Origin of the sequence: Streptomyces spinosisporus (assembly GCF_022698145.1) — a bacterium.
GTDB lineage: Bacteria > Actinomycetota > Actinomycetes > Streptomycetales > Streptomycetaceae > Streptomyces > Streptomyces spinosisporus.
Genome location: NZ_JALDAX010000029.1, coordinates 1 through 56,931, shown reverse-complemented (window position 1 = coordinate 56,931; position 56,931 = coordinate 1). Strand labels below are relative to the sequence as shown.

Here is a 56,931-nt window from a genome sequence, read left to right as displayed (position 1 = left end):
GTCGGCGCGATCTGCCACGGCGTCCTGGTCCTGGCCCGGACCCGGGACCCGGGCACGGGACGCAGCGTCCTCGCGGACCGCCGAACGACCTGTCTGCCCAAGTACATGGAGCGCACCGCCTACTTGACCACCGCCTGGCGTCTGGGCCGCTACTACCGCACCTACCCCGCGTACGTGGAGGACGAGGTGCGCTCCGCCCTCTCCGACCCGGACGCCCAGTTCGAGCGCGGCCCCCGGGAGCTGACCCGGCGCGGCACCGCGAGCGACGACTCGCATGCCTTCGTCGTCCAGGACGGCACCTATGTGTCGGCGCGCTGGCCCGGTGACGCCTACCTCTTCGCCCGCCGCTATCTGGAACTCCTCGGGGCGCCCACCGGTGCCTAGACTTCCGGTATGGACTCCACTGCGCTGGAACGGCTCGGTGCGGGAAAGTACGTGCTGATCACCAGCTACCGCAAGAACGGCACCCCGGTCGCCACACCGGTGTGGGTGGTGCGCGACGGCGACACCCTCGGCGCGTGGTCGGCCGCAGACTCCGGCAAGGTGAAGCGGATCAGGGCCCGCAAGGACATCCTGATCGGCCCCTGCGACCTGCGCGGCAACCCGACCGGCACCCAGCTCCCGGCCACCGCCGAGATCGGCGACGAGCAGACCGTCGCCCGCTACCGCCGGCTCATCGCCCGCAAGTACGGGATCACGGGCCGTCTGAGCCTGCTCGGCAGCCGACTGCGGCGAGGACTGAAAGGGACGGTCGGGATCAGGGTGACGCTCACTCAGTGAGACGACGCAGCCGGGCGGACGGCGCAACCGCCGCGAAGCGCCGCCCGCCCGTTGCGCTCTGGAGGACGGCGGGAAAGGCCTGTGGGTTGCCTGTGTTCAGGGATCCGATCGGCGGGCGGGGTCCGGGAACACGGCAGGGGCGAGGTGTCAGGTCCAGGCGCGGTAGGGCTCGTCGACCAGCTGGAAGACGGGCTCGCCGCGGACCGGGTCCTTGGCCGTCGACAGCCGTACGCGGTCGCCGCTTCGGATGGCGATCAGCGGGCCCATGACCCGGCCGCGCACGACGAAGCCCTCGGCCATCTCCACGAGCGAGACATTGCGGGCGGCGGGGGTGTTGCGGTGCACGATCGTCGCGTGACGGACCGTGCCGGTGCCCGCGCTGCGCTCCGTGCGCAGGTCACCGCCCTGGCAGACCGGACACAGCAGCCGGTGGTACATGGCGGTGCCGCACCAGGTGCAGCGCTGGAAGTCGAGGGTGTCCGTATCGGCCGCCGCGGATTCGAGCACGCCCGTCGCGGAGCCGGCTGCCTCACGAGCAACGATTCCTGAGTGGTGGTACACGCTGGTCAACTCCCTGCGCTCGGCCGGAATCCCACGTGCCGGGTCAACCGTGCACGCACGTGCCCGGTTCACCGTGCCACCGCGCACGGCACCAATGTATGGCACTCAGTGCCACGCGTAAAGGCACTCCGTACCCTCAATTTCGTCCGAGCTGGGACTCGATCTCCTTCACGACCCGCCACAGGGGCGCATCGCGCCGCGCCACGACGACCACCACGTCCTCGGCGGCACCGGCGATGCGCTGCGGGGCGGCGGTGCCGAAGGCCGACCGTACGCAGCCGAGCGCGTGGTCCACCGCGGCCTCCGCGTCGTCCCTGCCGTCCGAACGCAGCCACGACCGCAGCGCGTTGTTGTGCGCCGCCACCACCGCGGCGGCGATCACGTCCGCCCGCAGGATCCCGTCGCGCCGGCCGGCGAAACGCTCGCGCAGGTACTCGGCGAGGGCACGCTCGTAGCGCCACACCACGGACAGCTCGTACGCCCGCAACCCCGGCACCCGCTTGGTGAGGCGATAACGCTGCACGGAGAAGGCGGGGTTCTCGGCGTACATCCGCAGCACGAGCCGGGCCGCGTCACAGACCCGCTGCACCGGCTCGTCGTCCTCGCCGCTCGCGGCGAGAAACGCCGTCATGTCGGCCAGGCACCGCTCGTGGTCGGGGAAGACCACGTCCTCCTTGGAGGGGAAGTAGCGGAAGAACGACCGTCGTCCGACGCCGGCCAGCGCCACGATGTCGTCGACCGTCGTCTGCTCGTAGCCCCGCTCCAAAAACAGCTGGAACGCCGCTGTGACCAGGGCGTCCCGCATCGGTGGCCTCACGGCGGCCGGCTCCGTCCTCATGGACGGAACGTAGCATCGGTACGGCGCTCGTGGCACTCAGTGCACACCTGGCGGGGAACTCAGTGCTCTCACCGCCGGCACGGCCCCGAAGCGGGACGTTCGGCGCTGAACTCCCCGCGCGGTGGCCGCGTATCTCTCGTCGGGGGACGGCGGAGGCCCCGGCAGGGGCCGGAAGGAGAGCACTGTGCCCACACCGCCCGAATCGGGGTCCTCGGACGAACGCCCGCCTCTTGAGCCCATCCATGTGCTGCGGCCGCGCCGCACCGACGCCCTCGCGGAGCTGTTCCGGGACATGGAGCAGGGCCGCGAGGACCTGGAGAAGGTCGCCGTGCCGGACCCGCGGTCCTGGGACGAGGGGGAGACCCAGGAGATCCCCCGCGTGCGGACCGACGAGGACGGCCCGTCGCGCGGCGGCGGCACACCGGGGTCCGGGTCCGGACTGCGCCGGGCCGCCGTGGTGATCGCCGTCGCCGCGGCAGCTCTCGTCGGCTTCGGCTGCGCCCTGCTGCTGTCCATGAGGAACGACCAGGCCGCCGCGAGGGAACCCCGCCCGACGGCGTCCGCCGCTTCCCCCTCCGCCGCGGCCTCCGCGACCGACGCCGGCGCGCCCGACCCCGACGGCGCCGGCACCCTGCGCGAGGGCGACAGCGGCCCCGAGGTGACGGACCTGCAGCAACGCCTGCTGAACGTCCCGGACATCTACCCCGGCGGCTCCACGAGCGGCACCTTCGACGCCACCCTCAAGGCCGCGGTGGCCCGCTTCCAGCTCTGGTACGGCATCCGCGGCGACGAGACCGGTGTCTACGGCAACGACACCCGCCACGCGCTGGAGTCGCGTACGCCCTCCGGCACCGGCTGACGGCGCACCGCCCGCCGGCTACCGCGCGTCCAGCGGGGCCCTGATGTCGAGCACGCAGACGTCGTCGCGGCGCCCGCCCTCCAGCATCGAGGCGAGCAGCAGCCCCAGCGGCTGGGAGCCCGGCTCGTCCGTGTGCTGGGTCAGGACCGCGTCGGACAGCCGCTTCAGGCCCCGGTCGATGCCCTCCGCGGGCCGTTCGACCAGGCCGTCGGTGTAGAGGAGGACGCGGTCGCCCGGCTCCAGCCGGCACTCCGCCTCCGCGAAGACTGGCGCCGAACTCGCCCCGAGCAGCATGCCGTGGGGGCGTTCGAGGTAGTGCACCTCGCCGTCGCGCAGCAGCAGCGGCGGCGGATGGCCCGCCTGCGCCCAGACCAGACGGCGCTCGGCGGGGTGGTAGCGGGCGAGGACCAGGGTCGCGGTGCCGTGCGAGTCCCGGGAGTGCAGCAGCAGGGTGTTGAGCCGGGCGAGGGCACCCGTCAGCGAGGACCCGGTGATCAGCATGCCCTTCGCGGTGAAGCGGAGCAGGGCCATCGTGGCGACCGCGTCGATACCGTGCCCGGCGACGTCACCGACCACGAACACCGCGTCCCCGTCGGGCAGTTCGAGGACGCTGAACCAGTCACCGCCGACATGGACCCCCGACTGCGCGGGCAGATAGGCGACTTCGACGCGCAGCCCGGCCAGCTGCACCGGCCTGGTGGGCAGCGGGAGCAGGGTGTGCTGCAGCCGGCCGGCCAGCGTCCGCTCGGCGCGCAGCACGTCGTGCTGGGTGAGGATGGCCCGCTCGCTCTCGATCAGGGCGAGTTCCGCGCTGCGCTGCGCGGTGAGGTCCTGAACGACGCCGTGCACCTCGACGGTCTTGCCGGAGGAGTCCGGCACGGCCTCCGCCACCGCCCGCAGATGCCGTAGCCCGTCCGCCGTCCTGACGCGGAAGGGGACGTCGAACGTCCGCCCGTCGACGAGGAGTTGACCGATGGCGTGGCTCAGCGCCGACATGTCCTCGGGCAGGGCGAGGTGGGGCAGCTCGGTGAGACCGACCGGGCCGCGCGCCGGGTCCCGGTCGAAGAGCGCGAACACCTGGGAGGACCAGGTCACCTCGTGCGTGACGAGGTTCCAGCTCGCCCAGCCGAGGCTGCCCAGGCGCTGCAGATCCGCCAGCCGCTGCTCCTGCCGGTCCGAGGGGCCGTGCCGCACCCAGGTGACGACCAGCGACTCGCCCAGCCGTGCCGCCCGCACCGTGTAGGTGAACAGCTCGGCGACGCCGTCCACCAGCTCCTGGTGCGCGAACGGCTCGCTCTCGTACGGCTTTCCGCTCTCGAGCGCCCGCCGGAGGCCCTGCCACATGGGCTCGCCCGCGAGTGCCGGACAGCACTCCCGGAACCGCCGGCCGACCAGTTCCCGCCCGGTGCGCCCGACGTCGTCGACGGCCTCCTCCGCGGCGGCCTCGATGCGGTAGTCCTCGATGGCGCCCGGTGCGGAGGACAGCGGCGCCAGCAGCATCGCCGCGCCGGACAGCGCGTCGAACACGGCCTGTACGGCGCCCGCGGAGGCGTCGGCGGTGTCCTCGGGGCGCGTGGCGAACGCGAGCAGCCGGCCGGCGCAGAGGCGGGCCACCGTCTGCAGATGCTCCCGGGTGTGTGCGGAGAACGGGCCGAGGCGGGACCGCAGGACGCCGATGCACACGTCGGGGGAGTCTCTGTTGGGCACGGGCAGCCAGGCGCGGGAGCGCCATCGCTCGGGCCGGTCGATCAGCAGGAAACGCTCCCGGTCCGCCTCGGAGTCCTCCAGCCAGAGCGGTTCCCCCGCCCGCAGCGCGTGGAGCACGGAGATCCGGCCCAGCGGCGGCACTTGCTGCCACTGGGCGGCCAGGGTGTCGTCGACGCCGGCGTGCCCCATCAGTTCGAGCCCTCCCGAGGGGAGCCGTGCATAGATCATGACGGCGTCGGCGCCCACATCGGGTGCGAGATGGTCCAGCAGGCACCGGGCGAGCTCCTGCGGGGTCGCGACCCGGACGAGCTCCCGGCCGAGCGGGCCGAGGTCGACGGGCCCGGCGGCGTCGACCGTCGCGTCGACCGGGGCTTCGGACGGGGCCTCGGACGGGGGCACGGTCGGGTCCGTGGCGGGGACGGCGGATTCCGGCTCGGGGGGCGTGGCGGCCGGGGTCGGCGCCACGCCGCCGAGGGTGATCCAGCACTCCTCGAGGAGCGAGCGGCCCTCCGCCTCGGCGCGCCGCTGCAGCTCCTCCTCCGCGGCGTCGGGGGTGCAGTGGGTCAGGGCCATCACGACGCCCTTGGCCTGCTCGACGACCGCCGACTGTGCGGCCAGGTCGCGCAGCCGGTCCATCTCGGCGCGCTGCCTGGCGACCATCTTGGCCAGTGCAACGGTGTCCGGCGCCGTGCAGGATTCGGCTGGCGGTGCGGGCTCGCTCGTCACGGGTCGAGCATGGCACATCACGGCCGTTCTGATCGTGGTCTTGCGGACCTGGACCCGACCTCGACCGCACCCCGGGCCGGGCCGGTCCCCGACCCCGACTCAGTCCCCGGGCGGCCGGTACAGCCACAGCCGGAGCAGCCGGCTCAGCCGCGGCATGACCAGGTAGGTCAGCACCGGAAGCAGGAGCACCGGGAACACGGCCGCGCGCAGCGGCAGCGGCCACAGGGCGGTGCGGGGTGCCACCAGCCACTGGATCAGCAGCGTGCACGGATAGGCGCCGACGAAGGTGGTGAGCACCATCTTCCAGCGCGGGGGCGAGCGGGTCGTGGTGCCCGGCAGGCTGAACCAGGTCTCCATCCCGGTCGTCGACTGCCGTTCGCTGTCGACCTCGGTGGCGATGCCGTCGAGCCGGGCGTGCCAGGACGCCCGCTCCTCGGACTCCAGCCAGTCGGCCAGTCGGCGTGCGTCACGGAAGCGGACGACCGCGTGATAGCGGTGGCCCTCCTCGGGACGCAGCCACGAGACGCCCTCGTTGCCCGGGAACCGTCTGGCGCAGCGGGTGACCCCGCGGGTCCACTCCTCGAACTCGTGCTCCCGGCCCGGGCGCACCTGCCAGGTGAGGACGCTGGTGACCGGCCCTCCGCCGCGCAGCTGGGTGGTGCTCATGCTCACCACGTGTGCCACGCGTGGCCCGGATCATGCATCGGCCCCGGCAGGCGTCGTCAGCGAACGGGTCCGGTCAGCGCCTGGCTGACCGCCCGCACGCTGCGTGCGATGTGCTGCAGTTGCATCACCTCGGCCGCGTACATCTTGATCGTGTGCTCGATGACCGACTCGGGCAGGCCGAGCGCGGGCAGGTCGGCGCGGGCGGTCTGCAGGGCGGTGCGGGCCACCCGCATCTCCTGCTGGACCTGGAGCTGGGCATGGCGGGCGAGGAGCACGGGGTGGCGGATCAGGGCCGGGTAGCCGGCGTAGCGCGCGGGAACCAGCTCGCGCAGCCACCTGACCGCCGAGCGCTCCCAGTCGTAGGAGCCGGGCTGCTTGACCTGGCACGGCCAGTCCGGGCTGATGCGCGTGGTCGTCAGTTGCATGATCGTCGCTTCCGGTGTGCGGCGTCGGAAGGGTGGTCCGACATGGGGCGGGCGGCCCCGGCCTAGGGGATGACCGGGACCGCCAAGGCCTCGCGCGGACGAGGCCGACCGGACACCACGGGCGCCGACGCGGGTAGGAGACGGCGGCTCCGGGGTCTCCGGGGTGACGCGTGAGCAGTATTTATATATGCCGTCCGGTTTGCAAGAAGCATGAAAACATTCATGCGCGATATGTAATGAAAGGTCCCTTTGTAAGGTGCGAAAGCCGGAGTGGGTGGTGATGGCCCGTCCGCGGGCGCTCAGTCGCGCAGGAAGAACTGGTGCTGGTCGGAGATCTGCTCGTACTCCTCCAGGCGGGCCTGGGTGCGCTCGGGGTCGGCGTCCGTCATCGCCTGCAGCAGGGCGGCAGCGATGACGCCGGGGGCCGCGTAGGAGTCGAAGACCAGCCGCGAGCCGGTGCCGGTGGCGAAGACGATGTCCGCCTCCGCGGCCACCGGACCGAGCGCCAGGTCGGTGACCAGGGCGATCCGCAGCCCGGCACTGCGCGCGACCCGTACCGCCGTGAGGGTCTCCTGGGCGTGCCGCGGCATCGAGAACGCCAGCACCCAGGTGCCGCCCGCTTCATGCGACTGCAACAGCGCGTCGTAGGCGACGCTGCCGCCGCGGGTCACCAGCCGGACGTCCGGGTGGATACGGCGCGCGGCGTAGGCGAAGTACTCCGCGAGCGACGCCGAGATCCGCAGCCCGAGCACGGTCAGCGGAGTGGACGCCGACAGCTTGCGGCCGAGCTCGATCACCTGGTCGGGGTCGGCGAAGTCGCGCCGCAGGTTCTCCAGGTTCTCGATCTCGGCGTCGACCGCCGCCTGCAGTTCGTTGCTGCCGTTCTCCTCGGTCGCGGCGGGTCCGCCGGCCAGGGTGCCGAGCGCGATCGACTGGAGCTTCTCGCGCAGGGCGGGATAGCCGCTGAAGCCGACCGCCGCGGCGAACCGCGTCACCGAGGGCTGGCTCACGCCGACCCGCTCGGCGAGATCCGTGATCGACAGGAAGGCCGCTTCGGTGATGTGCTCGATCAGATACTGGGCGATGCGCCGCTGGCCCGGGGAGAGCCGGGGCCGGTCGAAGAGCGTCCTGAGCTGGGAGGCCGGGGCGGCCTCGACCTCGGGTGCGCTCTTGCCCGAGGTGATCGCGGATGCCTGTGCGCGTGCCTGCTGCGGCGATGGCACCGGTGCGCCTCCTTTGTCTCCCACAGTGCTTCAACATAGCCCACACACCGTTGTGACCAGGGCTTGTGCGACGGCATCCGGAACCGTCTGGTGCACGTGCGGGCCGTTGCCGACGGGCGGTATGTCACCGCCGGTAGAGGGTGATCGAGTGCCCCACGTCGTCGATCGCGCGGCTGCTGTCGAGCAACGCGGCCAGCCGGCCCCGGGCCTTGGCCGCCGCCGAGTCCGACACGACCAGCAGCCCGTGGACCTGACGCGCCGGCACCTTGCGCGGGTCGGCCGCGTCGATGCCGTAGTACGAGGGCACACCACTGCCCTTGTACACCAGCCAGATCCGCTCGCCCCGGTACCGCTCGTGCAGCCGGTCGGCGAGCCGGCCGAGGTCCTGGCCCCAGTCCACGTTGGAGTCGTGCAGCCGCAGATGCGTTGCGGCCGGACCGCCGAACGCCTCGTTGGAGTACGGCAGATAGTAGGGGAACGTCCGCAGCGAACTGACCGCGACGAACAGCAGGAGCGCCCCCGCGACCGGCCGCGTCCACCGCCACCGCACGGCGAGGACGCAGCCCGCGGCCACCGCCAGGAACATCGGCACGAAGACGGCGTACCGGGTGCCGAAGTCCCGTGCCCCGGTCATCGCGACGGCCAGCAGCACCGCGGCGGGCAGGAGCACATAGGGCGCCGCGGGCCGCAGCCGCCGTACCGCCACCATCACGACGGCACCGGCCGCCCACAGCGCGAGCATGCCCAGCGGGGTCTTCACCAGCAGTGCGGCCGGCAGGTAGTACCAGCGCGAGCCGGTGTACAGATGGCCGAAGAGGAAGCCCTGCCAGGGATAGTTCTCCAGCCCGAACTGGATGCGCATGCCGTCCCGGTAGGACTGCGGGAACGGCATCAGCTGCACGAGCAGCCCCTTCAGGCCGTGCACCGCGGGCACCGGCTGCCCGGTCTGCGGGCGCAGCGCCGGATCGACGACCAGATACGACGCCCATACGACGGCGACGGCCACCACGGCGGTCACCAGCGCCGCCCACGAGGCCCGCACCAGAATCCTGCGCCGGTCCCGCGCGCCCACCCGCCACACCGACCAGGCGGCGAGCGCCATCAGCACAGGGACGGCCGGCAGGACGTTCATTTTCGTGGCCAGCGCGGCCCCGAGCGCGACACCGGCGAGCGGCACATACAGACGCGGCCTGCGGCGCGCCCGCCACAGCAGCCACGCCGATGTCAGCACGAACCCGGCCGCGGGCACGTCGAGCGTGGCCAGCGAGCCGTGTGCGATGACGTCGGGGGAGAGGGCGTAGAGGGCCAGGGCCGTCAACCCGGCCACCCGGCCCGCGAGTTCACGCGCGAAGGCGAAGACGACGAGTCCGAACAGCAGCGTCAGCACGATCATCGGCAGCCGGGCCCAGAACATCAGCCGCCAGGGGTCGTTGCCGGACTCGTAGAGCACATGCCGGCCGAACTGGCTCTGATCGCCTTGGTACTTGGTGTCGACGTGCGGCTGGGCGATCGCCACCCCGGCCGCGATCACCAGCTTGCCGAGCGGCGGGTGCTCGGGGTTGAAGCGCACCCGGTGCTCGTGCAGATAGTCGGCGGCGGTGGCGACGTAGATGGGCTCGTCGATCGTCGGGGTCTGCTGCACGGCCGTGGTGACCATCGCCGCCGCCATCTGGGCGAGCAGCACGACCACCAGCAGCGGCTCCAGCCACCGCCTGCCGGGACGGCGCGGCGGCCGCGGGGCCGCCGCCCGCGGTGGCGGGTGCTCCTGGTCGTCGTGTGTCTCCGGTTCGAGGACCGAGTGCTGTTCGTGCGCCATCATCCGCCCCGCGGTGCCACCGACCGCGAGCGGGCAGGAGCGATACGGGCCCGTCTCATGGGCCCTACTCTCGCACCAGCTCCCGCCCCCGGGCGTCACCGCTTCAGGAGTCGTACCGACAGACCTTCCGTCGTACAGACGGGTACGGCCCGCAGCCCGTCGCAGTTCAGCTCGACGCGGCGCGCCGGCCGGACATGCTGTCGTAGAACGGGGTGCCCGGCGAGACGTCCGAGGGCTTCACCGGGTGGCCGGACGCGCCGGAGGCGTACAGGGCGGCCACCATCGCGAGGGTCCGCCGGGACTCGGCGAGCGGCACGGGCGGCGCGGTGCCCTCGCGCAGACCGGACAGCACCTTCGCGAACTGCGCCCAGTGCCCGCTGCGGGAGTTGTGCGCTGCCCCGGCGTCCTGCGGACCGGTCATCGCGGCCTTCCACTCGGTGAGCACACGGTCGTGCCGGGGTGCCGGGGTCACCCGCCAGTCCTCGTCCCGGTAGCCGTACAGGTGGGTCACCTCGACGGTGGCGTACTCGAAGTCGTAGCGCAGGTACGACTCCTGGCGCGGGGACAGGGAGCTGTTCACCACGGAGGCCACGGCGCCGTTCGCGAACGTCACGTGCGCCATCGAGACGTCCTCGGTCTCGGTGCGGCGCGCCTGCGTCCTGGTGACGGCCTGCACCTCGGTCCACTCGCCGAGCAGATCGAGCATCATGTCCATCTGGTGGATGCCGAGCCCCATCGTGGGGCCGCCGCCCTCGGTGTCCCAGCGGCCGCGCCAGGGCACGTCGAAATACGACTGGTCGCGGAACCACGTGGTGTGGCAGACCGCCAGCAGCGGGCGGCCCAGCGCTCCCGAGGCGGCCAGGGACTTGAGCGCGGCCTGGCCCCGGCCGAAGCGGTGCTGGAACACGGTCGCGAACCACGGCGGTCCGCTCGCGGCGCCCGCGATCTCGTCGAACTCCCTGAGCGACAGCGCGGGAGGCTTCTCGACCAGCACGCTCGCGCCGGAGTGCAGACAGGCGAGTGCCTGGTCGCGGTGGAGACCGGGGGGCGTGCACAGGTACACGAGATCGGGACGGGCCCGGTCCAGCAGCACGTCGAGGTCGTCGTAGCCGGCCGGTGCGCCGTGCTTGGCCAGGAACGCGTCCAGCCGTGCCCGGTCGGTGTCCGCGGCGGCCACGATCCGCGCGCGGACCGGGCCGGGGGCGGTGAGCGCGGCCGCATGGTCCATGGCGACGTCGCCGGTGCCCACGACCGCGATCCGTATCTCTTCGTCCATCACTCGTGCTCCGTCTGGTTCAGCTGGTGGGGGCAGGTGGGGCAGGTGGGGGGCGGTTCCCGGCCTGGGAGTCATGCGCGGGAGTCCGGGAGCCATGCGTGGCGGTCCGTGAGTCGTGCGCGGAGGCTCCGGGTTCATGCGAGGTAGGTCGCCGACCGGGCGTGCTCGATCGTCAGCGCGCTCACCCCGGTGATCGCCGCGTCGAAGCCCAGCTCGCTGACCGCGATGCGCGGCACCCACGGGATCCGGCCGACGAGGCGCCTGGTGAGCTGTTCGGCCGACTCCTCGCTGTACTGGGCGAACGCGCCCGCGAGCACGATGACCTGGGGCGAGAGCACGACCGAGGTCGCGACCAGGGCGAGGGCGATGGAGTCGAAGAACTCGTCCCTGGCCCGCTCGGCCTCGCCGTCGCCCTCCCGGCAGCGGGCCATCATCGCGCGGAACGCGGGACCGATGCGCTTGCCCTGCAGGCCCTCCCGGGCGGCGAAGGGCTGCACCTGTGCCGCGAGGGTCGACTCGACGTCGCCCTGCTCGGTGAAGTAGCGGGAGAAGGAGGAGGTGGACGTCAGCAGGAAACCGATCTCGCCCGCGGCCGAGCGGTGCCCCCGGTGCAGGCGTGCCTCGTTGATGATGCCCGCGCCGAGCCGGGCGCCGAGGACGAGCGCGACGGCGCTGTGCGCGTTCGCCAGGGCGCCGCCGCTCCACTCGCCGTAGGCCGTCGCGTTGGCGTCGTTCTCGACCAGGATCGGCAGTCCGCTGCGGGCCGAGACGATGTCGGCCAGCGGCACCTCCTGCCAGTCGAGCTCGACCGCCTTGGACACCACCCCTTCGTGCACGATGCCGGGAACGGTGATGCCGACGGCGACGATCGGGGCCGGTACCCCCGTTTCGGGCGAGGCCAGCCGGTCGACGAGCCGCAGCAGTCCGTCGATGCGCGCGGCACCCGCGTCCTGGCCGTCGAGGTCGAAGGTGTGGCTCTCCTCGTGGAGCGTGGTTCCGCCGAGGTCGACCAGGCGTCCCCTGGCCGTGTACTCGGTGACGTCGACGGCCATGATGGCGCGGGCCGACGACGCGAACCGCAGCAGCGTGGAGGGCCGGCCGACCGACGAGCGCACCTGGCCCGCGAGTTCGACCGCACCCTCCTCCAGGAGGGCGGAGCACAGCCGCTCGATGGTTGCCGAGCCGAGCCCGGTGCGCTGCTGGATGTCGCGCCGGGACAGTGGTCCGTGCTCCCGCAGCACGTCTAGTATCGCGGTCCGGTTGATCTCGGTGACATGCCGAGTGGTCGCCGTACGCGGCGCCGGTCGCTTCACAGCCCTCCCCTATATTCCATCGGACTGAGGATAACTCCCGTCCGCATGTCGCTGATCCATCTCCGTATGTTCCCTGGCCGTCCCGGACATTACCAGTCCTGTGCGCTGTGCCAAGGGGATCAGGATCCGCAAAGGGATGCGATAACCCTTGTGGGTATTCCATCACAGTGATAGGAAACGGGGACCTGCTACTCCAGCGGCCGGCGCCGTGCTCCGTCCGCTACGACGAAAAGGGTTCGAAGATGACCAGTGTGGGTGTGCGGCGCTCCCGCCGACTCGGCCGCGGCGGCATACGCCGCCTGGTTCCCCTTGCTGCCGTGGCCACGGCAGGTGCCCTGGTGCTCTCCGCCTGCGGGTCGGGCTCAGGATCGGGCGGCAACGCCAAGTCGCTGACGTTCTGGATCTCCACCGTCCCGGGTCAGGACGCCGGGTGGAAGAAGCTGGTGGCGCAGTACAAGAAGGAGACCGGCGTCAAGGTCAAGCTCGTCAACATCCCCTACGACGGCTACCCGACGAAGCTGCACAACGCCGCACAGGCGAACTCCCTGCCCGACGTGGCCGACGTGCCCGCGCTGGACCCGATCTGGTCGAACAAGCTGATCGACCTCAGCTCCATCGCGAACGACAAGAGCTACCGCATCAACGCCAACTTCCTCGCCAAGGACTCCTCCGGCAAGGTGCTGTCGATCCCCTCGGACGTCACCGCGTCCGGCCTGTTCATCAACAAGTCGCTCTTCGAGAAGGCCGGCGTCTCCTTCCCGACCTCGCCCTCGAAGACCTGGACCTGGAAGGACTTCATCGCCGCGGCGAACAAGGTCCGCGAGAAGACCGGCGCCAAGTACTCCCTGACCTTCGACCAGTCGCCGTCCCGGCTGCGCGCCATGGTGTACGAGATGGGCGGGAAGTACATCCACGCGGACTCCTCGGGGAAGTTCTCGGCGGACGCCGCGACCAAGAAGGCCGTGAGCTACTTCGTCGGACTCAACGACGACAAGACCATGCCGAAGTCGGTGTGGACCAGCGGCGCCGACCCGTCGGCCATGTTCCAGAGCGGTGACGTGGTCGCCTACTGGTCCGGCGTGTGGCAGGTCGCCGCCTTCGCGGACAGCATCAAGAAGTTCGAGTGGGCGAGCGTCCCGACCCCGGCCCAGCCGGTGCAGGCCAGTGACGTCAACAGCGGCGGCATGATGGTGGGCTTCAACAACAACGGCGCCGCGGCCACCGCCGCGAAGAAGTTCATGTCGTGGGTGTACGAGCCGAAGCAGTACACCGAGCTGGTCGAGACCTCCGGCTTCCTCCCGGTCGAGAGCGGCCTGAGCCCGAAGTACCCGTTCACCTCAAAGGCGGCGCAGGCCGCGTTCAAGCTGTACAACGAGGAGATCCCGCTCTACGCCCCGATCTCCGGGTACTTCAACACCGCGCAGACGAACTGGGTGCTGAAGGGCAAGAGCCTCACCACCGACCCGACCAAGACCGAGCTCGGCAAGGCGATCAACGGCCAGCAGTCGGTCGGCAAGGCCCTGGACAACATCGTGGCCGGCTACAACCAGCAGGTCGGCGGCGCGTCGTAGGCGGCGGGGCCGGGTGGCGGCGGAACGCGATGCCGCCACCCGGGCCGCGAACGCCCCTGCGATGCCGGGCTCATGGCGTGAGCCCACAGCAAACCCTTCCCCCCAGCACGGAGTCAGGAAGATGACCAAACGCGCCCCGGACGTGTCCACGAGCCCGCCCAGGAGACGCAGCCGCTACATCCTCGCGCCGCTCGTCCTCATCGCGGCCAACGTCGTGCTCTTCGCGCTGTTCTTCGTGTGGCCGGCGGTGATCGGGCTCGTCTACTCCTTCACCAACTACACGGGTGTGGGGGCGTTCCAGTTCGTCGGCCTGGACAACTACCACAGCTTGTTCGGGGACTCCACGTTCTACGACGCGCTGACCAGGACGCTGCTGTACACCGTGCTCTTCGTCCCGCTGAACTTCGCGCTCTCGCTGCTCATCGCCAACATGCTGGTGAGCAGGCACGCCAAGGGCGCGTCGGTCGCCCGCGTCGTCTTCTTCATCCCCTGGCTGCTGTCGCCCATCGTCGTGGGCGTGCTGTGGCGTTGGCTGTTCGGCGAGAACTTCGGACTGGTCAACTACGTCATCGAGAAGCTCAGCGGGCCCGCCGTGCACTGGCAGTCGAACGCGGACCTGTCGCTGCTGGTGGTGGTGATGGCGGCGTCCTGGGCCTGGACGGGTTTCTCGATGCTGCTGTTCATCGCCGCCATCAAGAACGTACCGGTGTCGTACTACGAGGCGGCCTCGCTCGACGGCGCCGGTCCCTGGCGGCAGTTCTTCAGCATCACGCTGCCGAGCATCGCGCCCACCTCGTTCATCGTCATCCTGCTCAACACGATCAACGCGATGAAGGAGTACCCGCTGTTCGTCTCCCTCAACAACGGCGGGCCCGGTACCTCGAACAACCTGCTGGTCCAGTACATCTACCAGACCGGCTTCCAACGGGGCCAGATCGGCTACGCGAGCGCCGCGTCGTTCGTGCTCATGCTCATCCTGATGGCCGTCGCGGTCATCCAGCTGATCGTCAACCGGCGGGTGGAGAACCGATGACAACCACAGACATGCCACGCCGGGCCGACGCCGCTCCCGGACGGGCCGTCTCCAGGAAGCGGTTACCCGGCGCGCGCACCGGCGGGCTGCGGCGGGCGGTGTCCGCGACGACCCTGCTGTGGATCCTGGCGTGCCTCTACGGACTGCCGGTGCTGTGGTTCATCCTCAGCTCCCTCAAACCGGCCGGGGACCTGTTCTCCTATCCGCTGTCGCTCATTCCGCACCACCCCACCCTGTCGGGCTATCTGACGGCGTGGCGCAGCGCCAACTTCTCGCAGTACTTCGTCAACACGACCATCGTGTGCGTGATCACGACGATCCTCACGGTGGGGGCGAGTTGCAGCACCGGGTACGCGCTGGCCAAGTACGACAACAGGTGGCTCAAGGCCTTCTTCCTCTGCATCCTGGCCACCACGATGCTGCCGTCCGAGGTCATGCTCGCCCCCGAGTTCCTGGTGGTCCGCAACCTCGGCCTCTACAACTCCTTCGGCGGCATCATCCTGCCGGCCGTGCTCACCGCGACCGGCTGCTTCATGTTCCGCCAGTTCTTCCTGACCATCCCCGACGAACTCGTGGAGGCGGCACGCATCGACGGCGCCCGCGAACTGTCGATCTTCCTGCGGATCATGGTGCCGCTGTCCCGGCCGATCATGCTGACCCTCGCCATCCTGTCCTTCCAGTGGCGGTGGAACGACTACATCTGGCCCCTGCTGATGCTGAACGACCCGAACAAGTTCACCGTGCAGATCGGCATCCAGAGCATCGTCGGCGCGCAGAACATCAACTGGTCGGTCCTGCTCGGCGCATCGGTCATCTCGATGATCCCGCTGATCCTCGTCTTCCTGGTCTTCCAGCGCTACGTCATGGGCGCCGACATCAACGCCGGACTGAAGGACTGACTGTGCCCAGCGAGTTCGACCACGAGGCCGACCACGGGTTCGACCACGAAGCCGACTACGGGTTCGACCACGAGTTCGTTCGCGCGGCGGCGCGCGCGGCCGACCGGCTCGCCGCCCCGCTCGCGGCGGACTGCGACGAGGAACCCGCCGGAGTGACCCACCGCGCACTGGCACGGCGCGCGAAGACCCTCGTCGCCGCCTACCGCTGCCCGGACTCGGCCCTGCACGGCAGCGGGCGGGCCGTCACCGCCGCGACGAACCACCTCCGCGCCCTGCGGAACGTGCAGACCGCCACCGGCCTCTTCGCCGGCGGCGACAACGTGCAGTCACCGCCGGACTCGGCGTTCACCGTCAACGACGTGTGCGACGCGCACGTCCTCGCCGCGGGCGCGGGGCCGCAACTGTGCGACGTCACCGCGGCGTTGGGGCAGATCGCGGACGCCGCGACCGCCAGTCTCCTGACCGGCGGGGTGCACACCCCGAACCACCGCTGGGAGTTGTGCGCGGCGCTGGCCCGGCTGCACCGGTCCTTCCCGGACGACCGGCTGCTCGACCGGATCGAGGAGTGGCTCGCCGAGGGCGTCGACATCGACGCGGAGGGACTGTACTCGGAACGCAGCGCCAACTACGCGGCCCACGTGTCCAACCCGTCGCTGCTCCTGCTGGCCGACGTGCTCGACCGCGCCGACCTCCAGGACGCCGTGGAGCGCAACCTCGCCACGACCCTGGACCTGATCGCGCCGGACGGCACGGTGGAGACCGTCCACTCGCGACGGCAGGACCAGAACCACCCGTTCCCGCTCGCGCCCTATCTGCCGCACTACCGGCTGCTCGCGATCCGCACCGGTCGGGGTGACTTCGCCCGTGCGGCGCGGCTGGCAGGCGAGGGCGGCATCGACGACCCCGGCCTGCTCGCCGAGACCCTCCTCGCTCCGGACCTGTGCCGCACCCTGCCCGAACCGGAAGCGCGGACGCTGCCGCGGGACCGGTACCTCACCACCGCACGCCTCGCCACACACACCACAGCCACCGCACACACGGTGGTGTACGGCGGCTCGGACGTGCCCGAGCACCGGCGCATCCGCTCGGGGCTCGCCTGCAATCCCACCTTCCTGCGCCTGTTCGCGGGGGACGCCGTCCTCGACGCGGTCCGTCTGTCGCGGGGGTTCTTCGACCTGGGCCCGTTCCGCGCGGCCGACATGCAACGGATCGACGCCGGCCGCTACCGGCTCACGCAAACCCTCACGGCCGCCTACTACCAGCCGCTCCCACCGCACCGTCGACAGGACGACGGTGCCTACCGGATGGCGGACGAGGGACGCTTCTCGGCCGCGATGGCCTTCCCGGACCGCCCACGGGACGAGGTCACGCACACCACCCGCGTCGACGTGGACCTCACACAGGACGGCGCCGACCTGCGCATCGACCTCAGCGGGCCCCGGGTGCCCTGGGCCCTCGAACTGACCTTCCGGCCGGGAGACGTGACGCAGGGCGCCGTACCGATCGGCGACGGGCGCTGGTGCCTGACGACCGGGGCGATGACCTACCGGGTCGGCGACGACGAGATCCGGGTCGAGGCCCGCGTCGACTCGGGCGAACCGCTCGCCGGGCCGGAAAGCAGCGACGTACTGCGCTACGACCCGGGGCAGGACTACACGGTGGCGGGTGGCACCGACGCGACGACAGGAAACCGCCTCTACATCGGCGGCCAGGGCCCCCAAACCCTGACCGTCACCCTGCGCGCCCACCGAACCACACCCACCACATGACGAGGCTGACGTTGCGCGCGATCAGTACTTGAGCGCGAGGTCGCCCATCGGCACCACCAGATCCGCGCGCTCCCGGGTCGCGGCGATCAGCTCGGCGTTGTGCTGGTCGCTGCGCATCACCCACTCCACGGCCTCGTCGTGTCCCTTGCCGAACTGCTCGTGCCGGTCGATCAGCCGCCGCAGCCGCTCCTGCTCGTCCAGCTCGCAGAACCACACCTCGTCGAGCCGCGCGCGGACCCGTGGCCACGCGCCCGTGTCCAGCAGCAGATAGTTGCCCTCCGTCACGATCAGCCGGGCCTGCGGTGGCACGGCGACCGCTCCGGCGATCGGCTGCTCCAGCACCCGCTCGAACCCGGGTGCGTACACGACCTCGCCGTACTCGTCCTCGCGCAGCCGCTGCAGCAGCGCCGCGTACCCGGCCGCGTCGAAGGTGTCGGGGGCGCCCTTGCGGTCCCGTCGGCCGAGCCGCTCCAACTCGGCGTCGGCGAGATGGAAGCCGTCCATCGGGACATGGGCGGCCCACGGCAGGCCGGAGCCGTTCAGCTCGCGCACCAGGTTCTCGGCGAGCGTCGTCTTGCCCGCCCCGGGGCTGCCGGCGATGCCGAGGACCGCGCGCCCCTCACCCCGGGGAAGAGAGCGGACACGGGCGAGGAGATCGTCGAAAGTCAGCGGCACACAGCAGAGTGTGTCACCCGGACGGCGGTGCGATGAACCATGGGCCCACGGGGAGTCGTCCCTGTACAGGGGACCCGTCCCTGCCGAGGGAAGGAGCCGCTGCCGTGCCCGACGACGCAGCACAGATCCGCACACTGATCGAGAACTGGGCCGAGGCCGTCCACCGCGGCGACCTGGACGGAGTCCTCGCCGACCATACCGAGGACATCGTGATGTACGACGTCCCCCCGCCGCACGAGGGCATCCACGGCCTCGCCGCCTACCGCGCCAGCTGGCCGCCGTTCTTCCAGTGGCAGGCACAGGGCGCCTGCTTCGACATCGACACCCTCCACGTCACCGCAGGACCGGACGTCGCCTACGCCCACGCACTGCTGCGCTGCGGCACGCCCGAGGAACTCGCCGAACGCCCCACCCTCCGGCTGCGCCTGACCCTCGGCCTGCGCAAGGAGAGCGGCCGCTGGCAGGTCGCCCACGAACACCACTCGTTCCCGCACGACAAGACGGGCTCCGGGTCAATACGCGTAGGCCATGTGGCGCGCACCACACCGTGGACGGTCCCGAGAGGGGAACGGATCCCGTATGACGCAGCTCGGTCTTCCCGAAGACATCCAGGCCTGTCTCTTCGACCTCGACGGGGTCGTGACCCGGACGGCCGTCGTGCACGCGGCCGCCTGGAAGGAGACGTTCGACGCCTTCCTGCGCGAGCGGGACGGCGAGGACTTCCGCCCCTTCGACGCCGGTGCCGACTACGACGAATACGTCGACGGGCGACCACGCGCCGACGGCGTCCGCACCTTCCTCGCCTCCCGCGGCATCGAACTGCCGGAGGGAAGCCCGGACGACCCGCCGGACGCGGCCACCGTGAACGGCATCGGCAACCGCAAGAACGCCCTGGTCCTGGAGAAGATCCGCACCGAGGGCGTCGAGGCGTACGACGGCACCCTGCGCTACATCGAGGCCGTGCGTGCCCACGGCCTGCACACCGCGATCGTCTCCTCCAGCGCCAACACCCGGGACGTGCTGCGCTCCATCAAGGCGGAGCACCTCTTCGAGGTGCGGATCGACGGTGTGGTGGCCGCCGAGCGCAAGCTGCCCGGCAAGCCGCACCCCGACACCTTCCTCGCGGCCGCCCGCGACCTCGGCGTCGAACCGTCCCGGGCGGCCGTCTTCGAGGACGCCCTCGCCGGCATGGACGCGGGCCGCTCCGGCCACTTCGGCTACGTCGTCGGCGTCGACCGCACCGGCCAGACCGACGCGCTCTACCGGCACGGCGCGGACCGCGTCGTGCAGGACCTCGCGGAACTGGGAGGACAGGCGTGATCACCAACAGGTCGTACGCCGTCGAGCCGTGGACCGTGCGCGAGACGCACCTCGACCTGGACGTCCTCGCCCAGAGCGAGTCCGTCTTCGCCCTGTCCAACGGACACGTCGGCTGGCGCGGCAACCTCGACGAGGGCGAGCCGCACGGCCTGCCCGGCTCGTATCTCGGCGGCGTGCACGAGGTGCATCCACTGCCCTATGCGGAGGCCGGATACGGCTACCCGGAGTCCGGCCAGACCGTCATCAACGTCACCAACGGCAAGGTGCTGCGGCTGCTGGTCGACGACGAGCCCTTCGACCTGCGCTACGGCCGCCTCGTCTCCCACGAGCGGGTCCTCGACCTGCGGCGGGGCGTTTTGGAGCGGACCTGTGAATGGACCTCGCCGGCCGGCTCCACCGTCCGGGTGCGCTCCACCCGCATGGTCTCCCTCACCCAGCGGGCCATGGCCGCGGTCGCCTACGAGGTGGAGGCCGTCGGTAGCCGCTCCCGGGTGGTCATCCAGTCCGAGCTGGTCGCCAACGAGAGCCTGCCCGGGCCCAACGGCGACCCCCGCGCCGCCCAGACACTGAAGTCGCCGCTGGAGGCCGAGGAGGACGTCGCCGTCGGCCACCGGCTCCGCCTGGTGCACCGCACCAGGCACAGCGGGCTGCGGGTCGCGGTGGCCGCCGACCACAACGTCACCGGCCCGGACCGGACCACGACCAGCAGCGAGAGCAATGTGGACGTGGCCCGGCTGACGGTCACCGCCGTCCTGGAACCCGGCGAACGGCTGCGCGTGGAGAAGCTGGTCGCCCACGGCTGGTCCGCCGTCCGCTCGCGGCCCGCGATGAGCGACCAGGTCGAGGCGGCCCTCGCGGCGGCCGGGCACAGCGGCTGGGACGGTCTCCTGGCGGACCAGCGGGCCTATCTCGACGACTTCTGGGCGCGCGCGGACGTCGAGATCGAGGGCGACGAGGAGATCCAGCAGGCCGTCCGCTTCGCGCTCTTCCACGTGCTGCAGGCCGGCGCCCGCGCCGAGCAGCGCGCGATCGCCGCCAAGGGCCTGACCGGGTCCGGCTACGACGGCCATGCGTTCTGGGACACCGAGACCTTCGTCCTGCCCCTGCTCACCTACACCGCGCCCGAGGCCGTGTCCGAGGCACTGCGCTGGCGGCACAGCACCCTGCCCGCCGCCCGGGAACGCGCCGCCCAACTGGGCCTCGGCGGTGCCGCGTTCCCCTGGCGCACCATCGAGGGCTCGGAGGGCTCGGCGTACTGGCCGGCCGGCACCGCGGCCTTCCACGTCAACGCCGCCGTCGCCGACGCCGTCGTGCGCTACACGGCGGCCACCGGGGACGAACTCTTCGAGCGCGAGGCCGGAGTCGAGCTGCTGGTGGAGACGGCCCGGCTGTGGCGTTCGCTCGGGCACCACGACCACCAGGGCGCCTTCCACATCGACGGCGTCACCGGCCCGGACGAGTACAGCGCGATCGCGGACGACAACACGTACACCAATCTCATGGCCCAGGTGAATCTGCGGGCCGCCGCCGACGCCTGCGAACGCCACCCGGACGAGGCGGCGCGGCTCGGTGTCGACGACGAGGAGAGCGCGGCCTGGCGGGACGCCGCCGAGGCGATGCACATCCCGTACAACAGCGAGCTCGGCGTGCACGAGCAGCACGCCGGGTTCACCCGCTACCAGCGCTGGAACTTCGAGGCCACCGGCCCGGACCGGTACCCGCTGATGCTGCACTACCCGTACTTCGACCTCTACCGCAAACAGGTCGTCAAGCAGGCCGACCTGGTGCTGGCGATGTACACCTGCGGCAGCCACTTCGACGAGGAGCAGATCGCCCGCAACTTCGCCTACTACGAGCCCCTCACCGTCCGGGACTCCTCGCTCTCCGCGTGCGTCCAGGCCGTCATCGCCGCCCAGACGGGCCATCTGCGCCTCGCCTACGACTACACGGCCGAGGCGGCGCTGATGGACCTGAAGGACCTGGAGCACAACACCCGCGACGGACTGCACATCGCCTCCCTCGCGGGCACCTGGATGGCGCTGGTCGCCGGCTTCGGCGGACTGCGCCGCAACGGCGAGTCTCTGTGCTTCTCACCGCGCCTGCCCGAGAAGTTCAGCCGCCTCGCCTTCAGCCTGCAGGTCCTCGACCGCCGGCTGCGGGTGGAGATCGGCCCCGACAAGGCCACCTACACCCTGCTGGCGGGGGCGCCGCTGACGATCAGCCACCACGGGGTCGCGCTGACCCTGCGCGAGGACAGCCCGGCGGTCCGCGCGGTCCCGCGGGCGCAGGCAGGCCCGGCCCCCGAGCAGCCGCTGCACCGCCGCCCCAACGTCCGGTGACCGCCGCCTTCGCGCCCCCGCGTTTCCCGCGGCCCCGCTTCAGGTAGGAGTCCGGTTGTCGGACCGGCACGGAGGGGGAGTGGGATGACGGAGAGGGAGACGGACGGTCGGCTGGGGGAGGAGTTCTTCACTCCGGGGACGTCGTCGTTCACGGAGTTCCTGGCGGCGCACCGCCCCCGACTGCTGCCCATGCGCCGTCCCTTCCCGGACGGCGTGCGGGCCGAGGAGGGGCGGTTCCCGCACGGCACCACCGTGCTGGCCCTCACCTACCGCGACGGCGTGATGATCGCGGGCGACCGCCGCGCCACCATGGGCAACCTGATCGCCCAGCGCGACCTGGAGAAGGTGCATCCCGCCGACGACCACACCGCCGTGGCCTTCGCGGGCTCCGTCGGACTCGCGCTGGACATGGTGAAGCTGTACCAGGTCGAGCTGAAGCACTTCGAGAAGATCGAGGGCATCCCCATGACCCTCAACGCGAAGGCGAGGCGCCTTGCGGGCATGATCCGGCAGAACCTCGGCCAGGCCATGCAGGGCCTCGCCGTCGTCCCCCTCCTGACCGGCTACGACGCGTCGAGGCCGGACGGCGAGCAGGGCCGCATCTTCAGCTTCGACGTCGCCGGCGGCCTGTACGAGAAGGCCGACTTCCACGCCGAGGGCTCCGGATCGCCGTACGCGCGCGGCGCGCTGAAGAAGCTCTTCCGCACGGGCATGGACCGGCGCGAGGCGGCCCTGGCCGCCCTCCAGGCGCTGTACGACGCGGCCGACGACGACTCCGCGACCGGCGGCCCGGACATCAACCGCCGAATCTTCCCGATCGTCTCCGTGATCACCGAGGAGGGCTTCGAGCGGCTGACCGAGCCGGAGACGGAGGAGCTGACCCGGCAGATGGTGCAGCAGCGCCTCGGCCGCCCGGACGGGCCGAACGCCGCGCCCTGAGCGCGGGCGCCGAACAGGCCGCCGTTCCTCAGCCGCGCACCTTCAGGTCCTTGCGCCACTTCACGATCTGCTGCTCCGGATCTCCCGTGTACGACCAGGGAGTCCGCGTGGCCCGGCACCCCAGCATCCGCAGCACGGGCGCGGCGATGTCGCTCGCACCGGCGTGGCAGGCCGCGTGCGCAAGGTGGTTGAGGTCGCGCAGCTCGCCGGGCGCGATGCCGTCGTGCGTGCGGCCCATGATCCAGCGCTGCCAGGTCCGGCGTACGTCACTGACGGCACCGTCATGGTTCCAGTGCTGCCCGAGCGCCATCGCCGACCGGCTGCCCTGCGCCGCGTCGAGGGCGTAGCGGTACTCCTCCACGCGCGCGTACTGCACCAGCACCGGCAGCGCGCAGCCCGGGGGTGCCACGCCGGCCGCGTCACGGGCGAAGTCGTACATCAGGCCGTGCGTGCCGTGCCAGCGCGCCGAGTAGTAGTGCAGGATCTGGAGGTGGCCCTCCACGCTGTACGGGTCGCGCTGGTGCAACTCGTCCCACCAGCGCGCCAGTTCCTGCCTGCGCACCCCCGAGGGGTACAGCCGGGCCACCGAGATCAGTGAGATCCAGGGCGTCGGGTCGTCCAGATAGGCCTCCGTGGCCTCGAGACACGCCGTCACCGCGGTGTCGATGCGGTGCTGGTCGATCGGCATGCCCCGGCCCGCGGCGATGGCCAGGTTGAACGCCCGCGCCGTCTCCGTCGCCGCCCGCAGCACCAGGGCGTCCCCGCTGCGCGGTTCGGCGGCCAGCCACGACTCCACCGTCGAACTGCTCGCGCAGGCCTGCGCGAGCAGCCGGACGCGGTGACCGCGCGCGAGCCACTGCGGGCCGGTGACCCGCAGCAGGTCCCTGACGCCCTGCCAGCGTCCGATGACGATGTCGTGGCAGGCGTTCGTGAGGTCCGTGTCGCCGCAGTCCGGGTCGAAGTCGGGAGCGAATCGGTCTCGCGCCATCGGGCTGCTCCCTCAGAAGTCGGTGGAGAGACCCTCGTGGACACGGGAGTTCATGGACGGCTGGTCGTCGGGGACGTACGCGGTCTCGACGGTGCGGGAGGCATCCAGGCGGGCCGGCCGGTAGTAGTCGCTGCCCTGCCGCCAGTACCAGAGCATCGGGACCAGGCCGACGGCCAGCCCGCCGATGCCGATCGCGATCGCCGCCGGGTCGAGCTCGCTCAGCGACTCGACGAAGATCCAGAACATGAACACGGCGCCGAACAGCGGCCACAGCCCGCCGAGCAGGAAGTCGGTGGGCGACTTCAGCAGCATCTTGCGGTACGCCACGACCACCGCGAGTCCCGCGAGGCCGTAGTACACGGCGATCTGCAGTCCGATCGCCGAGATCGCGTCGGAGAGGATGTCCCCTACTGAGCCAAGGGCGTTGGAGGCGATGAACATGGCCAGCGCCACCGCGCCGACCACCGTGATGGCCACCCATGGGGTGTTCCAGGTGCGGTGCACCCGGCCGAGCGCGGACGGCATCGTACGGTCGCGGCCCATCGCGAACAGGGAGCGGGTGACCTGGATGAGCGTGGTCTCCAGCGTGGCGATGGTGGAGAGCATCACGGCCACGACGAGCAGCTTGCCGCCCCAGCCGGGCCAGATCTCCTCGCCGAGCGCGCCCAGGACGTTGGCGTCGTTCTCCTCGATCTGCTTGGTGGTCAGGATGACGTTCACCGCGATGGTGAACACCTCGAACAGCAGGAAGACGATGCCCACCCCGATCAGTCCGGCGAGTCCGGTCGTACGACGGCTGTTGCGGGTCTCCTCGCTCAGGTTGCTGGAGACGTCCCAGCCCCAGAAGTAGAAAGCGGCGACCAGCGCCCCCGACGCGAAGCCGGACATCCCGTGGAAGCTGCCGAGGCCGAGCCAGGACCACTCGAAGTCGGCGGCATGGTGGGTGTGGAAGACGGCGAGCACGGCGAACACCGCGAGAATCGTCAACTCGATGCCGGACATGAGCAGCTGGGCGCGCACCGTGAGCCGGGCGCCGCCCAGCACGACGAGCAGCATGAGCACGAACCAGGCCGCGCCCACCACCGTCGACAGCGCGGTGTCGTCGGCGAGGCCCTCGTCGAAGAGGGCCAGGGTCATCGCACCGGCCGGCAGCGATCCCGCCACCATGAAGATGGTCGCCGAGATCACCAGGGCCCAGCCGCTGATGAACCCGAGAAAGGGATGCAGCGTACGGCCCACCCACGAGTAACTGGCGCCCGCGTTCACGTCGATACGGCCGAGATAGCTGAACGCCAGCGCGATCCCCAGCATGGGTATGGCGCAGTACAGCAGGGCCGCGGGGCCGGCCATGCCCACCGCGCCGACGAGGACGGCCGTGGTGGCGGCGATGGAATAGGCCGGGGCGCTGCCCGCCACGGCCATCACCACGGTGTCGAACGTACCGAGGACATTGGCCTGCAGCCCTCTGCCCCTGATGTTGCTCATGTGCGCTGCTTTCCGTCGTGCACGACGCGGGGCGACCTGACCCCGACGACGTATGGAGAGGTGGGGGGTGGTGAACCCGCCGCCGGCGCACGAGGGTTGGCCTTGCGTCAGGGGCGGAGAAAGACATGGTGGAGCCCGCACGGCCGGTGCGTTGCCGGGCAGTCACAGCGTGTGTGCGAGTGATGATAGCCCCACGTCCGGAGCATTCAAGATTGACCAGGGGGTAATCTCCCGGGCCGCCAGGGACGGGTGAGGTTGGACCGCGCGCAACGGGAAACGCGGACCGGGAACGGGTCGAACGGCGACCCGCGCAGCGCGCGAAGGAGGCTGCCATGAGCAGCGAGCAAGGGCGCCCCGAAGCGATGGCCGACGACGTCCACCAGCCCACCGGGACCAACGAGGAGCAGGAGGACGCGGCGCCGCTCGACCCGCAGGACACCCTTGGTGAACGCACCTACGACGACACCCTCGACGAGGGCTACTCCCCACCGGAGAAGCCGCTCGGCGTCACCCGGCACGGCACGACGGCCGCCGAGCAGCACGAGGGCGAGAGTCTCGACGAACGGCTCGCCGAGGAGGTCCCGGACGTGACGGCGCCCTTGGGCGACGGGACGGGAGATCTGCCCGGGGGCGAGGGCGAACCCGTCGACCCCGAGGCCGGTGCCGACCGCGCGGGCCGTCTGGTCGCTCCGGACGAGGGCGTCCGCTCCGACACCACGAAGGAGTCCCTCGCCTCCGACGTGGGCATCGACGGCGGGGCCGCCGGCGCGGAGGAGGCGGCCGTCCATGTCGTCGAGGACGACGCGGAGTTGGAGGACACGGAGTCGGAGGAGATGGAGTTGGAGGGCGGCACGGAGTCGCCCGGCGCCGGACAGGGCGGCTGAGTCGGCCGTCCGGCGCGGGCGTCAGTCGCCGATGTGGTCGATCTGCCGGAGCTTGTTCGTGGCGTCGAGGGCGGCGACCTTGTAGGACTCGGCCAGCGTCGGGTAGTTGAACACCGCGTCGACCAGATAGTCGACCGTGCCGCCGCAGCCCATCACGGTCTGGCCGATGTGGATCAGCTCGGTGGCGCCGGAGCCGAAGCAGTGCACACCGAGCAGTCTGCGGTCCTCGGGGGAGACCAGCAGCTTCAGCATGCCGTGGCTGTCACCGACGATCTGGCCGCGCGCGAGTTCCCGGTAGCGGGAGATGCCGACCTCGAACGGCACGCTGTCCTCGGTGAGTTGGTCCTCGGTGCGGCCGACGAAGCTGATCTCCGGGATGGTGTAGATGCCGATGGGCTGCAGGTTGTGCATCTGCCCGACCGGCTCGCCGCAGGCGTGATAGGCCGCCGCCCGGCCCTGCTCCATCGATGTCGCCGCGAGCGCGGGGAAGCCGATCACGTCACCGACCGCGTAGATGTGCGGCACCTCGGTGCGGTAGTTCTCGTCGACTGTGATCCGGCCCCGCCGGTCCGCGACCAACCCCGCCTTGTCCAGGTCGAGTTCATCGGTCAGACCCTGCCGGCCCGCCGAGTACATCACCGCGTCGGCCGGGATCTTCTTGCCGCTCTCCAGGACGGTGAGCGTGCCGCGCGGATGACGCTCCACCGCGGCGACCGTCTCACCGAAACGGAACGTGACGGCGAGGTCCCGCAGGTGGTACTTGAGCGACTCGATGATCTCGACGTCGCACATGTCGAGCATCCCGGCCCGCTTCTCGACGACCGTCACCTTGCTGCCCAGCGCGGCGAACATGGAGGCGTACTCCATGCCGATCACTCCGGCGCCGACGATGACCATGGAGCGCGGGACGCGTTCGAGGTCCAGGACGTTGTCGGAGTCCATGATCGTACGGCCGTCGAACTCGACGCTGTCGGGCCGGGCCGGACGGGTGCCGGTGGCGATCACGATGTGCTCGGCGCTGAGCATGCGCTCGTGACCGGTGACCTCGCGCAGCGCGACCGTGTGCGGGTCGACGAAGCGTCCGGTGCCGGCGAAGAGGGAGACGTGGTTGCGGGAGAGCTGGCTGCGGATGACGTCGACCTCACGGCTGACCACGTGCTGGGTGCGCGCGGTCAGGTCGGCGACGGTGATGTCCTCCTTGAGCCGGTAGCTCTGCCCGTAGAGATCCCGCTGGGTGAGTCCGGTCAGATACAGCACCGCCTCGCGCAGGGTCTTGGAGGGGATGGTGCCGGTATGGATGGAGACCCCGCCGACCATGTCGGGGCGGTCGATGACGGCGACCCGGCGGCCGAGTTTGGCCGCGGCGATGGCGGCCTTCTGGCCACCCGGGCCGGATCCGATCACAAGCATGTCGAAGTCGGGCACCTGGGGAGTCTGTCAGCCCGAAGCCCCTCTTCGAAAGGGCGAACGGGCAACGGCCGGGCAATGACCTGCTGGATCGGCAACGAGAAGTCCCGTTGATCCACCACGAGTTGCGCCGCCCGCCCGCGAACGTGCCGGATCGCCCCCGCGGCGTGATAATGCGGCCATGGGGCATCAACTCGGTGACGCGAGCGCACCCGCCCGACTGGCCGCCCCCGACGAGGGCATCGGCCGGGACGAACTGGCGCTGGCCACCCGCAACCACGGCCTGCCGCTGGAGGCGCTGCGCTACGACGTCACCCCGCCCGGCCTGCACTACGTACTGACGCACTACGACATCCCCTACGTCCCCGACGACGCGCCCTGGCAGCTGACCGTCGGGGGCCGCGTCCGCCGTCCGCTGCAGCTCGACCTGGCCGAACTGCGGGCATACCCCCAGGTCACCACGCGGGTGACGCTGGAGTGCGCGGGCAACGGCCGGGCCCTGCTCACCCCCCGCCCGGTCAGCCAGCCCTGGCTCGTCGAAGCGGTCGGCACCGCGGAGTGGACGGGCGTACCGCTGCGGCTGCTGCTCGCCGAGGCCGACGTGGAGGCCGGCGCCGTCGACGTGGTCTTCACCGGCGCCGACCACGGTGTGGAGCGCGGCGTCGAACAGGACTACCAGCGGTCCCTGCCGATGGACGTGGCCATTGGCACCGAGCCCGAAGTACTGGTGGCGTACGCGATGAACGGCGCCGCGCTGCCGCCGCAGCACGGCAGCCCACTGCGGCTGGTGGTGCCCGGCTGGTACGGCATGGCGCATGTGAAGTGGCTGCGCGAAGTGACCGTGACCGACACGCCGTTCACGGGTTTCCAGCAGTCGGTCGCCTACCGGCTGCGGCAGGAGTCCGCCGAGGCGGGCGAGCCGGTCACCCGGATCGCGCCGCGTGCCCTGCTGGTCCCGCCCGGGTTCCCGGACTTCATGTCGCGGGCCCGGGTGCTGCGGCCGGGCCCGGTGCAGCTTGAGGGGCGTGCCTGGTCGGGGCGGGCGCCCGTGACCCGGGTCGAGGTGAGCACCGACGACGGACACACCTGGCACGAGGCCGAACTGGCGCCCGACGACGGGCGGCGGTGGGCCTGGCGCCGCTGGCGCTTCGCGTGGACGGCCACCCCCGGCGAGCACGTGCTGAGCGCGCGGGCGACCGACGGCGCGGGGCACACCCAGCCGCTGGACCAGCCGTGGAACCGCGGTGGCTTCGTCAACAACCTGGTCCAGCGGGTGCCGGTGCTGTGTCTGGAGGCCGGCGAAACGGCCTGAACCGCCGCAGCCGGCAGCGAGCGCTACGGCAGCAGCTTCTCCAGGGCCGCCGGGCCCTCCGCCTCCAGCTTGTGCCGGGCCCATTCGAGGCTGTGCGGGGTGATGTCCCTGCCGGTGGCAAGGACGAGGTCCTCCGGCGACACATCGGTGCCGGTGCTGGTGTGGAGAAGGTCGTCCGGGGTGACGCGGTCCTCGGACGACCCGGACGCGTCGGGCTGTGATGTCGGCATCTTGGCTCCTCGGGTCCGGAACGCTTCTGCTAACACCATTCAACGCCTGGGCCCGACCTGCATCCGGAGGGGGAGCCCGGGCCCTCGGTCCGAGATGCCCGGACGATCGGGCGGGCGTCTAATGAGAGACAACGACCGTCGATGAGGCAACGGCCGACCGGCAGAGAAGACCCACGCCATGTCACCGACCCGCACTGCGGCGGGGGCATCGGGCACCGCGGCCGGAGGGGTGCTGCGAGGGCTCGGACAATGGTGCGCCCGCCATTTCGTGATCGTCATCGTCGCCTGGCTGATCGCCCTCGTTGCGCTGCAGGCCCTCAACAGGTCCTTCGGCGGCGACTATTCCGACAACTTCTCGCTGCCGGGCACCCAGTCCCAGCAGGGGCTCGACGTGCTGAAGAAGCACGACCCCGCGGCCGGCGGCTACAGCAGCCAGATCGTCCTGCACGACGGACAGAAACCCCTGACCGGCCTCGGCTCGCAGATGTCCACGACGGTGAGCGACCTGCAGAAGCTGCCGCACGTCCTGTCCGCGCAGAACCCGCTGTCCGCACCCGCCTCGAAGGTCGGCCCCCTCTCCTCCGACGACAAGACCGCCTACATCACCGTGCGCTTCGACGTCCAGCCCTCGACCCTGGGCGACGGCTATCTGAACGGTGTCGACCAGGCCGTGCAGCCGCTGCGCTCGGCCGGCGCGCAGGTCGAGTACGGCGGTCCGCTGGGCGAGCTGGCCCGGCCCGCCGCCGACGACCGCGTGAGCGAGCTCATCGGCTTCGGGGTCGCCGTCGTCGTGCTACTCGTCGGCTTCGGCAGTGTGATCGCCGCCGGTCTGCCGCTGCTGACCGCGCTGCTGAGCGCGATCGGCGGCCTCGCGATCCTCGGGCTGTTCGCCTCGGCGTTCACCTTCGCCACCGTCTCGCCCACCCTGGCCACGATGATCGGCCTCGGTGTGGGCATCGACTACGCCCTGTTCCTGATCACCCGGCACCGGCAGAACATCATGGACGGCGCCGACCCGGTGCACTCCGCGGGCCACGCCACGGCCACCAGCGGGCGGGCGGTCCTCGTCTCCGGCACCACGGTCATCATCGCGCTGGCGGGCCTGTACGCGTCCGGGGTCACCTTCATCGGCAAACTGGGCTTGGCCGCGGCGGTGACCGTGGTCTCGGCGGTGCTGGGCGCGCTGACCCTGGTCCCGGCCCTGCTCGGGCTGATCGGCCGGCACATCGACCGCTTCCGGGTGCGCCGGCCCGTCGCGGAGACCGACGCCGAACCGGGCGCCACCCCGCACGGCACCTGGCACCGCTACGCCCAGCGCGTGGAGCGCAGGCCCTGGCAGTTCCTCGCGGCCGGCGTCGCGGCCGTGGTCGTCCTGGCCATCCCGGTGTTCTCCCTCCAGCTCGGCCACATCGGCGACGGCGCCGACCCCGAGTCCTTCACCGACCGGCGCGCCTACGACCTGATGACCGACGCCTTCGGCCCCGGCTCCAACGGCCCCCTCACCGTGGTGATCGACCAGAGCGACGTGTCCTCCTCGCAGCGCTCGGACCTCACCTCCCAGGCGCAGAAGACCCTCGACTCCGTGGCCGGCGCCTCCACCGTCACCCCCCTGACGCCCACCAAGGACGGGGACGTCCTGATCGGCACGGTCTACTCGCAGCAGTCCCCGCAGAGCGCCACCACCACGGACCTGGTGAACCGCCTGGTCGACACCACGCTCCCGGACGCGGTCTCCGGCACGGACGCCAAGGGCTACGTCACCGGCACGACCGCGGCCCAGGTCGACTTCCGCGACATCGTGGCGAGCCGGCTGCCCCTGATCATCGGCGTCGTGGTCGCTTTGGCCTTCCTGATCATCCTCGCGGTCTTCCGCGGCCTGCTCGTCGCCGTGAAGGCCGCCGTCCTCAACGTCCTGTCGATCGCGGCCTCCTACGGCGTCGTCGTGGCCGTCTTCCAGTGGGGCTGGGGCGGCCCCGCGCTGGGCGTCGCGGGCAAGGTGCCCATCGAGAGCTATGTGCCGATGATGATGTTCGCCATCATCTTCGGCCTGAGCATGGACTACGAGATCTTCCTGCTCTCCCGCGTCCACGAGGCGTGGCTGCGCACCAGGGACGCCAAGGCCTCGGTCGCCCATGCCCTGGAGATCACCGCGCGGGTCATCACCTGCGCCGCACTGATCATGGTGAGCGTGTTCGCCGCGTTCATCCTCAACGACAACATCGTGGTCAAGATGCTGGGCCTCGGCCTCGCGGTGAGCGTGCTGATCGACGCGACCGTGGTGCGTCTGCTGATGGTGCCCGCCGTGATGACCCTGCTGGGCCGCCACGCCTGGTGGACACCGCGGTGGCTCGACCGGGCCCTGCCGCACATCGACGCCGAGGGCGAGCACGAGCAGGGCGCGGGCGAGGGCGTCAGCCAGCGTCCGGTGACGCGGGCGTGAGGACGAGCATCGTCACGTCGTCGACGACGGCCGGGCAGTACCGTACGAGATCCGCCCAGACCCGGTCCGCGAGCACGGCCGGGTCGGTGTCGGTGAGGGCGGCCAGGCGGTCGGTCAGCGGATAGAAGGGGCCGTCGGCGTCGCGCGCCTCGCTCACCCCGTCCGAGGACAGGAACAGACTGTGGCCGGGCTCCAGCCGCAGGGTGAGCCCGGCGGGCGGGCCGCCTGCGGGCAGGCCGAGCCCGAGCGGCGTCCATGCGGCGAGCTCGATCTCGGTGGCCTGCCGCCCGCGCAGCAGCAGCGGCGCCGGATGCCCGCAGGAGACCAGCCGCACCGAGCGCGCGTCGACGGAGAACTCCAGCAGCACGGCCGTCGCGAACAGCTCGGCGTAGCGCGAGGACGCCGAGTCCGCCACGAGCCTGCGGTCCAGCCGGGCGGCCACCGACTCCAGGTCAGGCTGGTCGAGCACCGCCTCCCGGAACGCGCCCAGCAGCGAGGCCACCGTCGCGATCGCCGACAGCCCGTGCCCCTGGACGTCGCCGAGCACGGCCCGCACGCCGTACGGCCCCTCGCGGACGTCGAAGAAGTCGCCGCCCACCAGCGTCCCCTGCTGCGCGGCCCGGTACAGACCGGCGCAGCGCACCGCGCCGACCCGCTCCGGCAGCGGCGGCAGAACGGCACGCTGCGCCGCCTCGGCCACCGTGCGCTCCAGGTCCAGCTGGGCGTCGCGGCGGCTGCGGACGTAGGACACGAACACGCTCAGCACGGCCACGAAGACGATGGTCAACAGGTCGGTGTTGCCGGGGCGGTTGAGCTGGAACTCCGGCACCACGAGCACGGCGATCACGGCGCCGCCGAGGAACGCGGTCGCCCACGGGCTGTACGACAGCACCGCCAGCGGCGGGATCGCGCCCAGCAGGAAGCCGATGTCGAGGGGGCTGGGGCTCACCAGCGCCGCCACGCACACCCCCGCGATCAGCAGCACCGGGAGGACCTTCACCCACCACGGAGGCGGCGCGCCCCGCAGCCAGCCACGCCGGGTGTGGTCCCGGCGCGCCGGCAGCACGGGCACGTTTCGCACACCACCACGCTCCTACGCGGCAACGGGTCCCGCATGCCGGACGCCTCCGGCGAGCGCCACGTCCCGTTGCCCGGCCGCGGAAGCGCTGTCAGCGCCCGGCGCGGTCCAGCAGGGTCTCCGCCTCCACGAGGATCTCCGTGACACGCAGCGCGAAGGACGCGTCGCACGGGTGCGGGCGACCGGTGCCGGCTGCGGAGATCAGCGCGTCGGCGGCGCGCAGCAGCGCGGTGACCGCTCCCTCGTCGCTGTCCGGAAGGACGGACACGCCCTTCTCGCCGCGCAGTTCGACGGCGTTGCCGGCCGCCGCGGCCGGGGCCGACAGGCTGAGGGTGACGGTGCTCGACGCGCCGCCGGCGTGGTCGAGGACCAGATGGACGGTGTCGCCGGGACCCGGTGCGGCAGCCGTCACCCGCCGGGCGTCGCCGAGGACGGGCAGCAGCACCGACAGGGCGTGCGGCCCCACGTCCCACAGCGCTCCCTTCTGCTGCCGCCACGGCGAATCCGCGAACGGGCTGTCGCTGTCGTCGGCGAACAACGAACCCAGCCACTGCGCGCGGCCGGTGAACCAGCCCCCGGCGTCCGCCTGCTCGGTGATCCACGCCTCTGTCTCGGTCATGAAGCGGCTGGTGAAGAACACGACCGAGGCGACACCGGCCTCCTGCACGGCCTCGGTCACCGCCCGCCCCTGCTCCACGGTCGTCGCGAGGGGCTTGTCCAGCAGCAGATGGCATCCGGCGCGCGCCGCGCGCACCGCGAGATCCGCCTGCACGGCCGGCGGCAGGGCCACGGCGACCGCGTCCACGTCGGCCAGCAGCGCGTCGACGTCGTCGTAGGCACGGGTGCCGTGCCGGTCGGCGAGCTCCTTGGCGGCCTCGGGGCGGCGGCCCCAGATCCCGGCGAAGTCCAGTGAGGTGTGCTCGCTCAGGGCGGGTGCGTGAGCCATTCCCGCCCAGGGGCCGGTACCGAGCAGTCCGATGCGCATGCCGCCGCCTTTCCGCTGAGCCGCCCGAGGTGACGGCTGGTTGCCGGCGAGCCTCGCACACCGGCCTGCAGGTCACGCAAGCCGGATCGGGTATCGCGCGATTCAGTTGCCCAGGTGCTGAATGCGTTCTCTTTCCTCTATTGGACCTCCGGCCCGCGGGCGAGTCAGGCTGGAAGACGTTCGCATCGCGCCGCACACCCCGTGCGGCGGGCCGAACGGTATTCGGTCCCGCGACAGCCGAAAGAGGTCAAGACCCCATGCAGAACCGTCGTATCGGTGACGTCGAAGTCAGCGCGATCGGCCTGGGCGGGATGCCCATGTCGATCGAGGGACGGCCGGACGAGGCACGCTCCCTCGCCACGATCCACGCCGCCCTCGACGCCGGCGTGACACTGATCGACACCGCGGACGCCTATCACCGGGACGCCCACGAAGTCGGCCACAACGAAACCCTGATCGCCAAGGCCCTCGCCTCCCACGACCGCGGCAAGGACGTCCTGGTCGCCACCAAGGGCGGCCATCTGCGCCCCGGCGACGGCAGCTGGACCCTCGACGGCAGCCCCCGGTATCTGAAGGAGGCCTGCGAGGCGTCCCTGCGCCGGCTCGGCGTGGAGGCCATCGGGCTCTACCAGTTCCACCGCCCCGACCCCAAGGTGCCCTACGCCGAGTCCGTCGGCGCGATCCGAGACCTGCTCGACGAGGGCAAGATCCGCATGGCGGGCATCTCCAACGCCGACCCCGACCGGATCAAGGAGGCGAACGAGATCCTCGGCGGCCGGCTGGTCTCCGTGCAGAACCAGTTCTCCCCGGCCTTCCGCTCCAGCGAGCCGGAACTCGACCTGTGCGACGAGCTCGGCATCGCCTTTCTGCCCTGGAGCCCGCTCGGCGGCATCTCCCGGGCCGGTGAACTCGGCTCCAGCTTCGCGCCGTTCGCGCGGATCGCCGAGGCCCACGGGGTCAGCCCGCAGCGCGTCTGCCTGGCCTGGATGCTCGCCAAGTCCCCGGTGGTCGTGCCCATTCCGGGTGCCAGCCGCCCGGAGACCATCGTCGACTCCCTCGCCGCCACGGAGCTCGAACTCACCGCCGAGGAGATCGCGCAGCTCGACGCCGTCTGACGGCACCCGGCCACCACGGAGGACCTCGCCGATGGCGTCGTCGTCGGACAGACCCCTCGACCACCGCTACCGCGACGAACACCCGATCCGTACCCTCGGCTATCTGTTCCGCGCCGACCGCCGCCAACTGATCGCGGCGGTCGGCGTGTTCACCGTCAAGCACAGCCCGGTCTGGCTGCTGCCCCTGATCACCGCCTCCATCATCGACACGGTCGTCCAGCACGCACCCGTCGGCAGGATCTGGCTGAGCACGGGGATCATCCTGACCATCCTCGTGCTCAACCACCCGCTGCACATCCTCTACGTCCGACTGCTCTACGGCAGCGTCCGCCGCATGGGCACCACCCTGCGCTCGGCGCTGTGCACCCGCATGCAGCAGCTGTCCATCGGCTACCACACGCGCGTCAGCGCCGGAGTCCTGCAGGCCAAGGTCGTCCGTGACGTGGAGACGGTCGAGCAGATGGTGCAGCAGACCGCCGAGACCGGGCTCGGCGCCATCACCGTGCTCGTCGGCGGACTGGTCATCATCGGGGTCCGCACACCGGAGTTCGTGCCCGTGTTCGTGGTCGTCGTGCCCGCCGCGGCACTCGTCGTGGCCCGCCTCAGGGCGCGGCTGCGCACCCACAACGAGTCCTTCCGGCACGAGGTGGAGACCCTGTCGTCAAGGGTGTCGGAGATGACCCGCCTCATCCCGGTCACCCGCGCCCACGGCCTCGAAGGCAAGGCGCTGCACCGCATGGACGGCACACTGCACCGCCTGCTGACCTCCGGCCTGCGCCTCGACCTGGTCAACGGCCGGTTCGGCTCGCTGGCCTGGGTCGTCCTCAACGTCGTCGGCGTACTCGTCCTCGCCGGCGCGGCCCTGGTGTCGTACTACGGCATGTGGGGTGTCACCCCCGGCGACGTCGTCATGCTCAGCGCCTTCCTGACCACCCTCACCAACTCGACGACCACCCTGGCCACCCTCGCCCCGGTCATCACCAAGGGCCTGGAGTCGGTCCGTTCGGTCGGCGAGGTGCTGCAGGCGCCCGAACTGGAGGACAACGAGGGCAAGTCGGAGATGACCGCGCTGCGCGGCAGCGTCACCTTCGAGAACGTCGGCCTCGCCTACGACGACAACGGCCCCGCCGCCGTGCGTGACTTCAGCCTCCGTGTCGCACCGGGTGAGACGATCGCCCTCGTCGGCGCGTCCGGCGCGGGCAAGTCCACGGTGCTCAACCTCGTCATCGGCTTCATCCGCCCGACCTCCGGCCGCCTGCTCCTCGACGGCACCGACATGAACACCCTCGACCTGCGCACCTACCGGCGCTTCGTCTCGGTCGTGCCGCAGGAGTCGATCCTCTTCGACGGCACCATCAGGGAGAACGTCGCCTACGGCATGGACGACGCCGACGAGGAGGCGGTGCGCGCGGCGCTGCGCGACGCCAACGCGACGGAGTTCGTCGAGCGGCTGCCGCAGGGCCTGGACACCGTCGTCGGCGAGCACGGCGCCCGGCTGTCCGGCGGACAGCGTCAGCGCCTGGCCATCGCCCGCGCCCTGATCCGCGACCCCAGGATCCTCATCCTCGACGAGGCGACCTCGGCTCTCGACACCCGCTCGGAGGCACTCGTCCAACAGGCGCTGGCCCGCCTGCTGCAGGGACGCACCACCTTCGTGGTGGCGCACCGCCTGTCCACCGTGCGGGGTGCGGACCGGATCGTGGTGATGGGCGGCGGCCGCATCCTGGAGACGGGGACGCACGAGGAGCTGCTGCGCGGTGGCGGGGCGTACTGCGAGCTGCACGGGGGGCAGGTGGCCTGAGTGGGGCGGCGGGCGGCCTGAGCGGGGCGGGCGGCGGTTTTCGGCCGTGACGGCGCCGGCTCAGGCGGCGCTGCTGCGGTGCGTGCGGTGGGGGCAGCTCGTGTCGTGCCGGGTGCCCAGGCTCGTCCACCAGCGTTCGCAGCACGCGCCCTCCAACTCGGTGCGCACCACCTCGTCGGTGGCCGGCCGCAGCGGACGCCGCGGGCCGGCGGCGGCCCTGCGCAGATCGCGGACCAGGGTCTCGCGGACGACGGCGATGACCGGGACCAGACTCGCCGCGGCGAACAGGAAGGCGGCCCAACGGGGACCGTGCAGGAATTCGAGGACCGTGGTCCAGGCGAGCCCGCCGCTGGTGGCGAGGTAGAGGGCGCACAGGAGGCGGCCGGAGTGAGTCATGGGCTTCACCGTTCGTGCTGGGAGGGTTACCCTCTGCTCAACGCCTCGCGGCGCGCCGGGAATCGGGTAGAGCGACGGTATTTCGTCAATTGAGGCCCGGGGTGCGGAAGATGTGATTGGTCCGGCGGTGCCCGGGAATACGAGGCGGAAACCAAGAGAGGGGCGCTTCGTGCTCGTTCCGGACCCGAAGGTCGTCAGAACGTTGCTCACCAGATACGCGGCACTGCGCATCGCGCAGGCGGAGCAGGAGAAGCCACAGACGGCGCGGGAGCTGGCGGACGTCTGCCGCGCCCTGTGCGCCGTGATGGGGGCCGCGAGCGTCGAGGAGGCGATCGCGAAGGCCGACGCGCTGCTGATCGCCTCGTGGCGCACAGCCGGTGGGGGAGCGGGCCTGTCGCTGGCCGTGTGACGCCGTCCCTGTCGCGAGGGCACAGGCCTCGCGACAGGGACGGCGTCAGCCGTGTGCGACCGGGACGCGCTCCTTTGCCTGGAACGCGGAGCGGTACGCCTGCGGCGTGGTGCCGACCACCCGCCGGAACCGCTCGCGAAACGCCGTCGGTGACCCGAACCCCGCCTGCTGCGCGATCCGTTCGATCGGACGGTCGCTGTTCTCCAGCAGATACTGGGCTCGGCGTACGCGCGCCCGCAGCAGCCACTGCAGCGGAGTCGTCCCCGTCTGCTCGCGGAACCGCCGGCTGAAGGTGCGCTCACTCATCCCCGAGCGCCCCGCCAGCATGCCCAGGGTGATCTCGCCCGCGAGGTTGTCCTCGATCCATTCCAGGACCGGTTCGAGCGTCGAGCCGCGCGGCACGGGCGGCTGCTCGTGCACGATGAACTGGGCCTGTCCGCCCTCCCGTTCGAGGGGCATCACGGAGAGCCGGGCGGCGTCCGCGGCGACGGCCGACCCCAGGTCGCCGCGGATCATGTGCAGGCACAGGTCCATGGCGGCCGCGGCGCCCGCCGAGGTGAGGATCTGCCCGTTGTCGACGTACAGCACGTCGGGCTCCACCTCGATCGCCGGGTAGCGGCGCGCCAGTTCACCGGCGGCCACCCAGTGCGTGGTGGCGCGCAGACCGTCCAGCAGTCCGGCCTCGGCCAGCACGAACGCCCCGGCGCACACCGACGCGATCCGGGTACCGGCTTCGGCCGCCTTCCGCAGGGCGGCCAGTGCGCGGGGGGAGAACTCCTCGACGAGTTGCGAGCAGCCCGGGACGACGACGGTGTCGGCGTCCTCCAGCGCCTCGAGACCGTGGTCGACACGGAGCCCGAAACCGTCCGTGCGCACGTCCCGCGACTCGGCGCACAGCCGCACCCGGTACGGGCGGCGCCCGTCCGGCAGCCGCGTACGGCCGAACACCTCCATCGGGGCGGCCATGTCGAACGGCACCACATGGTCCATGACCAGAATCGCCACTGTGTGCATGGAAGCAACGATAGGTGGCTTCCCGCCAGGGCGGTGACCTGGGGCAGCGTGGCCACCGGCCGACCACAGGGCTGGCGAGAACCCGTTGGAATCTGTCATTTCCGCCCCTGTGCGATCAGCACGAAGATCCCTAGCGTGAGCCGCGCACCGCTGATCGCACCCTTGGAAGGCTCCCGATGACGAAGGTCCTGCTCATCCTCCACGTCCTGGCCGCCATCGTGGCCGTAGGACCCGTCACGGTCGCCGCGAGCATGGTGCCGCCGGCGGTGCGGAGGGCCGGCACCGACACGGCGGCAGTGAGCACCGTCCGTCTGCTGCACCGCATCTGCCGTATCTACTCCGGCATCGGCATCGCGGTACCCGCCTTCGGGTTCGCCACCGCCGGGGCGATGGGCGTCCTGGGCAGCGGCTGGCTGATCGCCTCCATCGTGTTGACCACGGCCGCCGCCGGCCTGCTGATCGCCTTCGTCCTGCCCCGCCAGGAGGAACTGCTCGGACAACTGGACGCGCAGCAGACAATCGAACGGTCGAGCACCGTACAACTGGCCATGTTCACGGGCCTGTTCAACCTGCTGTGGGCGACCGTCACGGTGCTGATGATCGTACGGCCCGGTTCGACCACGGGGGCCTGAGCGCGCCGCCGTCAAGCGCACCCGGGGAATTCACATCACGGACCTCCGGGGCGTTTACACTCGACAGCCGTGCCCATGCGCATGGGCCGCACACGAAAGGCATGTCGGGTGTTCCAGGATTCCCCCATCTACGACCGACTCGTCGCCGAGCGCGGCGACGTCCCCACCCAGGCGCGACGGGAGGCCGAGCGGGTGAGCCGGGAACTGGAGTACGCCCTGCGGCCGCTGCAGTCCTTCGACGCCGCACCGTCCCCCGACCGCCACCGGGCGCACGCGGGGGCGGGGTGGCAGCGCACCGCGCTGCTGCCCGGCTCGCTTCCCGCCTGACGCCGTGCCTCACCTGACACAGCCTCACCTGATGCGGCCTACCTGACCGGGCCTCAACACACCGTGCGGTTCGCGCCGTTGACGTGCGTCCCCTCCGTCGGGCCGGGGCGCGCCAGCCACTGCGCGACGGTCCGGGCGATCGGCTGGCCCGTCTCCACCTCGACGAAGCCGAACTGCCCCGACTGATTGCACTCCAGGAACCACCAGGTCCCGTCGGCGTCCTCGGCGAAGTCGAAGGCGCCGTAAGCCAGTTCGGCATCACGGAGATAGCGGCGGACGGCTTCTGCGATGCGCGGCGGCACCTCGGCCGGGCGCCAAGGTATGTCGGACGACGCGAAGCGGACGTCCACGGTGCCCGGGTCGTCGGGGTCCGCGTCCTCGTCGATCTCCTTGCGGGCCGCCAGCAGTTCGTCGCCGACCGCGGTCAGACGTATGTCGGCCTTCTTCCCGACCCTGCGCTGCAGCAGCGTGGGCCCGAACGCCACGGCGGAGAAGTCGGTGCCGGGCGCGACCCGGCTGGTCGGCACGGCCCGGGGCGGATCCTGCGGATGCGCGCCGGAGACCGGCTTGACCACCAGGTCGGGGAAGCGGTCGGCGAACTCGCGGGCGGCCTGCGGGAACGTGGTGATGAGGGTGGCCGGGACGGGCAGTCCGCAGCGCTGGGCGTGCCGCAGCTGCCAGGGCTTGTGGCGGGCCTGGTGGGCCGCGTCGGGGTGGTTCATCCAGCGGGCGTCACAGCCGCGCAGCATGCCGAAGAGCGCCTGGGAGGACTCCTCGCTCAGCCATGCGGAGGGCTCGGCGGCACGCGCGGCGGCCTGCCCGGGGCGGCGCACCCACACCGACCGCAGCCCGGAGATGCTCACCAGACGTCCGGCGGACTGGAGATGGCCGCGGAAGGCGCCGTGCACGAACTCGCCCGACAGCGCGACACCGCCGGGGAGGTCGGCGGGGTCCAGGCGGAGAACCGGGACCCCGGATGCGTTCAGGTGCACGACCACCATGTCGGCGGTCACATCCTCTTCAGAGGTGAGGATCAGGACGGTCATGGTCGGCTGCGGTGCGTTCAGTCGTCGAAGTGTGTCTTGGACCCCGCGGTGGACGTCGTGGTCCCCAGCTCTCTCAGCAGGGCGTGGTCACCCGCGGCGACCCGGCCGTCCATGAGCACGTTCAACTGCAGCCCGGGGTCGTAGACATACGGAGTCGTAGCCTCCAACTTCACCGCCGGACGTGCGTAGTTGAGCGCGAACGGTTGCATGGTCTCTCCCTCGTCAGTGCTGCACGACCGAGCGCCCCGCCCGCTACGGCGCGGCCCGGTCCGCCGACTGCCTTGCCCTTCCAGTCAGTTATACGAATCGAACGAGTGATTGGTTTCCTTACTCTCCGTAATCACAGGGAGGATTCGCGGCGGTTGGGCGCACTGAGGGAGTTGTGCATCGTGCGCAGAGCAAGCAGAAGAATGCCGACATCGTCCAGATAGATCGGGTCGGGCAACAGGTCAGTCGGCAGGAAAAAGTAAAGGACAGCGCCCCAGAAGACCCATCGCGGACCGCTCGGCAGGCCCGCCCGCCGCAGATCGCGGCGGGCCCGCAGCAGTCTGGTGAACAGGACGACCGCCATGGCGAGGATGAGTAGAGCAACGATGGAAAATGTGATGACGATCACCGTCGTGGACGGTTTCACGGGTCCTCCTCGTCAGGGCGGGCCGAGCGGGCGCTCCCTTTCCGGATTCCCGCATTGGGCGTTCGTAGAGCCCGCGTTCATACCTGTGGCCCACCCGAGTGGCACCCGGTGACGGCAGCCCCTAGTAATGGCACTGCACTGCAACGTCGTGACCAGCGTCGGGGGACGCGGGCCCTGGCGTACCTTTTCGTCTCTTCCATGGAGGAGAGTCATGAGCATCCGCTCGTCATCATCCGCATCCAACGACCCCTCCATAGCCACCACGCAGGACGACCCGGTCAGCGCTCTGGTGCACGCGGCGGTCGCCGACCGCCCGCTGGAGGAGGTCGCCAACCTGATCACGCTGCTGGAGGAGTCCCCACAGTACGCCCGAGCCACCGTCGACGCCCTGCGCGCGGTGGGCACGGACCGCTCCGTGGAGGACGTCACCCGGCTGGTCACCATGCTGACCCGCCCGCCGCGCGACGCGGCCAGCGCGGACGAGGCCATCCGCGCGGCGGCCGAGCACCGTCCGGTGGAGGAAGTGACCCGTCTGATGGCGCTGCTGCACCAGACGCAGACGGAGCGCCACTTCGGACAGGAGGCGGCCCGGGCAGCCGCACTGGCCCGGCCCGTCGAGGAACTCGTCGAACTCATAGGCAGGCTGAGCGAGGAACGCGAGGCGCTCGCCGCCCTGCCGGAGACGGAGCCGTCGGCACCGCCGCAGGGCCAGACCGAATGGGGCCCGGGCGGCGCCTTCCCGCCACCCGTTCCCCTGGCCCCGCCCGTCCTCCCCACGCGGCCCTCCGCCACCACGGCCCACCGGCCCTCCCGTGCACCGAAGAGCCCGTCCGAGCGGCTGCCGTGGCCGGGCCTGGTGGCGGCAGGCACGCTCCTGCTGTGCGCGATGCTGTGGTTCCCGATGTACCAGGAGGGCGAGCCCGTCGCGCTCTACGTCTCCTCGGTCGCGGTGTCCGCCCTGTGCGCGCTGCTGGCCGTGGTGGTGACCCTGCGGCCCGTCCCGCCCGCGCTCGCCCTCGCCATGCTGGTGGCCGCGGTGCTCGCGGCGGCGCAGCTGTACCAGGGCCGGTTCCACTCGGCATGGCTCTCGCGGGCGCTCGACCTGACGCTCGCGCCCAGCTGGATCGCGGGCCTGGCCGCCGTGACGGCGGCACTGGCGGCACTGACGGCCCTCGTCGTACGTCTCGCCTCGAACCCGCCGGCCGATAACGCGCCGACACGCCGGCCCCTGGCCACGGTGTCCCGGTCGGAGTAGGCGGCCAGTGGTTTCCGGGCGGCCACGGGGGTCGCCCGGAAATTCGTCGTGGGGCGGCAACTCGTCGTAGGGCCGCCTAGAAACCCGCTCCGCGCCGCACGCGGTCCGGTGTGAGGGGGAGTTCGCGGTAGCGGGTGCCGGTGGCGTGGTGGACAGCGTTGCCGATGGCGGCCGCCGTTCCCACGATGCCGATCTCGCCGATCCCCTTGCTGCCCATCGGGTTGAGATGAGGGTCGTCCTCGTCGATCCAGTGGACCTCGATGTCCGGCACGTCGGCGTGCGCGGGCACGTGGTACGACGCCAGGTCGGACTGGGTGAAGTCGCCGAACGCGGCGTCCATGGTGCTGCCTTCGGTGAGCGCCATGCCCAGTCCCATGGTCATGCCTCCGACGAACTGGGAGCGCGCCGTACGGGCGTTGAGGATGTGCCCGGCGGCGAACACACCCAGCAGCCGCCGCGCCCGCACCTCACCGGTCACCGTGTCGACGGCCACCTCGGCGAAGTGCGCGCCGAACGCGTGGCGCGCCCAGGGGCTGTCGGCGTCCGCCTGCCCGGCCGTGTCGGCGTGGGCGTCGAGGCCGTCCGGTGGCAGCGGCCCGGTGTGCGTTGCCAGCCGGGCCGTCAGCCGGGTGCAGGCCTCGTGGACGGCCCACCCCCACGAGGCCGTGCCGGACGAGCCGCCCGCCAGCGACGCGGACGGCAGATCGCTGCGGCCCACCTCGGTACGGACCCGTTCGAGCGGTACGCCGAGCGCGTCGGCGGCGATCTGAGCCAGCACCGTACGGGAGCCCGTACCGATGTCGGTGGCGTTGATCCGTACGAGGAAGGTGCCGTCGGGGCAGGCGCCGGCCGAGGCGGTGGACGGCTGGACGAGGACGGGATACATGGCCGCGGCCACGCCCGTTCCGATGCGCAGCGGCCCGGCCGTGCGGGGCGCGCGGTGGGCCCAGTCGAAGCGGCGCGCGCCCTCGCGCAGACACTCGACCAGATGCCTGCTGCTGAACGGCTTGCCGCTGTGGGGCTCGGTTTCCGGCTCGTTGACGATGCGCAACTCCACCGGATCCATGCCGAGCGCACAGGCCAATTCGTCCATCGCGGACTCCAGCGCGTACATGCCGGGAGCCTCGCCGGGGGCGCGCATCCAGGACGGTGAGGGGACGTCCAGCGGGGCCACACGGTGCACCGTGCGCAGGTGCGCGGCGGCGTACATGGTCCGTGCGGGCACCGCGGCCTGCTCCGTGAACTCCTTGATGCGCGAGGTGTGGGTCGTCACCTCGTGGATCAGGGAGGTGAGCCGCCCGTCCGGTTCGGCGCCGAGCCGGACCCGGTGCAGGGTGGGCGCCCGGTGCCCGACCACGGCGGGCATATGGCGGCGGGGCAGGGCGAGCGTGACCGGTCGGCCCGTCTGCCGGGCCGCCATCGCGGCCAGCACCACGTCGGGGCGTGGCGTGCCCTTGGAGCCGAAACCGCCGCCGACGTGCTCGGCGACGACGGTGACGCCGTCCTCGGGCAGCCGGAACAGCCCGGCGAGCACGGTCTGCACAGCGGTCGATCCTTGGCTGGAGGTGTGCACCAGGAGCCGGTCGCCGTCCCACTGTGCGGTGCTGGCGTGCGGTTCCATGGGGTGGTTGTGCAGGGGCGGAACCCGGTAGTCGGCGTCGACCTGGACGGCCGAGGAGGCGAAGGCACGCTCGGGGTCCCCCTGCTCGGTGGCGGCCGGGTAGCCGCCGTTGGCCTCCTCGGGGACGTACGCCCCCGGGTGCGTCATGGTCAGCGAGACGTCGTGCTCCTCGGGCTCGTAGGACACCTGGACCGCGGCGGCGCCGGCCCGCGCGTCCTCCAGGGTCTCGGCCACCACCAGGGCGACGAACCAGCCCCGGTGCGGCACGCGCGGGTTCTGCAGTACCGCGAGCGTGGCGTCGTCCGGTTCGGCCAGCCGGGGCGCGTTGCGGTGGGTGAGCACCGTCAGGACGCCGGGCTGTTCCATGGCGGCGGCCGTGTCGACGGCCGTCACCGTGCCGCGGGCGACGGTGGCGGGCACGGGCCAGGCCCAGACGCGGCGCGGTGGCGCGTGCTCGGCGGCGTAGCGGGCGCTGCCGGTGACCTTCTCCAGACCCTCACGGCGCTCCACCGGAGCGCCCACGACGGTGCTGACCATGTCGTTCTCCTCCGGTGCCGGTTCAGGTCCTGGCGGGCTCGGCGAGCCGGGTCAGGACATCCAGGGCGAGGCTGCGGGCGAGCGGCACCTTGTAGGCGTTGTCCCGCAGCGGTCGGGCGGCGGACAGTTCGAGGTCCACGGCGCGCTCGAACGCGGCCGCCGTGGGCGCGGCGCCGACCAGGGCCTCCTCGGCCACCCGGGCCCGCCAGGGCCGGTGGGCCAGCGCCCCGAAAGCGATGCCGGCCCGCTCGACGACACCGTCCGTCACCTGCAGCATCGCGGCCACGGAGGCCAGGGCGAAGGCGTAGGAGGCGCGGTCGCGGGCCTTGCGGTACAGCGACGGCAGCCCGCCCGTGGCCGCCGGCAGCACCACACCGGTGATCAGCTCGCCGGGGCGGATCTCGGTGTCCTGCTCGGGGTGGTCGCCGGGCAGCCGGTGGAACTCGGCGGCCGCCACCTCGCGCGCGCCCCCGGGGCCGTACAGCTCGACCTTCGCGTCGAGGGCCGCCAGCGCCACCGCCATGTCCGACGGGTGAGTGGCGATGCAGTGGTCGGAGGTGCCGAGCACCGCGTGGTCGTGGTGGACGCCGTCCCGCGCCCCGCAACCGCTGCCGGGGACGCGCTTGTTGCACGGTTTGGAGACGTCCTGGAAGTACGGGCAGCGGGTGCGCTGCAGCAGATTGCCGCCTGTGGTGGCCGCGTTGCGCAACTGGCCCGAGGCGCCCGCGAGGAGCGCCTGGGACAGGGCCGGGTACCGGTCGCGCACGGCGGGGTGGGCGGCGAGGTCGCTGTTGCGGTCCATGGCGCCGACCCGCAGCGAGCCGTCGGGCAGTTCCTCCACCGCGTCCAGCGGGAGCCTGCCGACGTCGACGAGCGCGACGGGCTGCTCGACGCCGAGCTTCATCAGGTCGACGAGATTGGTGCCGCCGCCCAGGAACCGGGCGCCGGGCCGTGCGGCGAGGGCGGCGCACGCCTCCTCGACGCTCGTCGCGCGGACGTAGTCGAAGGCCTTCACGCGATCACGTCCTCGACCGCGTCGACGATGCGGGGATAGGCACCGCAGCGGCACAGATTCCCGCTGAGCCGTTCCCTGATCTCGTCCCGGTCCAGCGGCACCGCACGCCCCGACGGTGCCCGCGGATCGGTGACCCGGGAGGGGTGGCCCGCGGCCGCTTCGGCGAGCGCTCCGATGGCGGAGCAGATCTGGCCCGGGGTGCAGTAGCCGCACTGGAAGGCGTCGCGGTCCAGGAAGGCCTGCTGGAGGGGGTGCGGCTGCTCGCCGTCGCCGGTGGGCCCTTCGCCGGTGAGCCCTTCGACGGTGGTGACCTCACTGCCGTCGAGCGTCACCGCGAGCAGCAGACAGCTGTTGACCCGCCGCCCGTCCACCAGGACGGTGCAGGCACCGCACTGACCGTGGTCGCAGCCCTTCTTCGCGCCGTACAGCCCCAGATCCTCGCGCACCACGTCGAGCAGGGTGCGCCGGTGGTCGAGGGTGAGCTGGTGCGGCTTGCCGTTGACCCGCAGGGTCGTGTCGGTGCGGTGGCGGGACGCGCTCGCGCCGCCCCGCTCCCCTTGGAGATGCTGGCTGTCGCCCATGACGTCGGGACCTTCCGGGACGGGCCGTGGTGCCGTCCTGTCCGCGTATCCAGGCTGCGCGCGCTGACACGTCCGCCCCGCGAGACGTCCCGGGTCTCAGCCGCCGGGTGACTCGGACCGGTCGTCGGGCTGTGGCTCGGACCGGTCGTCGGTCTCGGGCCGGGTCTTGGGCTCGGGCCCGGGTTCGCGGCCGGTGGAGGTCGGTGGCCGCAAGGCCTTCGCGGACTCCCTGAGGCGGCCGAAGGTGCGCGTGAACTGCTGGAAGGGGGAGCCGGCGGGTGTCGCGGGCGGCGGGGGCGGTGCGGGTGCGGGGGGCTCGGCGCCGGACTCGCGGTAGGCGGTGAGCGCCTCGTGGGCGCGCTCGGCCGCCTCGCGGTACAGGTCGCGCGACTTCGTCATCGCCTCCAGCGCCTCGGAGTACATCGCCACCAGCCGGCGTTCGTGGTCGAGTTCCTCCTCCAGCGTCATCAGCTGCCAGTCGTCCCGCAGCGCGCGCACGGCCGCCTCGCCGCCGTCCGGCAGCAGCGGGGGCAGGGCGGCGAAACGGGACAGGGCGTCCACGAGGTCCGCGGGCCGCGAGCCGTCGAGGAAGACGGTGCGCACGGCGTACTCGTCCGCGGCGAAACCGTCCGGCGCGGGGTCCGGCGGCAGCAGTACGGCGCCGCCGCGCGGCAGCTGCACCTTGAACGGGCGCAGCGCGCGGTTGACGATGCGCAGCTGCTCCGGTGCGGCCCGGTGTTCCAGCACCCGGTGGCGCAGACTCGGCGACAGCAGCGGGCCGAGCGGTCGGCTGCCCTTCTCGTCGGGCGTCATCGCCTCGTGCACCACGACGTTGATGTACCAGCCGCCGCGCACGGAGCTCTTCAGCAGCCGCCGGATGTCCCTGTCCTCGGTGGGCAGGTGATGGACGTCCCGGACCCGCAGGCCCGTGTTTGGTTCGTGGTCCCACGGGCTGGCCGGATCGTCGGGCCAGAACATGGTGACGGGCGACGGCCACTCCGGGTGCCAGGGGCGCTCGGCCTCGGCGGCCAGCACCCAGTCATGGCCGCCCTGTGCAGCGGGGGTGAGCGTCAGCCGGGCCCGTACCGTCACCGTCCCGGCGGCCTTCCAGCGCGCCTCGAAGATGTGCGACGGTCCGCTTTCGCCGTCGGCGGGTCCGAGGTCCTCGGCGGGCTCGGGCAGCTCGCGCTGGTCGTCGAGGACCGTGCGGTCCTTGAGCCGCTGCAGATTCGTACGTACGACGTCCTCGGCGTCGCTTCCGGTGTGGCGGCCCCGAGCGAGCCACAGGGTCGGGGACGGGGCCGGTCGGACGCTGGTGGAAATGCGCATGGGTCCATCTGAAGGCGGGGGTGCGTGCGTACACCAGTATCGTCCGGGCGAGTCGGTGTACGTCACACGGGGTCCGCACACGGGATGTGCGCCGCGCACACGGGGTGCGAGCGATCCACTCCAGGACATGACAGTTCACGCGTGTTCCCCCGCACTGTGGTCCCGTCACAATGGCGGCCGCGAACAGGGCCCGCCCACCATCCGCTTCGGGGCGGGGCCTGTTCGCGCTCCGTCGAGGCGGTGCCGGAGTCCGGCCGGCACCGTCCTTCTGTGTCCCTCCGGTGCGGGCGTCAGCCGTGGAACGTGACGTACCCGTTCCCGTCGCGGTCGTTGGACGCCTTGGTGTACGCGTGCGTGTCGGCGTGCGCGCCGGAGGACTTGTAGAGGTAGATCGTGTCCTTGTCGTTGTTCCAGATGAAGTTGCAGTTGTTGCGGTAGGCGACGTTCTTGCTGTCGGACTCGGTGCCGCGGCCGCCGCGGAGCTTCACATAGTCGCCGGGCTGCAGATAGTGGTTGTGGCTGAAGGTGTACTTGTTGCCGACCTTGTCCTTGACCACATAGCCCTTGAGGTTCACGGTCGTGCGGGCCGAGAAGTTCCTGATCGTCAGGTACTCGTTCTTCGTGTTCCCGGTCGAGCAGCTGTTGGAGTCCCTGCCGGGCGCGTCGTACTGGACGCCCTTGATCTTCAGTGCCGAGGAGTACTCGGTGGCATGGGCCGGGACGGCGGCCAGCACGGCCAGAGCACCCGCTGCCGCGGTCGCGGCGACCACACGTATGCGCATGTAGATCTTCCCCCCAATGTGGAATTTCAGTGAAGAACGTGGAAACTATACGACCACGCCCGGAGTCCACGCGGGTTCCCCGAAAACCGTGGTGCGGGGGTCAACGGCTCTCGTCGTGCGGTCGGATCACGGCCGCAAGGGTGGGCAGCCAGACGCAGGACGGGGCAACGGTGGCGATGACCGGGCCCTGAGAGGCCCGTAGTCGAGCTCGGGCAGGTCGATCGGCGGGTAGGCACAGAACATCTGCGGGCCGTGATCGCGGAAGTATGCGGCGTGTGCGAGATGGGTGCCCGGCCAGACCCAGAGATTGCCGGAGTTCTCCGTCAGCTGATCAGACATCAGAACGCACGCCAGCAGCGTGAACGTGCCCTGCACCGGCCAGTTCCTCGGCGAGGCCGAATACCGGGGTACGGGTCAGAGGCGCTCTCAGCGTCGGCTCGTCCTTGGTCCGGAGGAAGGAAAAGTGGGGGCCGCGCTTGTCGGCGGGAGGCGGATCGGCGGCGACGACCTCGTCGATCCGCCTGGCCACCTGCTCCAGAAGATCTTCCTGCACCACCTGAGGTACCAGAACGAAGCCTTGCTCTGCGAACTCGTGCACCTGGTTGAGGGGCGATCAGGTCCAGATGTCCGCGTCCCACTTCAGCAGGCGTACGAGGTCGTCCTCTCCGGGGCGGGAAGGGGCCGCGCCCCGGGCGGTGGGGGACGGAGGGTGTACGCCGCGGGAGATGTTGCCGCTGACGGTGATGTTGTGCTCCACGCGCGGGCGGCGCAGCTCCTCGAAGCGGGTGAGGGCGGAGTCGGTGTCCGGGGCGTCGCGCAGGCACTTGGCGAGGATCACCGCGTCCTCCAGGGCCATCGACGCGCCCTGTCCGGTGGCGGGTGAGGCCGCGTGCGCGGCGTCCCCGACGAGCAGGACGCGTTCGGACCGCCAGGGCGTGCCGGTGGGGATCTCGGTGGCGTTGGTGACCAGGATCTCCTCGCCGGTCGCGGCGACGATGTCCGCGGCGGGGGTGGTGTCCTTGCGCAGCAGCGGGAGCAGCATCTCGCGCCGGTCGGCCGGGGAGCTCTGGGCGAGCTGCTCGGCGGACAGCGGGTCACCGGAGACGCGCGCGAACCAGTACGCCTCTCCTTCCGGCGACACCGCGACGCCGAAGGCGGCACTGCTGCCTCGGATCATGGTGATGCACGCGTCCCCGTCGGCCACGGGGGCGGCGTCGGTGCAGCCGTAGAAGACGAGCTGGCCGGCGTACAGCGGCTGTACGGCGTCGAGGGCGGTGCGCCGGACGGTGGAGCCGAGGCCGTCGGCACCGATCAGCAGGTCGCCGGTGGCGGTGCTGCCGTCGGCGAAGTGCGCGGTGACGCCGCCGGTGTCCTGCCGGACGCCGGTCAGCCGGGCGCCGTGGCGTACGGCGATGCCCCGGCGTGCCGCCTCGGCCTGCAGGGCGGAGCTGAGGTCGCCGCGGCGCAGACAGCGGTACTGCAGCAGGGGATCGCCGGCCTCGCCGATGGGGGTGTGGGCCAGCTCCATGCCTGTGCCGTCGAGGACGCGCATCGAGGTGAGCGGGCAGCCGAGTGCGGTGACGACGGCGGAGGCGTCGAGCTGCGCGAGCGCGCGCATGCCGTTGCTCGCGACCGTGAGGAAGGCGCCCAGGTCCTCGGCCGAGTCGGGATGGGCCTCGTGCACCTCGACGTCGAGGCCCGCCCTGTGCAGTGCAAGAGCCGTCGCCGAACCGGCGATTCCGCCGCCGATGACCAGTACGCGCGCCACGCCCACCCCGCTCGTCTCCGTACGGCCCCCGTGGTCGTACCCGCATCTGATCAAACGTCCAGGGGGCGGCGCCGGTTCCGCGCCGCCCCCTGGACCGGGCTGATCCGGCCGGGGATCAGGCGCCGCTCGCGCGGAGCATGTCCTCGCGCTCGACGATCTTCACGCGCTCGCGCCCCTGGGGCTCGCCGAGGGCCTTCTCCGCGGCGTCCAGCTGGTACCAGCCGTCCCAGGTGGTGAAGCGGATGTTCCGCTCGCCCAGGAACGCCTCCACGGCCTCGGGCTGCGGCGCGGTGGGGGTGTGCAGGCGACCGCTCGTGTAGTCGTCCAGCAGGTTGGCCACCGTCTCGTTGGCGTCGCCCTTGGTGTGGCCGATCAGGCCCACCGGGCCGCGCCGGATCCAGCCGGTGACGTAGGTGGACTGCAGGTGCTCGCCGGACTCCTGGATGACCCGGCCGCCCTCGTCCGGGACGGTGCCCGTCTCGATGTCCCAGGGCAGCTTGGGCAGTTTGTCGGAGAGGTAGCCGACCGCGCGGTAGACCGCGGTGACGTCCCAGTCCTTGAACGCGCCGGTGCCCTTGACGTTGCCGGTGCCGTCCAGGGCGGTGCGCTCGGTGCGCAGGCCGACGACCCTGCCGTCCTCGCCGAGGACCTCGGTGGGCGACTCGAAGAAGTGCAGGAACAGCTTGTGCGGGCGGTCGCCGACGTCGCGTATCGCCCAGTTCTCCAGGGTCTTGGCGACCATGTCGGCCTGCTTGTTGCCGCGCCGCGTCTCGATCGAGCCGGCGTCGTAGTCGATGTCCTCGGGGTCGACGATGACCTCGATGTTCGGGGAGTGGTCCAGCTCCCGCAGCTCCATCGGGGAGAACTTCGCCTGCGCCGGGCCGCGGCGGCCGAACACATGGATCTCCAGCGCCTTGTTGGCCTTCAGGCCCTCGTACACGTTCGGCGGGATCTCCGTCGGCAGCAGCTCGTCGCCCGTCTTGGCGAGGATGCGGGCCACGTCCAGGGCGACGTTGCCGACGCCGAGCACGGCGACCTTCTCCGCCTGCAGCGGCCAGGTGCGCGGCACGTCCGGGTGGCCGTCGTACCAGGACACGAAGTCGGCCGCGCCGTAGGAGCCGTCGAGGTCGATGCCGGGGATGCGCAGCTCGCGGTCGGCGGTCGCGCCGGTGGAGAAGATCACGGCGTCGTAGAACGCCCGCAGGTCGTCCAGGCTGATGTCGTTCGGGTAGTCGACGTTGCCGAAGAGGCGGATCTGCGGCTTGTCCAGCACCTGGTGCAGGGCGGTGACGATGCCCTTGATGCGGGGGTGGTCGGGGGCGACGCCATAGCGGATCAGGCCGAACGGCGCGGGCATGCGCTCGAAGATGTCGATGGACACACCGGGGTCGGCGGCCACGTCGGACTTGAGCAACGCGTCGGCGGCGTAGATCCCGGCGGGGCCGGCACCGACGATGGCTACCCGCAGGGGGCGGGGCATGATCAGGTTCCCTTCGAGCGGCAAAAGATCGACTCGAACAGGAAGCCTAAGCTAAGGCATGCCTAAGTCGGTACGCGGGTCCCGTCTATGAGGCCATAAGCCGATTCTATGAGCGGAAAATGGAACCCGACTGCGGGCATCGGCCAACAACAGTCGACCATGCCCGCGACCCGAAGGACATCCATGAACCCGAGAGGCGAGAGGTGACCGCCCTGCCGGGCCTCAGAGCCCGCCCGGCCCCCGTCCCGTCCGGCGACGATCGTTCCGACGCCTGTGTCATCGAGCAGTCCTGGGACGACCCCGACGCGTTCGCGGTCCTCTTCGACCGCTACGCCGACGACATCCACCGCTACGCCGCCAGACGCCTCGGCACCGAGGCGGCCGACGACCTGATGGCCGAGACCTTTGTGATCGCCTTCCAGCAGCGCCGCCGCTACGACCTGTCGCGGGCGCAGGCACGCCCCTGGCTGTACGGGATCGTCACCAACCTCGTGGGCCGGCACCGCCGTTCGGAGGCCCGCCGGCTCAGGGCCCTCGCGCGCGTCGCCGGCGTGTCACCGGCCGAGGCCGAGCCCCTCGCGGACCGGGTGGCCGCCAGGGTCAGTGCCGAGCGCTCACGCGCTCAACTGGCGGGCGCCCTCGCGGGGTTGACCGCCCGCCACCGGGACGTACTGCTGCTGATCGCCTGGGGTGATCTCGACTACACGGAGGCGGCGGAGGCTCTGGGAGTGCCGGTGGGGACCGTGCGCTCACGGCTGCACCGGGCGCGGACCGGACTGCGACAGGCGCTGGGCGGGTCGGATCCCACAGCCCTGCACGAGGAGACCGAGGAGACCGATCGTGGATGACCTCACCGCGGTGCGTGAACTGCACGACGACGTACCGGAGTTGACCGACGACGCACGCCTGGCCGCCCGCGTCCGTCTGCAACGCGCCGTCCTCCAGGAGCGCCGTCCGCGTGCACTGTCCCGGCGGCTGGTGCTCAGGACGACCGTCGCCGCGACGGCCACGGCGGCGGTCGCGGGGGGCGTGCTGCTCGCCACGGACGCCGACGGACCGCGGATGACCGCGCTCAGCGCCGCCGAGGTGCTCCAGAAGGCCGCGGTCCGCTCACGCGCCGCCCGCTCGGGGGTGCCCGTTCCTCGCAACGACCAGTACTTCTACACCCGGACCTTCATCACCCGGACGTACGACAAGGACGGCAGGACGCGCACCTGGACCGACGAGAGCTGGACATCGGTGGACGGCTCCAAGCCCTCACGGCGCGAGGAGCACGGCAAGGTCCACAACGATCCACCGCTGGCTGAGAACGAGGTGATGGCGCCGCCGACCGAGTACGCCGCACTCGCGAAGTGGCCGACAGACCCGGACAGGCTGCTCGAGCGGCTCCGCATGGACACCAGGGAGGACGACAGAATGGCCTTCATGAACGCGTGCCAGTTCTTCGTGGTGCCGCGGGTCATGCCGCCCGGTCTGCAGGCGGCGATCTTCGAGGCCGTCGCGAAGATTCCCGGCATTCGGACCGATCGCGATTCGGTGGACGCTCTCGGCCGCCGTGGCGTCGCGGTGTCGTACCCGAAGTTCGACTTCTCGTTCGTCTTCGACGCGCGGACCTGCGCCTACCTGGGCATGCGGTCGAAGGGAAGCAGCGTGACCTATCACGGCCGCAAGGCGGAGCATCACGACTGGTACCACGAGGTCAGCGGACGGCTGGAGCTGGCCGTGGTGGACCGCATCGGACAGCGCCCGTAGGGCACGGCTGCCGTACCGCCGGGGGGTGGTACGGCAGCCGGTACCCGCCATCAGCCGATGTGGTAACCGTCCCCGTACACCTGCCAGTCCAGCGGTGTGTCCAGGCACAGGTTGCCGTTGTCCAGGAACACCCGCTGCTCGGTGTCGACCCGGCTGGTGTCGCTGTGGGCCTCCTCCTGCTTCATCGCCCACACGCGCGCGTCGAGGAAGGCGTTCAGGTACGCCGTCTCGTCGCCGCCCTGCGCAGGGGGCTTCGCGCTGTTCAGGGCGCGCCCGCGGATGCTGCGGAAGCTGGTCGGGTCGTCGCCGTTGCCGTGCATGACGATGGCGTCGTAGTAGGCGAACTGGCCGAGGGTGCCCAGGCCGTCGGTCCTGCCCTGCTGCACGGCCGGGTTGAAGTACACACGGTCGCGCTCGTCGTTCTGCGCCTGCTGGAAGGCGCTGTCCTGAGCGGCCCTGCGCCAGTCGTCGGGGAAGTCCGGGTCCAGGCCGTCGTGCGAGTCGGAGCCGTTCACCTCGCGCAGTGCCGGGAGGTACTTGGCGAGTACGTTGCCCGGCTCGCGGTCGGTGTAGAGCTGGACCAGGTCGAGCATGTCGCCGGTGCCGGAGCAGAAGCCGATGATCCCGGCGGTGTAGCCGCGGCCGTCGCCGATGTCCTCGATGTACTGGTACTGGGCCTTCCAGTCGAGCGAGGAGTTCTCCGCGCTCGACACCAGCTTCATGGCGATCTCCTTCTTCGCCGGGTCGTCGAGCCCGGCGCAGTCGGTGGTCGCCGACGCGTGCGAGGGCCGCAGCAGCGGGACCGCGGCCAGGGAGGCGCCGAACGCCACGAGGACGGTACGGCGCGAGATGCGGGCAGAGCGTGTGGGGTCGCTCGAGGGGTGCCTCACGGGGGCTCCAAGTCAAGGTGGGGGGTGGGGAGTTGGCCGTGCGTGACACTGATAGGAAGGTTTACTACCAGTCAGCGCGAGCGAAGCACACCCGTCGCGCGAAAAGTTCGTAGGGATGTACGAAGAAGGTACGGACCAAATGGGGGTGAGTCAGGGCAGCGGCTGCTCGGCCCAGATGACCTTGCCCTCGGGGGTGTACCGGGTGCCCCAGCGCTCGGCGAGCTGGGCCACCAGGAACAGACCGCGGCCGCCCTCGTCCGTCATCGCCGCGTACCGCAGATGCGGCGACGTACTGCTGCTGTCGAAGACCTCGCAGATCAGGGTGCGGTCCAGCAGCATCCGGACCCGGATGGGGTCGGCGCCGTAGCGGATCGCGTTGGTGACCAGCTCGCTCAGGACGAGTTCCGTCGTGAAGGCCAGCTCGTCGAGCCCCCACGCGTCGAGCCGGCGGCTCACGGAGGCGCGTACCTCGGCGACCTTCGCCGGGTCGGGCGGCACCTGCCACTCGGCGATGTGGTCGGCGGGCAGCGCCCGGGTGCGGGCGACGAGCAGGGCGACGTCGTCGCTCGGCCTGGCCGGCAGCAGCGAGTCCAGCACCGTCCGGCACGTGTCCTCCGGCGACTCGCCGGAACGTTCCAGCGCAGTGCGCAGCAGGGCCAGCCCCTCGTCGATGTCCCGCTCCCGGTCCTCGACGAGGCCGTCCGTGTACAGGACGAGCCGGCTGCCCTCCTCCAGCGTGAGCTCGGCCGTCTCGAACGGCAGACCGCCGATGCCGAGCGGGGGTCCCGCGGGCACCTCGGGGAAGTCGACGCTGCCGTCCGGACGGACGAGCGCGGGCGGCGGATGACCCGCCCGGGCGATCGTGCAGCTCCGGGTCACCGGGTCGTACACCGCGTACAGACAGGTGGCGCCGATGACCGGGGCGCTGCCCTCCGTGGTCTCGTCCTGGTCGATACGGCCGATCAACTCGTCCAGCAGCGCGAGGAGTTCGTCGGGCGGCAGGTCCAGTGCGGAGAAGTTGTGGACCGCGGTGCGCAGCCGCCCCATGGTGGCCGCCGCGTGCAGCCCGTGCCCCACGACGTCGCCGACGACGAGAGCGACACGTGCACCCGAGAGCGGCAGCACGTCGAACCAGTCGCCGCCGACGCCCGCCTGCGCCGGCTGATAGCGGGAGGCCAGGTCGAGGGCGCTGTGGTCGGGCAGTCTGCGGGGGAGCAGGCTGCGCTGCAGGGTCACGGCCATGCTGTGCTCGCGCGTGTAGCGGCGTGCGTTGTCGATGGAGACCGCGGCGCGGGTCACCAGCTCCTCGGCGAGGGCCAGTTCCTCCGCGTCGAAGGGGTCCGGCCGGTCCGAGCGCCAGAAGCTGACCACGCCCAGGACCAGGGTTCCGGCGCGCAGCGGCACCGTGATCAGCGAATGGATGCCGTACTCCACGACCTGCGCGGTGCGCTCCAGGTCCTGCGCGTGCCAGCCGGGCGCCACGCGCAGGTCCGGCTCCAGCACGGCCTGTCCGGAGCGCAGGCTGCGGGCCTGCGGCGAGGTGTCGACGAATCTGATCTGCCGGTCCACCTTGTACAGCGGGGCGTCCTCACGGACCCCGCTCACGGCCGTGCGGCGCACGGACGTGGAGCCTTCCGGCTGGCCCCCGGCCAGCACCGCGTCGAACAGGTCGACCGTCGCGAAGTCCGCGAAGCGCGGCACGGCGAGCTCCGCCAGCTCCTCGGCGGTACGGGTGACGTCCAGGCTCGTACCGATGCCGACGCCGGCGTCGTACAGCATGTCGAGGCGTTCGCGTGCGGTCTCGGCGCGGCCGGACAGGGCCCGCAGCTCGGTCGAGTCGCGCAGCGTGGCGACGCTGCCCGGCGGGCCGCCCTCGAGGTCGGTGGGCCGCTGGTTGACCGCCAGCAGCCGGTCCTTGACCAGGTGCACCTCGTCGGTGGCGACGCGCCCGGAGGCCAGCAGCTCCGCGGTGTCGGCAGCGAGGCCCAGGTCCAGGGCGTGCCGGCCCTCGGCGTCCGCGGGCAGGTCGAGCAGACGGTGCGCCTCGTCGTTGGCGAGCAGCAGGCGGCCCTCGCCGCTGACGATGAGGACCCCTTCGCGCACGGCGTGCAGCACCGCGTCGTGATGCTCGTACATCCGGGTCATCTCGTCCGGACCCAAACCGTGCGTCTGGCGCATCAGACGTCTGCTGACCAGCGCGGTGCCCGCCGTGGCCAGGGCGAGACCCACGGCGGCGGCCAGCAGGACCAGCGGGAGCTGGCGGTTGGCTGCGCCGCCCACGTTCTCGGTCGTGATGCCCGCCGAGACGAGGCCCACGACCTTGCCGTCGGGGGCCCGGATCGGGACGACCGCCTGCACCAGCCGGCCGATCGTGCCGTCGATCTCCTCGGTGACCGTGCGCCCGGCCAGCGCGGGGGCGATCGTGCCGACGAACTTCTTGCCGATGCGGTCCGGTTTGGGGTGCGTGTAGCGGATGCCGTCAGTGTTCAGGACGACGATGAAGTCCACGCCCGTCGCCTTGCGGGCGGCCTCGGCGCGGGGCTGCAGGACGGCGGTGGGGTTGGGGGAGTTCAGGGCCGCGCGGGTGCCGGGGGCGTTGGCGAAGGTCTCGGCGACGGCGACCGAGCGGTTGCGGGCCTCCTGCGTGCTGTCGTGCCGGGCCTGCAGATACAGCGCCACCACCGCAGCGACCACCAGCAGCAGCACGATCACCACCTGCAGGACGAACACCTGCCGCGCGATGCTGCGTCCGGTCAGCGCCGACCGCAGCGCCCCGAAACGCCCCGGCTCGGACTCACCCGCCTGGGCCCTGCGCCGACTGATCACACCCGCCGGCGTCCGCGCCGCTCGCTGCCCGTGCACCCCATGGGCGCGAACGCTCGCGCGGCGGGCACGGGGACCGCCGGGGCGACGATGCGACCGCGCCCCGGAACGATCCGGAAGTCGGACCATGTGCCCATGTCTACACTGCCGCGCCGCATGAGGCGAGAGGCACTACAGACG

General features: G+C 71.4%; 52 protein-coding genes and 1 pseudogene (1 of these 53 only partly in view). 22 read left to right on the top strand and 31 right to left on the bottom strand.

The window, feature by feature from the left end:
• Both MQN93_RS41265 and MQN93_RS41260 read left to right on the top strand, forming a co-directional pair.
• On the top strand, window positions 1-384 hold the 3' portion of the coding sequence (locus tag MQN93_RS41265) for a type 1 glutamine amidotransferase domain-containing protein (RefSeq protein ID WP_242713536.1). It extends 375 nt beyond the left edge of the window; only the last 384 of its 759 coding nucleotides appear in the window; its start codon lies off the left edge, out of view; it ends in the stop codon at window positions 382-384.
• A gap of 9 nt (window positions 385-393) precedes the next feature.
• The gene (locus MQN93_RS41260; protein ID WP_242713535.1) at window positions 394-780 is read left to right on the top strand and encodes a PPOX class F420-dependent oxidoreductase; all 387 of its coding nucleotides are present in this window, start codon (window positions 394-396) and stop codon (window positions 778-780) included.
• A gap of 147 nt (window positions 781-927) precedes the next feature.
• Here the strand turns inward: MQN93_RS41260 and MQN93_RS41255 are convergent, their stop codons facing one another.
• Both MQN93_RS41255 and MQN93_RS41250 read right to left on the bottom strand, forming a co-directional pair.
• Window positions 928-1,341: a Zn-ribbon domain-containing OB-fold protein gene (locus MQN93_RS41255; protein ID WP_016430655.1), complete on the bottom strand. Its 414-nt coding sequence runs from the start codon at window positions 1,339-1,341 to the stop codon at window positions 928-930.
• A gap of 136 nt (window positions 1,342-1,477) precedes the next feature.
• Window positions 1,478-2,146 carry a TetR family transcriptional regulator gene (locus tag MQN93_RS41250; protein WP_016430654.1) on the bottom strand — a complete coding sequence of 223 codons (669 nt, stop codon included), beginning with the start codon at window positions 2,144-2,146 and terminating at the stop codon, window positions 1,478-1,480.
• Window positions 2,147-2,363: 217 nt separating this feature from the next.
• Between MQN93_RS41250 and MQN93_RS41245 the strand changes: the two genes are divergently transcribed.
• Window positions 2,364-3,038 carry a peptidoglycan-binding domain-containing protein gene (locus tag MQN93_RS41245; RefSeq protein WP_242713533.1) on the top strand — a complete coding sequence of 225 codons (675 nt, stop codon included), beginning with the start codon at window positions 2,364-2,366 and terminating at the stop codon, window positions 3,036-3,038.
• A gap of 18 nt (window positions 3,039-3,056) precedes the next feature.
• Here MQN93_RS41245 and MQN93_RS41240 read toward each other — a convergent pair whose 3' ends face one another.
• The 7 genes from MQN93_RS41240 to MQN93_RS41210 all read right to left on the bottom strand — a co-directional run bounded on the left by MQN93_RS41240 (window position 3,057) and on the right by MQN93_RS41210 (window position 12,190).
• Window positions 3,057-5,405, bottom strand: coding sequence for a SpoIIE family protein phosphatase (locus MQN93_RS41240; RefSeq protein WP_242713532.1), 2,349 nt, complete (start codon window positions 5,403-5,405; stop codon window positions 3,057-3,059).
• A 165-nt stretch (window positions 5,406-5,570) separates the two neighbouring features.
• On the bottom strand, window positions 5,571-6,137 hold the full coding sequence (locus MQN93_RS41235; protein ID WP_242713531.1) for an antibiotic biosynthesis monooxygenase: 567 nt from the start codon (window positions 6,135-6,137) through the stop codon (window positions 5,571-5,573).
• A 56-nt stretch (window positions 6,138-6,193) separates the two neighbouring features.
• The gene (locus MQN93_RS41230; protein ID WP_016430649.1) at window positions 6,194-6,562 is read right to left on the bottom strand and encodes a hypothetical protein; all 369 of its coding nucleotides are present in this window, start codon (window positions 6,560-6,562) and stop codon (window positions 6,194-6,196) included.
• Window positions 6,563-6,861: 299 nt separating this feature from the next.
• The gene (locus MQN93_RS41225; protein WP_016430648.1) at window positions 6,862-7,785 is read right to left on the bottom strand and encodes a MurR/RpiR family transcriptional regulator; all 924 of its coding nucleotides are present in this window, start codon (window positions 7,783-7,785) and stop codon (window positions 6,862-6,864) included.
• Window positions 7,786-7,909: 124 nt separating this feature from the next.
• Window positions 7,910-9,604: a phospholipid carrier-dependent glycosyltransferase gene (locus tag MQN93_RS41220; RefSeq protein ID WP_242713530.1), complete on the bottom strand. Its 1,695-nt coding sequence runs from the start codon at window positions 9,602-9,604 to the stop codon at window positions 7,910-7,912.
• 163 nt (window positions 9,605-9,767) lie between these two features.
• Window positions 9,768-10,877 (bottom strand): Gfo/Idh/MocA family protein, encoded by a 1,110-nt coding sequence (locus MQN93_RS41215; RefSeq protein WP_242713529.1) that lies wholly within the window; start codon window positions 10,875-10,877, stop codon window positions 9,768-9,770.
• A gap of 134 nt (window positions 10,878-11,011) precedes the next feature.
• Window positions 11,012-12,190 carry an ROK family transcriptional regulator gene (locus MQN93_RS41210; protein ID WP_016430645.1) on the bottom strand — a complete coding sequence of 393 codons (1,179 nt, stop codon included), beginning with the start codon at window positions 12,188-12,190 and terminating at the stop codon, window positions 11,012-11,014.
• Window positions 12,191-12,432: 242 nt separating this feature from the next.
• Between MQN93_RS41210 and MQN93_RS41205 the strand changes: the two genes are divergently transcribed.
• The 4 genes from MQN93_RS41205 (at window position 12,433) to MQN93_RS41190 (ending at window position 17,462) form a co-directional block, all read left to right on the top strand.
• Window positions 12,433-13,761 carry an ABC transporter substrate-binding protein gene (locus tag MQN93_RS41205; RefSeq protein ID WP_242713528.1) on the top strand — a complete coding sequence of 443 codons (1,329 nt, stop codon included), beginning with the start codon at window positions 12,433-12,435 and terminating at the stop codon, window positions 13,759-13,761.
• 121 nt (window positions 13,762-13,882) lie between these two features.
• The gene (locus tag MQN93_RS41200; protein ID WP_242713527.1) at window positions 13,883-14,794 is read left to right on the top strand and encodes a carbohydrate ABC transporter permease; all 912 of its coding nucleotides are present in this window, start codon (window positions 13,883-13,885) and stop codon (window positions 14,792-14,794) included.
• Entirely contained in the window at window positions 14,791-15,693 is a 903-nt protein-coding gene (locus tag MQN93_RS41195) for a carbohydrate ABC transporter permease (RefSeq protein ID WP_242713526.1), read from the top strand. Before MQN93_RS41200 ends, MQN93_RS41195 begins: the two co-directional genes overlap by 4 nt.
• Before the next feature lie 2 nt (window positions 15,694-15,695).
• Window positions 15,696-17,462, top strand: coding sequence for a hypothetical protein (locus tag MQN93_RS41190; RefSeq protein WP_242713525.1), 1,767 nt, complete (start codon window positions 15,696-15,698; stop codon window positions 17,460-17,462).
• A 21-nt stretch (window positions 17,463-17,483) separates the two neighbouring features.
• Here the strand turns inward: MQN93_RS41190 and MQN93_RS41185 are convergent, their stop codons facing one another.
• Window positions 17,484-18,137 (bottom strand): nucleoside/nucleotide kinase family protein, encoded by a 654-nt coding sequence (locus tag MQN93_RS41185; protein WP_242713524.1) that lies wholly within the window; start codon window positions 18,135-18,137, stop codon window positions 17,484-17,486.
• Window positions 18,138-18,241: 104 nt separating this feature from the next.
• On the opposite strand from MQN93_RS41185, the pseudogene MQN93_RS41180 reads away from it, so the two are divergent.
• The 4 genes and pseudogenes from MQN93_RS41180 to prcB all read left to right on the top strand — a co-directional run.
• Window positions 18,242-18,634: pseudogene (locus tag MQN93_RS41180) on the top strand (YybH family protein); the annotation flags it as partial.
• Between the two features lie 82 nt (window positions 18,635-18,716).
• Window positions 18,717-19,457, top strand: a complete 741-nt coding sequence (locus MQN93_RS41175; RefSeq protein WP_242713551.1) for an HAD family hydrolase — start codon at window positions 18,717-18,719, stop codon at window positions 19,455-19,457.
• On the top strand, window positions 19,454-21,796 hold the full coding sequence (locus MQN93_RS41170) for a glycoside hydrolase family 65 protein (RefSeq protein WP_242713550.1): 2,343 nt from the start codon (window positions 19,454-19,456) through the stop codon (window positions 21,794-21,796). The genes MQN93_RS41175 and MQN93_RS41170 overlap by 4 nt, the downstream gene beginning before the upstream one ends.
• 84 nt (window positions 21,797-21,880) lie before the next feature.
• Window positions 21,881-22,735, top strand: coding sequence for a proteasome subunit beta (prcB, locus tag MQN93_RS41165; protein ID WP_016430636.1), 855 nt, complete (start codon window positions 21,881-21,883; stop codon window positions 22,733-22,735).
• A gap of 28 nt (window positions 22,736-22,763) precedes the next feature.
• On the opposite strand, the gene MQN93_RS41160 is transcribed toward prcB, so the two are convergent.
• Window positions 22,764-23,723, bottom strand: a complete 960-nt coding sequence (locus MQN93_RS41160; RefSeq protein WP_242713523.1) for a hypothetical protein — start codon at window positions 23,721-23,723, stop codon at window positions 22,764-22,766.
• Between the two features lie 12 nt (window positions 23,724-23,735).
• Complete coding sequence (locus MQN93_RS41155; protein ID WP_242713522.1) at window positions 23,736-25,208, bottom strand: APC family permease; 1,473 nt, start codon at window positions 25,206-25,208, stop codon at window positions 23,736-23,738.
• 332 nt (window positions 25,209-25,540) lie between these two features.
• Here MQN93_RS41155 and MQN93_RS41150 point away from each other — a divergent pair, with 332 nt between their 5' ends.
• A complete protein-coding gene (locus tag MQN93_RS41150; protein WP_242713521.1) occupies window positions 25,541-26,092 on the top strand; it encodes a DUF5709 domain-containing protein in 552 nt (183 codons plus the stop codon).
• 21 nt (window positions 26,093-26,113) lie between these two features.
• Here MQN93_RS41150 and sthA read toward each other — a convergent pair whose 3' ends face one another.
• A complete protein-coding gene (sthA, locus tag MQN93_RS41145; RefSeq protein ID WP_037779951.1) occupies window positions 26,114-27,517 on the bottom strand; it encodes a Si-specific NAD(P)(+) transhydrogenase in 1,404 nt (467 codons plus the stop codon).
• Between the two features lie 163 nt (window positions 27,518-27,680).
• Between sthA and MQN93_RS41140 the strand changes: the two genes are divergently transcribed.
• Entirely contained in the window at window positions 27,681-28,811 is a 1,131-nt protein-coding gene (locus MQN93_RS41140; protein WP_242713520.1) for a sulfite oxidase, read from the top strand.
• Between the two features lie 23 nt (window positions 28,812-28,834).
• On the opposite strand, the gene MQN93_RS41135 is transcribed toward MQN93_RS41140, so the two are convergent.
• On the bottom strand, window positions 28,835-29,041 hold the full coding sequence (locus tag MQN93_RS41135) for a hypothetical protein (protein ID WP_016430630.1): 207 nt from the start codon (window positions 29,039-29,041) through the stop codon (window positions 28,835-28,837).
• Between the two features lie 178 nt (window positions 29,042-29,219).
• On the opposite strand from MQN93_RS41135, the gene MQN93_RS41130 reads away from it, so the two are divergent.
• Window positions 29,220-31,481, top strand: coding sequence for an MMPL family transporter (locus MQN93_RS41130; protein WP_242713519.1), 2,262 nt, complete (start codon window positions 29,220-29,222; stop codon window positions 31,479-31,481).
• Here MQN93_RS41130 and MQN93_RS41125 read toward each other — a convergent pair.
• Both MQN93_RS41125 and MQN93_RS41120 read right to left on the bottom strand, forming a co-directional pair.
• The gene (locus MQN93_RS41125; RefSeq protein ID WP_242713518.1) at window positions 31,453-32,562 is read right to left on the bottom strand and encodes a PP2C family protein-serine/threonine phosphatase; all 1,110 of its coding nucleotides are present in this window, start codon (window positions 32,560-32,562) and stop codon (window positions 31,453-31,455) included. The genes MQN93_RS41130 and MQN93_RS41125 overlap by 29 nt on opposite strands.
• A gap of 88 nt (window positions 32,563-32,650) precedes the next feature.
• Window positions 32,651-33,544: a Gfo/Idh/MocA family protein gene (locus tag MQN93_RS41120; RefSeq protein ID WP_242713517.1), complete on the bottom strand. Its 894-nt coding sequence runs from the start codon at window positions 33,542-33,544 to the stop codon at window positions 32,651-32,653.
• A 257-nt stretch (window positions 33,545-33,801) separates the two neighbouring features.
• On the opposite strand from MQN93_RS41120, the gene MQN93_RS41115 reads away from it, so the two are divergent.
• Window positions 33,802-34,659 (top strand): aldo/keto reductase, encoded by an 858-nt coding sequence (locus MQN93_RS41115; RefSeq protein WP_242713516.1) that lies wholly within the window; start codon window positions 33,802-33,804, stop codon window positions 34,657-34,659.
• A gap of 31 nt (window positions 34,660-34,690) precedes the next feature.
• Complete coding sequence (locus MQN93_RS41110) at window positions 34,691-36,460, top strand: ABC transporter ATP-binding protein (protein WP_242713515.1); 1,770 nt, start codon at window positions 34,691-34,693, stop codon at window positions 36,458-36,460.
• 60 nt (window positions 36,461-36,520) lie between these two features.
• Here the strand turns inward: MQN93_RS41110 and MQN93_RS41105 are convergent, their stop codons facing one another.
• Window positions 36,521-36,856 (bottom strand): hypothetical protein, encoded by a 336-nt coding sequence (locus tag MQN93_RS41105; protein ID WP_242713514.1) that lies wholly within the window; start codon window positions 36,854-36,856, stop codon window positions 36,521-36,523.
• Window positions 36,857-37,025: 169 nt separating this feature from the next.
• Here MQN93_RS41105 and MQN93_RS41100 point away from each other — a divergent pair, with 169 nt between their 5' ends.
• On the top strand, window positions 37,026-37,265 hold the full coding sequence (locus MQN93_RS41100; RefSeq protein ID WP_242713513.1) for a DUF5133 domain-containing protein: 240 nt from the start codon (window positions 37,026-37,028) through the stop codon (window positions 37,263-37,265).
• Window positions 37,266-37,310: 45 nt separating this feature from the next.
• Here the strand turns inward: MQN93_RS41100 and MQN93_RS41095 are convergent, their stop codons facing one another.
• Window positions 37,311-38,279: a GlxA family transcriptional regulator gene (locus MQN93_RS41095; protein WP_242713512.1), complete on the bottom strand. Its 969-nt coding sequence runs from the start codon at window positions 38,277-38,279 to the stop codon at window positions 37,311-37,313.
• 176 nt (window positions 38,280-38,455) lie between these two features.
• Here MQN93_RS41095 and MQN93_RS41090 point away from each other — a divergent pair, with 176 nt between their 5' ends.
• Together MQN93_RS41090 and MQN93_RS41085 are read left to right on the top strand one after the other, a co-directional pair.
• Window positions 38,456-38,911, top strand: coding sequence for a hypothetical protein (locus MQN93_RS41090; RefSeq protein ID WP_242713511.1), 456 nt, complete (start codon window positions 38,456-38,458; stop codon window positions 38,909-38,911).
• Between the two features lie 108 nt (window positions 38,912-39,019).
• The gene (locus MQN93_RS41085) at window positions 39,020-39,238 is read left to right on the top strand and encodes a hypothetical protein (protein ID WP_037779950.1); all 219 of its coding nucleotides are present in this window, start codon (window positions 39,020-39,022) and stop codon (window positions 39,236-39,238) included.
• Between the two features lie 53 nt (window positions 39,239-39,291).
• Here the strand turns inward: MQN93_RS41085 and tgmB are convergent, their stop codons facing one another.
• The 3 genes from tgmB to MQN93_RS41070 form a co-directional block, all read right to left on the bottom strand.
• Entirely contained in the window at window positions 39,292-40,284 is a 993-nt protein-coding gene (tgmB, locus tag MQN93_RS41080; RefSeq protein ID WP_242713510.1) for an ATP-grasp ribosomal peptide maturase, read from the bottom strand.
• Window positions 40,285-40,301: 17 nt separating this feature from the next.
• Window positions 40,302-40,493, bottom strand: coding sequence for a putative ATP-grasp-modified RiPP (gene tgmA / locus MQN93_RS41075; RefSeq protein ID WP_016430618.1), 192 nt, complete (start codon window positions 40,491-40,493; stop codon window positions 40,302-40,304).
• A gap of 131 nt (window positions 40,494-40,624) precedes the next feature.
• Window positions 40,625-40,918, bottom strand: coding sequence for a DUF1232 domain-containing protein (locus tag MQN93_RS41070; RefSeq protein ID WP_242713509.1), 294 nt, complete (start codon window positions 40,916-40,918; stop codon window positions 40,625-40,627).
• A gap of 211 nt (window positions 40,919-41,129) precedes the next feature.
• On the opposite strand from MQN93_RS41070, the gene MQN93_RS41065 reads away from it, so the two are divergent.
• Window positions 41,130-42,173 (top strand): hypothetical protein, encoded by a 1,044-nt coding sequence (locus tag MQN93_RS41065; protein ID WP_242713508.1) that lies wholly within the window; start codon window positions 41,130-41,132, stop codon window positions 42,171-42,173.
• Between the two features lie 76 nt (window positions 42,174-42,249).
• Here MQN93_RS41065 and MQN93_RS41060 read toward each other — a convergent pair whose 3' ends face one another.
• From MQN93_RS41060 to MQN93_RS41025, 8 genes are all read right to left on the bottom strand, one after another.
• Window positions 42,250-44,331: a xanthine dehydrogenase family protein molybdopterin-binding subunit gene (locus MQN93_RS41060; RefSeq protein ID WP_242713507.1), complete on the bottom strand. Its 2,082-nt coding sequence runs from the start codon at window positions 44,329-44,331 to the stop codon at window positions 42,250-42,252.
• A gap of 22 nt (window positions 44,332-44,353) precedes the next feature.
• A complete protein-coding gene (locus MQN93_RS41055) occupies window positions 44,354-45,346 on the bottom strand; it encodes an FAD binding domain-containing protein (protein WP_242713506.1) in 993 nt (330 codons plus the stop codon).
• Window positions 45,343-45,927, bottom strand: a complete 585-nt coding sequence (locus MQN93_RS41050; RefSeq protein WP_242713505.1) for a (2Fe-2S)-binding protein — start codon at window positions 45,925-45,927, stop codon at window positions 45,343-45,345. Before MQN93_RS41050 ends, MQN93_RS41055 begins: the two co-directional genes overlap by 4 nt.
• 96 nt (window positions 45,928-46,023) lie before the next feature.
• Complete coding sequence (locus tag MQN93_RS41045) at window positions 46,024-47,256, bottom strand: hypothetical protein (RefSeq protein ID WP_242713504.1); 1,233 nt, start codon at window positions 47,254-47,256, stop codon at window positions 46,024-46,026.
• Between the two features lie 290 nt (window positions 47,257-47,546).
• Window positions 47,547-48,038: a lamin tail domain-containing protein gene (locus MQN93_RS41040; protein ID WP_016430611.1), complete on the bottom strand. Its 492-nt coding sequence runs from the start codon at window positions 48,036-48,038 to the stop codon at window positions 47,547-47,549.
• Window positions 48,039-48,369: 331 nt separating this feature from the next.
• Window positions 48,370-48,636: a hypothetical protein gene (locus MQN93_RS41035; RefSeq protein WP_242713503.1), complete on the bottom strand. Its 267-nt coding sequence runs from the start codon at window positions 48,634-48,636 to the stop codon at window positions 48,370-48,372.
• 15 nt (window positions 48,637-48,651) lie between these two features.
• Window positions 48,652-49,806, bottom strand: a complete 1,155-nt coding sequence (locus MQN93_RS41030; protein ID WP_242713502.1) for an FAD-dependent oxidoreductase — start codon at window positions 49,804-49,806, stop codon at window positions 48,652-48,654.
• 115 nt (window positions 49,807-49,921) lie between these two features.
• A complete protein-coding gene (locus tag MQN93_RS41025) occupies window positions 49,922-51,286 on the bottom strand; it encodes an FAD-dependent oxidoreductase (RefSeq protein WP_016430608.1) in 1,365 nt (454 codons plus the stop codon).
• A gap of 203 nt (window positions 51,287-51,489) precedes the next feature.
• Between MQN93_RS41025 and MQN93_RS41020 the strand changes: the two genes are divergently transcribed.
• Both MQN93_RS41020 and MQN93_RS41015 read left to right on the top strand, forming a co-directional pair.
• The gene (locus MQN93_RS41020) at window positions 51,490-52,134 is read left to right on the top strand and encodes an RNA polymerase sigma factor (protein ID WP_372504533.1); all 645 of its coding nucleotides are present in this window, start codon (window positions 51,490-51,492) and stop codon (window positions 52,132-52,134) included.
• The gene (locus MQN93_RS41015; RefSeq protein ID WP_242713500.1) at window positions 52,127-53,038 is read left to right on the top strand and encodes a CU044_5270 family protein; all 912 of its coding nucleotides are present in this window, start codon (window positions 52,127-52,129) and stop codon (window positions 53,036-53,038) included. The genes MQN93_RS41020 and MQN93_RS41015 overlap by 8 nt, the downstream gene beginning before the upstream one ends.
• Window positions 53,039-53,088: 50 nt before the next feature.
• Here MQN93_RS41015 and MQN93_RS41010 read toward each other — a convergent pair whose 3' ends face one another.
• Window positions 53,089-53,928: a chitosanase gene (locus tag MQN93_RS41010; RefSeq protein ID WP_016430605.1), complete on the bottom strand. Its 840-nt coding sequence runs from the start codon at window positions 53,926-53,928 to the stop codon at window positions 53,089-53,091.
• 150 nt (window positions 53,929-54,078) lie between these two features.
• Complete coding sequence (locus MQN93_RS41005; RefSeq protein WP_242713499.1) at window positions 54,079-56,880, bottom strand: SpoIIE family protein phosphatase; 2,802 nt, start codon at window positions 56,878-56,880, stop codon at window positions 54,079-54,081.
• Between the last annotated feature and the right edge of the window lie 51 nt (window positions 56,881-56,931).

Coding starts and splice junctions, on each gene's coding strand:
- MQN93_RS41260 (WP_242713535.1), top strand. CDS start 394: ATGGACTCCACTGCGCTGGAACGGCTCGGTGCGGGAAAGTACGTGCTG.
- MQN93_RS41250 (WP_016430654.1), bottom strand. CDS start 2,146: ATGCGGGACGCCCTGGTCACAGCGGCGTTCCAGCTGTTTTTGGAGCGG.
- MQN93_RS41240 (WP_242713532.1), bottom strand. CDS start 5,405: ATGGTCGCCAGGCAGCGCGCCGAGATGGACCGGCTGCGCGACCTGGCC.
- MQN93_RS41235 (WP_242713531.1), bottom strand. CDS start 6,137: ATGAGCACCACCCAGCTGCGCGGCGGAGGGCCGGTCACCAGCGTCCTC.
- MQN93_RS41230 (WP_016430649.1), bottom strand. CDS start 6,562: ATGCAACTGACGACCACGCGCATCAGCCCGGACTGGCCGTGCCAGGTC.
- MQN93_RS41220 (WP_242713530.1), bottom strand. CDS start 9,604: ATGATGGCGCACGAACAGCACTCGGTCCTCGAACCGGAGACACACGAC.
- MQN93_RS41215 (WP_242713529.1), bottom strand. CDS start 10,877: ATGGACGAAGAGATACGGATCGCGGTCGTGGGCACCGGCGACGTCGCC.
- MQN93_RS41205 (WP_242713528.1), top strand. CDS start 12,433: ATGACCAGTGTGGGTGTGCGGCGCTCCCGCCGACTCGGCCGCGGCGGC.
- MQN93_RS41200 (WP_242713527.1), top strand. CDS start 13,883: ATGACCAAACGCGCCCCGGACGTGTCCACGAGCCCGCCCAGGAGACGC.
- MQN93_RS41195 (WP_242713526.1), top strand. CDS start 14,791: ATGACAACCACAGACATGCCACGCCGGGCCGACGCCGCTCCCGGACGG.
- MQN93_RS41175 (WP_242713551.1), top strand. CDS start 18,717: ATGACGCAGCTCGGTCTTCCCGAAGACATCCAGGCCTGTCTCTTCGAC.
- prcB (WP_016430636.1), top strand. CDS start 21,881: ATGACGGAGAGGGAGACGGACGGTCGGCTGGGGGAGGAGTTCTTCACT.
- MQN93_RS41160 (WP_242713523.1), bottom strand. CDS start 23,723: ATGGCGCGAGACCGATTCGCTCCCGACTTCGACCCGGACTGCGGCGAC.
- MQN93_RS41155 (WP_242713522.1), bottom strand. CDS start 25,208: ATGAGCAACATCAGGGGCAGAGGGCTGCAGGCCAATGTCCTCGGTACG.
- MQN93_RS41150 (WP_242713521.1), top strand. CDS start 25,541: ATGAGCAGCGAGCAAGGGCGCCCCGAAGCGATGGCCGACGACGTCCAC.
- MQN93_RS41140 (WP_242713520.1), top strand. CDS start 27,681: ATGGGGCATCAACTCGGTGACGCGAGCGCACCCGCCCGACTGGCCGCC.
- MQN93_RS41135 (WP_016430630.1), bottom strand. CDS start 29,041: ATGCCGACATCACAGCCCGACGCGTCCGGGTCGTCCGAGGACCGCGTC.
- MQN93_RS41130 (WP_242713519.1), top strand. CDS start 29,220: ATGTCACCGACCCGCACTGCGGCGGGGGCATCGGGCACCGCGGCCGGA.
- MQN93_RS41120 (WP_242713517.1), bottom strand. CDS start 33,544: ATGCGCATCGGACTGCTCGGTACCGGCCCCTGGGCGGGAATGGCTCAC.
- MQN93_RS41115 (WP_242713516.1), top strand. CDS start 33,802: ATGCAGAACCGTCGTATCGGTGACGTCGAAGTCAGCGCGATCGGCCTG.
- MQN93_RS41110 (WP_242713515.1), top strand. CDS start 34,691: ATGGCGTCGTCGTCGGACAGACCCCTCGACCACCGCTACCGCGACGAA.
- MQN93_RS41105 (WP_242713514.1), bottom strand. CDS start 36,856: ATGACTCACTCCGGCCGCCTCCTGTGCGCCCTCTACCTCGCCACCAGC.
- MQN93_RS41095 (WP_242713512.1), bottom strand. CDS start 38,279: ATGCACACAGTGGCGATTCTGGTCATGGACCATGTGGTGCCGTTCGAC.
- MQN93_RS41090 (WP_242713511.1), top strand. CDS start 38,456: ATGACGAAGGTCCTGCTCATCCTCCACGTCCTGGCCGCCATCGTGGCC.
- tgmB (WP_242713510.1), bottom strand. CDS start 40,284: ATGACCGTCCTGATCCTCACCTCTGAAGAGGATGTGACCGCCGACATG.
- tgmA (WP_016430618.1), bottom strand. CDS start 40,493: ATGCAACCGTTCGCGCTCAACTACGCACGTCCGGCGGTGAAGTTGGAG.
- MQN93_RS41065 (WP_242713508.1), top strand. CDS start 41,130: ATGAGCATCCGCTCGTCATCATCCGCATCCAACGACCCCTCCATAGCC.
- MQN93_RS41060 (WP_242713507.1), bottom strand. CDS start 44,331: ATGGTCAGCACCGTCGTGGGCGCTCCGGTGGAGCGCCGTGAGGGTCTG.
- MQN93_RS41050 (WP_242713505.1), bottom strand. CDS start 45,927: ATGGGCGACAGCCAGCATCTCCAAGGGGAGCGGGGCGGCGCGAGCGCG.
- MQN93_RS41045 (WP_242713504.1), bottom strand. CDS start 47,256: ATGCGCATTTCCACCAGCGTCCGACCGGCCCCGTCCCCGACCCTGTGG.
- MQN93_RS41040 (WP_016430611.1), bottom strand. CDS start 48,038: ATGCGCATACGTGTGGTCGCCGCGACCGCGGCAGCGGGTGCTCTGGCC.
- MQN93_RS41025 (WP_016430608.1), bottom strand. CDS start 51,286: ATGCCCCGCCCCCTGCGGGTAGCCATCGTCGGTGCCGGCCCCGCCGGG.
- MQN93_RS41005 (WP_242713499.1), bottom strand. CDS start 56,880: ATGGTCCGACTTCCGGATCGTTCCGGGGCGCGGTCGCATCGTCGCCCC.